Here is a 54771-nt window from a genome sequence, read left to right as displayed (position 1 = left end):
TTTCACGCGCATTGCGGCGTCGAGCCCGGAAATGTGGCGAGACGTCTGCCTGGCGAACCGTGCGGCGCTGCTCGCAGAACTAGACGCCTACACCGACGTGCTCGCGCGGTTTCGCGCGGCCATCGACGCGTCGGACGGCGCGGCGCTCGAAGCGGCGTTCGCGCGTTCGCGCGTGGCGCGCACGGAGTGGCAGGAACGCGGCGGCAAGAAGATTCCCGGCGATCCCGCCGCTAAATAAACACACCCAGACACACCCAGACACGCCCAGGAAACAGCATGGAACATCTCGATCTCGGACCCTTCGCGCGCGCGTCCGGCACGGTGCGGCTGCCCGGCTCGAAGAGCATCTCGAACCGGGTGCTGCTGCTCGCGGCGCTTTCGACCGGCGAAACGGCGATCACCAATCTGCTCGATTCCGACGACACGCGCGTGATGCTGGCCGCGCTGGAAACGCTCGGCGTGACGCTTAAGCGCGATGGCGAGCGCGTGATCGTGACGGGCACGGGCGGCGCGTTTCCGTCGAAGTCGGCGGAGCTTTTTCTCGGCAACGCGGGAACGGCGGTCCGTCCGCTGACGGCGGCGCTCGCGGTCAACGGCGGCGAATATCGCGTGCACGGCGTGCCGCGCATGCACGAGCGGCCGATCGGCGATCTCGTCGACGGGTTGCGTCAGATCGGCGCGAAGATCGACTACGAGCAGAACGACGGCTTCCCGCCGCTCAAGATTCACGCGTCGCACATCGCCGTGGACAAGCCCATTCGCGTGCGCGGCGACGTGTCGAGCCAGTTTCTCACCGCGCTCCTGATGAGCCTGCCGGTTATCGAGGGGCGGAACGGCCCGGTGACGATCGAAGTCGAAGGCGAGCTCATTTCGAAGCCCTATATCGAGATTACCGTGCGGCTGATGGAACGCTTCGGGGTGACCGTCGAGCGCGACGGCTGGGCGCGCTTCACGGTGCCCGCGGGCGCGTCGTACCGGTCTCCGGGCGCGATCATGGTGGAAGGCGACGCGTCGTCTGCGTCGTATTTCCTGGCGGCGGGCGCCATCGGCCACGGGCCGGTGCGCGTGGAAGGCGTCGGGCGGTCGAGCATTCAGGGCGACGTCGGCTTCGCGGATGCGCTGAATCGCATGGGCGCGAACGTGATGATGGGCGACGACTGGATCGAGGTACGCGGCGTCGAGTCCGACGACGGCAAGCTCGCGCCCATCGACATGGACTTCAACCTGATTCCCGACGCCGCGATGACCATTGCCGTGGCCGCGCTTTTCGCGAACGGCACGACGACGCTGCGCAACATCGCGAGCTGGCGGGTGAAGGAAACCGACCGCATCGCCGCGATGGCGACCGAATTGCGCAAGGTCGGCGCGACGGTCGAAGAGGGCGCCGATTATCTGGTCGTCACGCCGCCGGCGAAGTTCACCGCGAACGCCGCGATCGACACGTACGACGATCACCGCATGGCGATGTGCTTTTCGCTCGTCAGCCTGGGCGGCGTGCCCGTGCGCATCAACGATCCGAAGTGCGTGAACAAGACTTTTCCTGACTATTTCGACCGTTTCGCGACGCTCGTCAGAACCTGAGCCGCGCCATGCCTTCCTTCACGAAAACAGCAACAACGGGCCGCAACGGCCATACGCAATGAAACCGAGCCGTCCATTCGACCCCACTCCAGTCATCACCATCGACGGGCCGACGGCGTCCGGCAAGGGCACGGTCGCGGCGGTCGTCGCGGCCACGCTCGGCTTTCACCTGCTCGACAGCGGCGCGCTGTACCGGCTCGCGGCGCTCGCGAGCGTCCGCTACGGCATCGACAGGGGCGACGCCCCGGCGCTTGCAAACCTCGTCGGCGACCTCCATATCACCTTTCGCGAGGGATGCGCGCAGCTCGACGGCGTCGATGTATCGACTGACATCCGTGCCGAGGAAATCGGCAATCGTGCGTCCGCGATCGCGGTGCATCCCGAAGTGCGACAGGCGCTGGTCGCCCGCCAGCGGGCGTTCCGCAAGCGCCCCGGGCTCGTGGCCGACGGCCGCGACATGGGCACGGTCATCTTCCCCGACGCCACGTTGAAGGTGTTTCTGACCGCGAGCGTCGAGGCCCGCGCCGCGAGACGCCATAAGCAATTGATGCAAAAAGGCTTTTCTGCTAATATGGATGACTTGCTGCGCGATTTGCGCGAACGCGACGCCCGCGACATGAACCGGGCAGCCGCGCCGCTCAGGCCCGCGGCGGACGCGAAGACGCTGGACACCTCCGGTTTGTCGATCGATCAAGCGGTCGAGCAGATCATCGGCTGGTACAGCGAAGTGCGCGTGTAACTGAGAATGTAGTAGATGTGCCGGTGTGCCGCCGCAGTGTTCGACTGATTGGCTGGCTGCCGGATAGTTGGGTGCTCCGTCATGTGGCGGAGCGTGTGTTAAACCCCTTAACCCCGTACGGCTTCGCGCATCGTCGGCCCTTTACGGCCTTTCGCGCAAAAGCTGTGCAAATATTGATTTTTATGTCCGACCTGCAAACCTCCACCCCGAATAACGAATCTTTCGCGGCTCTGTTCGAAGAGTCGCTGACCAAGCAGGACATGCGCGCCGGCGAAGTGATCTCCGCCGAAGTCGTGCGTGTCGACCACAACTTCGTGGTCGTGAATGCTGGTCTGAAGTCCGAAGCCTATATTCCGCTCGAAGAGTTCCTGAACGACGCGGGTGAAGTGGAAGTGCAGGCGGGCGACTTCGTTTCCGTCGCGATCGACGCGCTGGAAAACGGCTATGGCGACACCATCCTGTCGCGCGACAAGGCGAAGCGTCTGGCTTCGTGGCTGTCGCTGGAAAAAGCGCTGGACAACAACGAACTCGTCACCGGCACCATCACCGGCAAGGTGAAGGGCGGCATGACCGTGATGGTCAACGGCATCCGCGCGTTCCTGCCGGGTTCGCTCGTGGACACGCGTCCGGTCAAGGACACGACCCCGTACGAAGGCAAGACGCTCGAATTCCGCGTCATCAAGCTCGACCGCAAGCGCAACAACGTCGTGCTGTCGCGCCGCGCCGTGATCGAAGCCACTCAGGGCGAAGAGCGCGCAAAGCTGCTCGAAACGCTGAAGGAAGGCGCGATCGTGGAAGGCGTGGTCAAGAACATCACCGACTACGGCGCGTTCGTGGACCTCGGCGGCATCGACGGCCTGCTGCACATCACCGACATCGCATGGCGTCGCGTGCGTCACCCGTCGGAAGTGCTGTCGGTTGGCCAGGAAGTCACCGCGAAGATCCTCAAGTTCGACCAAGAGAAGAACCGCGTTTCGCTCGGCATCAAGCAACTGGGCGACGATCCGTGGGAAGGCATCTCGCGCCGTTACCCGTCGGGCACGCGTCTGTTCGGTAAGGTCACGAACATCACCGACTACGGCGCATTCGTCGAAGTCGAATCGGGCATCGAAGGCCTGGTTCACGTGTCGGAGATGGACTGGACGAACAAGAACGTTGCACCGTCGAAGGTCGTGCAACTGGGCGATGAAGTCGAAGTCATGGTTCTCGAAATCGACGAAGACCGCCGCCGTATCAGCCTCGGCATGAAGCAGTGCAAGCCGAATCCGTGGGACGACTTCAGCCGCAACTTCAAGAAGGGCGACAAGCTGCAAGGCGCAATCAAGTCGATCACCGATTTCGGCGTCTTCATCGGCCTGCCGGGCGGCATCGACGGTCTCGTTCACCTGTCGGACCTGTCCTGGTCCGAAACGGGCGAAGAAGCGGTTCGCAAGTACAAGAAGGGCGACGAAGTCGAAGCCGTGGTTCTGGGCATCGACGTCGAGAAGGAGCGCATCTCGCTCGGCATCAAGCAGCTCGAAGGCGATCCGTTCAGCAACTTCGTCGCGATCAACGACAAGGGCGCAATCGTGGACGGCGTCGTGAAGTCGGTCGATCCGAAGGGTGCGGTTGTCACGCTGTCGGGCGAAGTCGAAGGCTATCTGCGCGCTTCGGAAATCGCACAAGACCGCGTGGAAGATGCGCGCAACGTGCTGAAGGAAGGCGACAAGGTCAACGCGATGATCATCAACATCGATCGCAAGTCGCGCGGCATCAACCTGTCGATCAAGGCGAAGGATTCGGCCGAGCAGCAGGAAGCCATGCGCGGCCTGCAAGCTTCGGACTCGAACGCCGCCGCTACCGGCACGACCAACCTCGGCGCGCTGCTGAAGGCCAAGCTCGACGGCCAGAACAGCTAAGCCTTAACGGTACTGCTGCAGTATGACCAAATCGGAATTGGTCGCCCAGTTGGCCTCGCGATTTCCGCAACTTGTCCTCAAGGATGCGGATTTCGCGGTCAAGACGATGCTCGATGCGATGTCGGAGGCCCTTGCCAACGGTCATCGTATCGAGATTCGCGGCTTCGGCAGCTTCGGGCTCAACCGTCGTCCGTCGCGCGTCGGGCGCAATCCCAAGTCGGGTGAAAAAGTGCTGGTGCCGGAGAAATTCGTGCCGCACTTCAAGCCGGGCAAGGAATTGCGTGAACGCGTCGATGGCCGCGCAGGCGAGCCGCTGAAGGCGTCGAATGACGACGATGCGGACGATCTCTGATCGGCGCGCATCGCTAGGAATCATTGCGTGCGCGTGCGCGCAGGTGATCCGCCGCGACGTCCGGCCATGAGGCAATCGACCAGAAAAGCACCCCATGTGGGTGCTTTTTTTTCGCCCCGACGCGCCGCACGCCGCGCCTCGCGTTCGGTAACGCACATAGCTCGGCCATTTCGTCGGAGGCTTGGGCCGCGCCGGTGCTTCGAAGCAAACGCATCCATTACAATACCGGTCACTTTGACTCGGGTAATCACGTAGGCCGAACGGCGAAGCGACGGCCGCGAGATGCACCGCCATTGCGAGACGTTCATGAAATTCATAGTCTGGCTGATCCGCGTTCTGGTCTTCGTGTTGTTGCTCGTGCTGGCGCTGGCCAACACGCAGCAGGCGACGCTGAATTTCCTCGCAGGCTACGCCTGGCAGGCGCCGCTGATCCTGATCGGCCTGGCGTTCTTCGTGGTGGGGCTGCTCGCCGGGCTCGTTTCGGCGGTGCCGGCGATGCTGCGCTTGCGGCTCGAAAACGGGCGTCTGAAGCGCGACGTGCGCGCCGCGCGGGAAACGCCGCTGGTCAAAGAAGAACCGCCGATGCCGCCGCTCATCTGATACGCGCATCGTCCGGGCGGCGGCGCTTGCGCTCCATCCGCCCGAAGCAGACACCTAACCGACTCACCGAACATTCGCATGGATCTAGACTTCTGGTGGCTGCTCGTCATCCCGGTCGCTTTCGCGCTAGGCTGGATGGCATCCCGCTACGACCTGAAAACGCTGTTATCCGAGAATGCGAACCTGCCGCGCTCGTACTTCCGCGGCCTGAACTTCCTGCTCAACGAGCAACACGACAAAGCGATCGACGCGTTCATCGAAGTCGCCAAGCTGGACCCTGAAACCATCGAACTGCACTTTGCGCTCGGCAATCTGTTTCGGCGGCGCGGCGAGACCGATCGCGCGATTCGCGTGCATCAGAACCTGTTGAGCCGCGCGGACCTGCCGGTTGCCGAACGCGATCACGCGCTGTACGAACTGGGGCAGGACTTTCTGAAAGCGGGCCTGCTGGATCGCGCGGAGGAGACGTTCCGCTCGCTGGAAGCCGGCGAATATTCGCTCGGGGCGCAACGCGCGCTGCTCACCATTTACGAGATCGAAAAGGACTGGCCGAAGTCCATTACCACGGCCGAGCGCATCGAGAAGATGGGCGCGCCGTCGCTGCATATGGAAATCGCGCATTTCCACTGCGAACTCGCGCAGGAAGCGTTGCAGCGCAAGAATCTGGACGATGCGCGCGCCGAACTGAAGCTCGCGCTGGCCTCGAATCCGGACAACGTCCGCGCCACGATTCTCTCGGGCGACGCCGAAGCCGCCGCCGGAAACATCGAAGCCGCGATTGCCGTCTGGAAGCGCGTCGAAGCGCAGAACGAGGCGTATCTGCCGCTCGTCGCGGAGAAGCTGATGAAGGCGTACGCCGCGCTCGGGCGCAAGGAAGCGGGCGTCGACTTGCTGATCGACTACGCGACGCGCTATCCGTCGAACGATTTGCTGGATGTCGCCTACAAGCATGTCCAGGAACTGCGCGGTCTCGATGCGGCGCACGCGCTCGTGCGCAGGCAAATGGAGATCGCTCCGAATCTCGCGGGCATGACGCGCCTGCTCGAAGCGCAGGAAGCGACCGCCGAGGAGCCGCGCCGGGGCGAACTGCAGCTCATGCGCACGCTCGTCAAGCAACGCACCAAGAATTTACCCCGCTATACGTGTCAGACTTGTGGTTTCCGCGCGCGTCTATTCTATTGGCAGTGCCCCGGCTGCAGCGGCTGGGAGACTTACGCGCCACGACGCGTCGAACCGATCACGAGTTCGGCCTGAGTTCGCACACCATCGCGAGCGCGCTGTTTTCGCGCTCATCATCATCGCCGCTATCTTAGAAACCCACGGAGAGCTATGAAAGTTACCATCGTTGGTACGGGTTACGTCGGTCTTGTGACCGGTGCTTGCCTCGCTGAAATCGGCAATGACGTGTTTTGTGTCGACGTCGATCCGCGCAAGATCGAAATTCTCAACAGCGGCGGCGTGCCGATTCACGAGCCGGGCCTCCAGGAAATGCTCAAGCGCACGCGTGCAGCGGGGCGCATCCAGTTCTCCACCGACGTGAAGGCGAGCGTCGAGCACGGCGACATCCAGTTCATCGCGGTCGGCACGCCGCCCGACGAAGACGGCTCGGCCGACTTGCAGTACGTGCTCGCGGCCGCGCGCAACATCGGACGCTATTCGAACGGCTTCAAGGTGATCGTCGACAAATCGACGGTGCCGGTCGGCACAGCGCTGCAAGTCAAGCGCGTCGTGGACGAAGAACTGAAGGCTCGCGGGGTCGACGACGGCTTCTCCGTCGTGTCGAATCCCGAGTTCCTCAAGGAAGGCGCCGCGGTCGACGACTTCATGCGGCCGGACCGCATCGTGATCGGCATCGACGACGATCAGGCCGGCAACCGCGCGCGCGAAATGATGAAGCGCCTCTACGCGCCGTTCAACCGCAATCACGAGCGCACGCTCTACATGGACGTGCGCTCCGCCGAGTTCACGAAGTACGCGGCCAACGCCATGCTCGCCACGCGCATCTCGTTCATGAACGATTTGTCGAATCTGGCGGATGCGGTCGGCGCGGACATCGAATCCGTGCGTCGCGGCATTGGCTCCGACCCGCGCATCGGCTATCACTTCCTGTATGCGGGCTGCGGCTACGGCGGCTCGTGCTTCCCGAAGGACGTGCAGGCGCTCGTGCAGACGGCGCGCGAAAACGGACATCGGCTGCAGATTCTCGAATCGGTCGAAGCGGTCAACAACGCGCAGAAGGAAGTGCTCGTCAACAAGATCGTCAAGCGCATGGGCGAGGATCTGCGCGGCCGCACGTTCGCCGTGTGGGGCCTCGCATTCAAGCCGAATACCGACGACATGCGCGAGGCGTCGAGCCGGCGTCTGATCGCGTCGCTGCTCGAACGCGGCGCGACCGTGCGGGCGTACGATCCTGTCGCGATGGCCGAAGCGCAGCGCGTGTTCGCGCTCGATCTCGACGGCCGCCGCGAGGACTTGGAGCGTCTGCACTTCGTGCAAACGCAGCAGGAAGCGTTGACGGGCGCGGACGCGCTCGTCATCGTGACCGAATGGAAGGAATTCAAGAGCCCGGACTTCGGGCACTTGAAGAGCGAGCTGAAGATGCCGGTTATCTTCGACGGCCGCAATTTGTATGAACCGGAAGCGATGGCCGAGCTCGGCATCGATTATTTTGCAATAGGACGTCCCCATGTCGAACTCGACGGCAATGGCAGCCGGCAATAGCCCGGCGAATATCCCAGTGGTGCCGCGCGCCCGCATTTCCGCGGCGCGCGTGCTGGTGGTCGGCGATGTCATGCTCGACCGCTACTGGTTCGGCGATGTGAACCGCATCTCGCCCGAGGCGCCCGTGCCGGTCGTGCACGTGCAGAAGAAGGAGGATCGCCTGGGCGGGGCGGCGAACGTCGCGCGCAACGCGGCGGCGCTCGGCGCGCAGGCGGGACTGCTGTGCGTCGTGGGGCATGACGAGCCGGGCGAGCGCATTGTCGAGTTGCTCGGCGAGAGCCGGGTCGCCGCGCATCTCGCGCGCGACCCGGAGTTGCTCACCACCATCAAACTGCGCGTGTTATCGCGCCAGCAGCAACTGCTGCGCGTCGACTTCGAGAACACGCCGAATCACGAAGTGCTGCGCGCGTGCCTCGAACGCTTCACCGAACTGCTGCCGCAGCACGACGTGATTTTGATGTCCGACTACGCGAAGGGCGGTCTCACGCACGTCACCAAGATGATCGCGGATGCGCGCGAGGCCGGCAAACCCGTGCTCGTCGACCCGAAAGGCGACGACTGGGAGCGTTATCGCGGCGCGACGCTCATTACGCCGAACCGCGCCGAGCTGCGCGAAGTGATCGGCCACTGGAAGTCCGAGGAAGACCTGCACGAGCGCGTGACGAAGCTGCGCGCGGATCTGGACCTCGGCGCGCTCTTGCTGACGCGCTCGGAAGAGGGCATGACGCTCTTCACGGAGAACCAGGTGCTGCACAATTCGGCGGAAGCGCGCGAAGTGTATGATGTGTCGGGCGCGGGCGACACCGTCATCGCAACGGTCGCGACGATGCTCGGCGCAGGCGTGCCGCTCGTCGATTCCATCGTGTACGCGAACCGCGCGGCCGGCATCGTCGTGGGCAAGCTCGGCACGGCGACCGTCGACTACAACGAACTCTTCGCCTGATCTCACATGACTTTCATCGTTTCCGGGGCGGCCGGCTTCATCGGCAGCAATATCGTCAAGGCGCTCAACGAGCGCGGCGAGCATCGCGTGATCGCGGTGGACAACCTCACGCGCGCGGACAAATTCAGGAATTTGGTCGATTGCGAGATCGACGATTACCTCGACAAGACCGAGTTCGTCGAGCGCTTCCGGCGTGGCGATTTCGGCAAGGTGCGCGCGGTGTTCCATGAAGGCGCCTGCTCCGACACGATGGAAACCGACGGCCGCTACATGATGGACAACAACTTCCGGTACAGCCGGGACGTGATGGACATCTGTCTCGCTCAGGGCGCGCAGTTTTTGTATGCGTCGTCGGCGGCCACGTACGGCGGGTCGAGCCGCTTCGTCGAGGAGCGCGAAGTCGAGAAGCCGCTCAACGTGTACGGCTACTCGAAGTTCCTCTTCGATCAGATCGTGCGTCAGGTCTTGCCGAAGGCAGGCAGCCAGATTGTCGGCTTTCGCTATTTCAACGTCTACGGGCCGCGCGAGACGCACAAAGGGCGCATGGCGTCGGTCGCGTTCCACAACTTCAACCAGTTCCGCGCGGAAGGCAAGGTCAAGCTCTTCGGCGAATACAACGGCTACGCGGCGGGCGAGCAGACGCGCGATTTCGTGTCCGTGGAAGACGTGGTGAAGGTCAATCTGCACTTTCTCGATCATCCGGAGAAGTCGGGCATTTTCAATCTCGGCACAGGGCGCGCGCAGCCGTTCAACGATATTGCCTCCACGGTGGTCAACTCGCTGCGCTCAATCGACGGCGAAGCGCCGCTGTCGCTCGCGGAACTCGTGCAGCGCGGGCTGATCGAGTACATTCCGTTCCCTGACGCACTGCGCGGCAAGTATCAGTGCTTCACGCAAGCGGATCAGACGCGCCTGCGCAAAGCGGGCTACGAAGCGCCGTTTCTCACGGTTCAGGAAGGCGTCGATCGCTACGTGCGTTGGCTATTCGGCCAGCTATAAACGCGTTCGAAGTCTCTCTACACTGGGTCTCGCGGTCGGCACTGTTCGCCGGCCGGTTCTTCTGGAGACTCAGTATGTTCAAGCAAGCCCTTTCGACCCTCGTTGCGCTCGCGCTCACCCTGTCCATCGGTTCGGCGCTCGCAGCGGTCGATGTCAACACCGCCAATACCGATGCCCTGCGCGGCATCAAGGGCATCGGTCCGGCGAAGGCGAAAGCCATTCTCGATGAACGCCAGGCGCACGGCCCCTTCAAGGATGCGGCCGATCTCAGCTCGCGCGTCAAAGGCATGGGCGGCAAGACGGTGCAACGGCTCACGGCCGAAGGCCTGACCATAGGCACGGCGTCGAAGACGGCGGCCACCGGCACGCCAACGGCCACCGGCACCAATGGCGTCAGCGCCACGCCCGTGCTGTCGTCGCAGGCGTCCAAGCCTGTGGTCGTCAAGAAGTAAGCGGTAAGGCGCGTGGCGCGGCTGGTCGGCCGCCCGCGCGCGCTGTAACGGGATTCTTCGCTCCTTCAGCCTTCGGACGTTTGGGCTCCCGCGGTTTGCCTCGCCGCGGGTTTTTTGCGTGACGAAAGCCGCGTGCTCGGCCGCTCGCGTAGCCATCCGCGCAGCAGGGGCGAGGCGCATGGCGGGAAGCGGTGGGCTACAATCAGTGGACTCCCATATCAATATTCCGGCGAACGCGCGCACAAGCATGCGCAGCCGTTCCGTGGAATTCGAATCCGGTCCGCTATGGCTTACATGACTATCGAAGACACGATCGGCAATACGCCGCTCGTGCAACTCGTCCGCGTCGTGGACGATGAAATCCGCAGCCGCAATAACGTCGTGCTCGGCAAGCTGGAAGGCAATAACCCGGCCGGCTCGGTGAAAGACCGCCCGGCGCTGTCGATGATCAGGAAAGCTGAAGAGCGCGGCCGCATCAAGCCGGGCGACACGCTGATCGAGGCGACGAGCGGCAATACCGGCATTGCGCTCGCGATGGCAGCGGCCGTGCGCGGTTACAAGATGGTGCTCATCATGCCGGAGGACCTGTCCATCGAGCGGCGTCAGAGCATGGGCGCGTACGGCGCGCAGATCATTCTCACGCCGGTCACCGGCGGCATGGAGTACGCGCGCGATCTCGCCGATCAGATGCAGCGCGACGGCCGCGGCATCATCCTGGATCAGTTCGCGAATCCGGACAATCCGCTCGCGCACTACGAAACCACCGGTCCCGAACTGTGGCGGCAGACCGAGGGACGCATCACGCATTTCGTCTCGTCGATGGGCACGACCGGCACCATCATGGGCGTGTCGCAGTATCTGAAGGAGAAGAACGAGAAGATCGAGATCATCGGCGCGCAGCCGGAAGAAGGCTCGCGCATTCCGGGTATCCGCAAATGGCCGGAAGCCTATATGCCGAAGATCTTCGATCGCAGCCGCGTGGACCGCGTGGAGAACGTGAGTCAGGCGGCATCCGAGGCGATGGCGCGACGGCTCGCCTCGGTGGAAGGCATCTTCGCCGGCATTTCGTCGGGCGGCGCGTGCGAAGTGGCGCTGCGCGTCGCGCGTCAGCTGGAGAACGCGACTATTGTGTTCATCGTCTGCGACCGCGGCGACCGTTATCTGTCGACGGGCGTCTTTCCCGCCTGAGCGCTCATTAATCGCGGTCCGCTTCGCACGGCGGACCGCCGATCAGAAGCGAGCTTACTGCGACGCGTCGCCCGCCGCCATGCGTGCCTTGACGGCCTCGCCCAGCTGATACACGGCGAGCGCGTAGAAGAAGCTGCGGTTGTAGCGCGTCAGCACATAGAAGTTCTTGAGACCGAGCGTGTATTCGGTTGCGCGGCCCGGCGTCGGCAAGTCGACGACGGTCAGCGGCGTGGCCGCCTCCGCGCCCAGGTTCAGGCCCGGTTCGGTCAGCAGCATGCCGGCTTTCGTTAACTGCGCGAGCGACCAGTGCGGCTCGGGCTGCCCGTCGGCCGCGGCTTGCGCGATGCCCTGGCTGCCTTCATCGCCCGCAATGCGCCACACGACCGGACGACCCGGCTCCCAGCCGTTCTGCTTCAGATAATTCGCGACACTGCCGATGGCATCCGCCGGGCTCGTGCGCAAGTCGATGCGCCCGTTGCCGTCGAAGTCCACCGCGTACTGCACGATGCTGCTCGGCAGAAACTGCGGGATGCCGATGGCGCCGGTGTACGAGCCGAGCACGGTCGTCGGATCGATTTGCGAATCGCGCGTCCAGACGAGCAGGTCTTCGAGATTCTTGCGAAACGTTGCCTGACGTTCGGCGCGGTTCGGCGTGTTCGGGTAATCGAACGTGAGCGTAGTCAGCGCGTCGAGCGCGCGGAAATTGCCCATGTACTTGCCGTAGATGGTCTCGACACCGATGATCCCGACGATCACTTCCGGCGGCACGCCGAACTGCGCGGACGCGCGCTGCAACGTGGCCTGATTTGCGCGCCAGAACTTCACGCCCGCGTTGATGCGGATCGGCTCGATGAAACGCGACTGGTACGCGCGCCAGTTCTTGAGCGAAGGCGTGGGCGAAGGCAGCACCAGCTTCACCGCCGTCGCGGAATAGCTCACGCGATTGAAGAGGTCGTGCAGCGTGGCGGGATCGAAGTCGTAGCGCGCGACCATGTCGTTGATGAACGCGTCGACATTCGGGTTGTTCGCGTACCGCTGCGGCACGATCTCTTCTTCGAACACTTGCCCTTGCGGCGTCGCGCTCTGCGGCTGCTGCGACTGCGCAAGGGCACTGTTGCCGGACGCGACGCCGATTGCGCACAGCAAGGAAGCGATGAACGCGCGCGTCAGCGGCTTGAGAGAGGAATCGAGCGAGGCAAGCTGAAAAGTCATAGTGTGCTTGGTGAGCGATTGAGGGCGATGCCGGATGTTCTGCCGTCGCGTGCAGCTTCGTGCAACGATTCTTGACCGAGCGCATTGGCCTGCAACGTGCCGTCGGCGCTGGCTGCCGGGGCGTCGGGGCAGTATAACCGACGCCCTGCGCGCGCAATGCCGATGCGGCTCGGCAAGACCCGGCGTGACGGCCGTATCGAACGGTGTGGTAACTTAACGTCAAATGCGCGGCACAGGATCGCGTATGACGAAAAAAGACGAGACGCGCCGACGACAGCGGCACTGCGAGACATCATGGCCACCGGCTTCTACACCCACCCCGACTGCCTGCAGCACGATAACGGCCAATGGCATCCCGAATGCCCCGCGCGCCTTCAGGCAATCGAAGATCAACTGATCGCGAGCCGTATCGACGCCCTGATCGAGCGCGAAGACGCGCCGCTCGCCGAGGAAGCCGATCTCGCGCGCGTGCACACGCAGGCGCACATCGACTACATCAAGAGCCGCACGCCGGAGCAGGGCCGCAGCGAACTGGACCCGGACACGTCGATGTGTCCGCAGTCGTATCGCGCGGCGTTGCGCGCGGCGGGCGCGGCCATCGCGGCGACCGATGCCGTTATCGAAGGCCGTTACGACAACGCCTTTTGCAGCGTGCGTCCGCCGGGCCATCACGCGGAGCCCGCGCGCGCGATGGGCTTCTGTCTCTTCAACAACGTCGCGATCGCCGCGCGTCATGCGCTGGAAGTGCACGGGCTGCAACGCGTCGCGGTCATCGACTTCGACGTGCATCACGGCAACGGCACCGAAGCCGCCTTCACCGGCGACTCGCGCGTGCTGATGTGCAGCTTCTTCCAGCATCCGTTCTATCCGTTCAGCGGCGCGGACAGCCACGCGCCCAACATGGTGAACGTGCCGCTGCCCGCGCGCACGAAGGGCATGGCGGTGCGCGAAGTGATCGACATGATGTGGCTGCCGCGCCTCGAGGAATTCAAGCCGCAGATGCTGTTCATCTCCGCCGGCTTCGACGCGCACCGCGAGGACGACCTCGGCAACATGGGACTCGTCGAAGACGATTACGCGTGGATCACCGAGCAGATTCGCGCGGTCGCCGAGCGGCATGCGGAAGGGCGCATCGTCAGTTGTCTCGAAGGCGGATACAACCTGTCGGCGCTCGGGCGCAGCGTCGTCGCGCATGTGCGGGCATTGGCGCAGATCTAGCGAAAGCGGCCAAATAGGCCAGCGTAATTAGCCGATCCGAAATCGTTATTAAGCGGAAAGATCAGCGTCCTGTAAAATCGCGCTTCTCAAAAAGCGGCAGTTCAACAAGCGGCGGCCGGCTGCGCGGGTGCTTTCACCTGGCGAAGCCTTCCGCCGTTTGCATTTTCCAGACCGGCGCATGATCGAAATACGTAACCTCTCGCAGCGTTTCGCGGGACCCCGAGGCTGGGTCGAAGCGCTGCACAACGTCAATATGACGATTCCGGCCGGCGAAGTGTTCGGCATCATCGGGCGCAGCGGGGCGGGCAAGAGCACGCTGGTGCGCACGCTCAATCTGCTGACGCGGCCGAGCGAAGGCAACGTGATTGTCGATGGACGCGATCTCACGACGCTGCGCCCGGACGACTTGCGCGCGGCGCGCCGCGACATCGGCATGATCTTTCAGCACTTCAACCTGCTGTCGTCGCGCACGGTGTACGGGAACGTCGCGCTGCCGCTCGAACTCGCGGGCAAGAAGCGCGCGGAAATCGAAGCGGCGGTGCTGCCGCTGCTCGATCTCGTCGGCCTTACCACGCACAAGGACAAGTATCCGGCGCAGATCAGCGGCGGGCAGAAGCAGCGCGTGGGTATCGCGCGGGCGCTCGCGAGCAATCCGAAAGTGCTGCTCTCCGACGAAGCCACGTCCGCGCTCGATCCCGAAACCACGCGCGCGATTCTCGACCTGCTGCGCAAGATCAATCGCGAGCTCGGGCTCACCATCGTGCTCATCACGCATCAGATGGAAGTCATCAAGCAGGTCTGCGACCGCGTGGCCGTGCTGGATGCCGGGCGCGTGGTCGAGGAAGGCAAGGTCGTCGATGTCTTCTTGCAGCCGCATCACGAAGTCACGCGCGCGCTCATTGGCGATGTCATCGCGCACGAGCTGCCGCCCGCGCTGAAGGCGCGCGTCGCCGAGCGGCTCAAGAGTGGCAGCGGCCATTTGCTGCGGCTCGCGTTCACGGGCTCGGGCGTCGACCAGCCGATTCTCTCCGAGACGATTCGCCGCTACGAGCTCGACTTCAACATCCTGCACGGCCAGATCGACGAGATTCAAGGTCAGGCGTTCGGATCGCTCGCCGTGCTGGCGGGCGGTCAGCCGGTCAAGGTCGCGGAGGCGATCGCTTATTTGCGCACGCAAGGCGTGGTGGTGGAGGAGTTGTCCCATGTTGAGTGAAATGTTCGACATGTTCGTGCAGTCGTTCTGGGAAACGCTGATCATGGTCGGCATCTCGGGACTCGTCGGCGCGGCGGTGGGCCTGCCGCTCGGCGTGCTGCTCTATCTAACCGACCGCGACGGCGTGCTGCGAAACATGGCGGTGAATCGCGTGCTCGGCGGCATCGTCAATGCGGTGCGCTCGACGCCGTTCATCATCCTGCTCGTCGCGGTCATTCCGTTCACGCGGCTTATCGTCGGGTCGTCCATCGGCACGGCGGCGGCGGTCGTGCCGCTCACCATCGCAGCGGCACCGTTCATCGCGCGGCTCGTCGAAACGGCGCTGCGCGAAGTGGATCGCGGTCTCATCGAAGCGGCGCAGGCCATGGGCGCGACCACGAGCCAGATCGTCTTCAAGGTGCTGCTGCCCGAGTCGCTGCCGGGCGTCGTCGCGGGACTGACCATCACGTTCGTCTCGCTGGTCGGCTATTCGGCGATGGCGGGCGCGATCGGCGGCGGCGGCCTCGGCGATCTCGGCATCCGCTACGGTTATCAGCGCTTCCTGCCGGAAGTGATGCTGGCGGTCGTCGTCATTCTCATCGTGTTCGTGCAGCTCGTGCAGTCGTTCGGCGACTGGCTCGTGCGCCGTCTGAGCCACAAATAATTCCATCGAAAAGAAGGTCAGCACATGCAACGTCGATTCATCCTGAAGTTCGCCGCGGCGCTCGGCGCGGCATCGCTCATTAGTACGCTCGCGCACGCGGACGACAACGCCATCAAGGTCGGCGTCACGGGCGGCCCGCACGCGCAAGTCATGGAAGTCGTGAAGCAGGTCGCCGCGAAAAACGGGCTGAAGATCACGGTCGTCGAGTTCTCGGACTATGTCCAGCCGAACGCGGCGCTTGCGGCGGGCGATCTCGACGCCAACAGCTACCAGCATCAGCCGTATCTGGACGCGCAGGTGAAAGACCGCGGCTACAAGCTCATCAAGGTGGCCGATACGGTCACGTTTCCGATGGGCATCTATTCGAAGAAGCTGAAGTCGTTGAGCGAACTCGGCAATGGCGCGCGCATCGCCGTGCCGAACGATCCCACCAACGGTGGCCGCGCGTTACTGCTGCTGCAAAAGCAAGGCTTGCTGAAGCTGCGCGCGGATGCGGGCCTCAAGGCGACGCCTCTCGATATCGTCGACAATCCGAAGAAGCTGAAGATCGTCGAACTGGACGCCGCGCAGATTCCGCGCTCGCTCGCCGATGTCGATGCCGCCGCCATCAACACGAATTTCGCGATGGAAGCGGGCCTGAAGCCGAAGTCCGACGCCATCGCCATCGAAGATCCGCACGGCCCGTACGCGAACATTATCGCCATCCGCGCCGCCGACAAGGACAAGCCGTGGGTCGGCAAGCTCGTGGCCGCCTATCATTCGCCGGAAGTGAAGCAGTTCATCGAAGGCAAGTACGCCGGCGCGGTTATCGCGGCGTGGTGAAGTTTCGCAGCGCCTCCGGGTTTTTTGGGATAGAAACCGAACGACCGTTCTTTTAAAGTAGCCTCAAATGTATTGCACGCTGACCCGGCTCGCTCGTCGATGGCCGAAGCGCAAACGCGCCGCTCGTATAATGAGGCTGGGTTGACGTAATCGTAACTTTGGAGCGTGTGGATGAAAATTCTGGTGCCAGTCAAGCGCGTGGTCGACTACAACGTGAAGGTCCGCGTGAAATCGGACAACACGGGCGTCGAACTCGCCAACGTGAAGATGTCGATGAACCCGTTCGACGAAATCGCCGTGGAAGAGGCGGTGCGTCTGAAGGAAGCGGGCGTCGCAACGGAAATGATCGCGGTGTCGTGCGGCGTGACGCAATGTCAGGAAACGCTGCGCACGGCGTTGGCCATCGGCGCGGATCGGGCGATTCTGGTGGAATCGGCCGAGGACCTGCAGCCGCTCGCGGTCGCCAAGCTGCTCAAGGCGCTGGTCGATCAGGAAAAGCCGGAACTCGTGATTCTGGGCAAGCAGGCGATTGACGACGATTCGAACCAGACCGGTCAGATGCTCGCCGCTTTGGCGGGCCTGCCGCAGGCGACGTTTGCATCGAAAGTGGTGATCGCCGATGGCCGCGCGACTGTCTCGCGCGAAGTGGATGGGGGCGCGGAAACGCTGTCGCTCAAGCTCCCCGCTGTCGTCACGACGGACCTGCGCCTGAACGAGCCGCGCTATGTGACGCTGCCCAACATCATGAAGGCGAAGAAAAAGCCGCTGACGACGGTCACGCCCGCCGATCTCGGCGTCGATGTCGCGCCGCGTCTTAAGACGCTGAAGGTCACCGAGCCGCCGAAGCGTAGCGCCGGCGTGACGGTGCCGGACGTCAAGACGCTGGTCGAGAAACTGAAAACCGAAGCGAAGGTGATCTAACGTGACGACTCTCGTAATCGCAGAACACGACAACGCGTCGATCAAGGCGGCGACGTTGAACACGGTCGCAGCAGCGGCCAAGCTGGGCGGCGACGTTCACATTCTCGTCGCGGGTTCGAACGCGCAGGGCGCGGCGGAGCAGGCGGCCAAGATTGCAGGCGTTTCGAAGGTGCTGCTGGCCGATGCGCCGCAACTCGCGGAAGGGCTTGCCGAGAACGTCGAAGGCACGGTGCTGAACATCGCGAAGGATTATTCGCATATCGTCGCGCCGGCGACGGCTTACGGCAAGAACATCGCGCCGCGTATCGCCGCGCACCTGGATGTTGCGCAGATCAGCGAAATTACCGCTGTCGTGAGCGCCGATACCTTCGAGCGCCCGATCTACGCGGGCAACGCGATCGCGACGGTGCAATCGGCTGATGCGATCAAGATCATCACCGTGCGCGCGACGGGCTTCGATCCGGTGGCGGCTGAAGGTGGCAGCGCATCGGTCGAGAAGATCGAAGCAGCGGCGGATGCGGGCGTCTCGCAGTTCGTGAACCGCGAAGTCACGAAGCTCGATCGCCCCGAGTTGACGAGCGCAAACATCATCGTTTCGGGCGGGCGCGGTCTCGGCAGTGGCGAAAATTACACGCAAGTGCTCGAACCGCTCGCCGACAAGCTGGGCGCGGCGCTGGGCGCATCGCGCGCGGCGGTCGATGCGGGCTACGTGCCGAACGACTATCAAGTGGGCCAGACCGGCAAGATCGTCGCGCCGCAGTTGTACGTGGCCGTCGGTATCTCCGGCGCAATTCAGCATCTGGCCGGCATGAAGGACAGCAAGGTGATCGTCGCGATCAACAAGGACGCCGAAGCGCCGATCTTCAGCGTGGCGGATTACGGCCTCGTCGGCGATCTGTTCTCGATGGTGCCGGAACTGGTGAAAGAACTCGGCTGATCGCGTGCGTCGCGAGCGGCGCCTGCAATAGAAAAACAAAGGGCGCGACAACCGTTGCGCCCTTTTTGCATCCGGAAACGGAAGAGGAGACAAACGATGAGCTACCGCGCTCCCGTGAAGGACATGCTGTTCGTCATGAAGGAACTGGCCGATATCGACAGCATCGCGGCGCTGCCGGGCTATGAGGACGGCAACTTCGACACCGCGCAGGCTGTCGTCGAAGAAGCCGCGCGCTTCTGCGGCGAAGTGCTTGCGCCGCTGAACGTCACGGGCGACCGCCAACCCAGCACGTGGGCGAGCGGCCAGGTGACGACGACGCCCGGCTTCAAGGACGCGTTTCGCCAGTTCGCGGAGGGCGGGTGGCAAGGCATCGTGCATCCGGCAGAGTTCGGCGGACAGAACTTGCCGAAGCTCATCGCGACCGCCTGCATCGAAATGCTCAACTCGGCTAATCTCTCGTTCGCGCTCTGTCCGCTGCTGACGGACGGCGCAATCGAAGCGTTGCTGACTGCCGGCAGCGAAGAGCAGAAGGCGCGCTATCTGCCGAAGTTCATCTCCGGCGAATGGACCGGCACGATGAACCTGACCGAGCCGCAAGCCGGCTCGGATCTCGCGCTGGTGCGCACGCGCGCCGAGCCGCAGGGCGACGGCACGTACAAGCTCTTCGGCACGAAAATCTTCATCACGTACGGCGAGCACGACATGACGGAGAACATTGTGCATCTGGTGCTCGCGCGCACGCCGGATGCGCCGGAGGGCGTGAAGGGCATCTCGCTCTTTATCGTGCCGAAGTTTCTCGTCAACGACGACGGCTCGCTCGGCGCGCGCAACGACGTGCAGTGCGTGTCCATCGAGCACAAGCTCGGCATCAAGGCGAGCCCGACCGCCGTGCTGCAATACGGCGACCACGGCGGCGCGGTCGGCTATTTGATCGGCGAGGAGAATCGCGGGCTGGAATACATGTTCATCATGATGAACGCCGCGCGTTTCGCGGTCGGCATGCAGGGCGTTGCGGTGTCGGAGCGGGCGTATCAACAGGCCGTCGCGTACGCGAAGGAACGCGTCCAAAGCCGCCCGGTGGATGGCAGCGCGAAAGCCGCGGTGCCGATCATTCAGCATCCGGACGTGCGCCGCATGCTCTCCACCATGCGCGCCTATACGGAAGGCGCACGAACGCTCGCGTATGTCGCCGCCGCGCATAGCGACCTGGCGCACGCGCACCCCGAGGAATCGGTGCGCAAGCGGCATCAGGCGGTCTATGAATTCCTCGTGCCGATCGTCAAGGGCTTTAGCACCGAGATCTCGGTGGATGTCGCGAGCCTCGGCGTGCAGGTGCATGGCGGCATGGGTTTCATCGAGGAAACCGGCGCCGCGCAGCATTATCGCGATGCCCGCATCCTGCCGATCTACGAAGGCACGACCGCGATTCAGGCCAACGATCTGATCGGGCGCAAGACCGTGCGCGATGGCGGCGCGACCGCGCGGGCGCTGCTCGCCCATATCGACCAGACCATCGCGGCGCTCGCCGAAATCGACGGCCAGGCGTTCAAGTCGATGCATCGTCATTTGAGCGCGGGCAGCCTGTCGCTTGCGCGCGTCATCGAGTTCGTCGTCGCGCGGTTCAAGAGCGATCCGAACGCGGTGTTCGCGGGCAGCGTGCCGTATCTGAAGCTCGCGGGCATCGTGCTCTCCGGCTGGCAAATGGCCCGCGCGATGCTCGTCGCGCAAGCGAAAAGCGCCGAGGACGAGCCGTTCTACTCGGCGAAGATCGCGACCGCCGAGTTCTTCGCGGAACACATCCTGTCGCACGCGCCCGGCTTCGAGGCGGCAATCGTGAGCGCCAACGGGCACGAAGGCGTGCTCGCGTTGAGCGAAGATCAGTTCTGAAAACGACGACGGCGCCTTTGCAGGCGCCGTCTTTCAATCAGCCGGTCGGGAACGTCAGGCGTCGGCGTAAGCCGGTCGCCCGGTGACGCTTGCATCGCCGAAGTAGCGATGCACCGACAAGTCGTCCGAGCGGATTGCCGGCTGCCTGCCGGACATCAGATCGGCGAGCAACTGGCCCGAACCGCACGACATCGTCCAGCCGAGCGTGCCGTGGCCGGTGTTGAGGAACAGATTGGGCACGGGCGTGCGGCCGACGATCGGCGTGCCGTCCGGCGTCATCGGGCGCAGGCCGGTCCAGAAAGTCGCGCTCGCGGTATCGCCGCCGCCGGGGAACAGGTCGTTCACGCACATTTCGAGCGTCTCGCGACGCGCCTGCTTCAGCGTTTTGTCATAGCCGACGATCTCCGCCATGCCACCGACGCGAATGCGGTCGTCGAAGCGCGTGATCGCGATCTTGTACGTTTCGTCGAGCACCGTAGAAACCGGCGCGCGCTTCGCATCGACGATCGGCGCGGTAATGGAATAGCCCTTCAGCGGATACACCGGAATCTTGACGAGATCGCCGAGCAGCTTCGGCGAATACGAGCCGAGCGCGACGACATACGAATCCGCCGTGATAAGTTCGCTGCCGCATTGCACGCCGGCGATGCGGCCGTTGCTCACGCGTAGCGCGTCGATCGGCGTGTTGTAGCGAAACTCGACGCCGAGCGCCTCGGCCATCACAGCCAAGCGCGTGGTGAACATCTGGCAGTCGCCGGTTTCGTCGTTCGGCAAGCGCAGGCCGCCCGTCAGCTTGTGGGACACCGCGGAGAGCGCTGGTTCAGCCTGCGCAAGCTCCGCCGACGACAACAATTCGAACGGCACGTTGGCTTCCTTCAGCACCGCGATGTCTTTCGCCGCGCCGTCCAACTGTTGTTGCGTGCGGAACACCTGCAAGGTGCCGCCGGTGCGGCCTTCGTATTGGATGCCGGTGTCCGCGCGCAACGCCTGCAGGCAATCGCGGCTGTATTCGGCGAGGCGCACCATGCGGCCTTTGTTCACCGTGTAGCGCTCCTGCGTGCAGTTGCGCAGCATCTGCCACATCCACTGGAGCTGGTTCATGGTGCCGTCGAGGCGGATGGCGAGCGGCGCGTGCTTTTCGAACATCCATTTGACGGCCTTCAGCGGCACGCCCGGCGCGGCCCACGGCGACGCGTAGCCCGGCGAAATCTGTCCCGCATTCGCGAAACTGGTTTCGAGCGCGGGGCCGGCTTCGCGGTCGATGACCGTGACTTCGTGCCCGGCGCGCGCGAGGTAATACGCGCTCGTCACGCCGACGACGCCGCTTCCCAGAATAACGATTCGCATGTGATCTCCGTTTCCGATCCGACTGGACAGTCGCGAATCGCACGAGGGCTGCGACGGATTGTCCGGCTAGTGTTATCGCCTATACTATTGGCTCTAAGGCAGTTTTAGTTAATGTATTTCGCGGATTTTCAGGAAGGAGACGATGAGAACGCAGCGAAATCCGCTTCGGACGCTCGATAAACTCGACCACAAGATCTTGAGCATCCTGCAGCAGGACGGACGCATCGCGATGAAGGATCTCGCGGAGCGTGTCGGGCTGTCGGTAACGCCGTGCATCGAGCGCGTCCGGCGCATGGAGCGCGACGGCGTCATCACCGGCTATTTCGCGCGCGTGAACCCAGCGCAACTCGGCGCGGCGCTGCTCGTGTTCGTCGAAATCACGCTGGATCACAAAAGCGGCAACATGTTCGACCAGTTTCGGCGCGAGGTTCAGCGCATTCCCGAAGTGCTCGAATGTCATCTCGTTTCGGGCGATTTCGACTATCTGATCAAGGCGCGCATCGGCGAAATGGCCGACTACCGCAAGCTGCTCGGCGACATTCTTCTGCAACTGCCCGGCGCCGTGCAGTCGAAAAGCTATGTGGTAATGGAGGAGATCAAGGAGACGCTGACCATTCCGGTCGACGTCTAAAAAATCGCTTGCGGTAGCGGCGCGATACTGTATATTTGTACAGTACCTCAAGACGCAGCTCTGTGACCGCAATGCCCACGCCGGACAAAGAATTTCCTGTCGCGCCGCCTTCGCCGCTGAAGGGGCGCGGCGCTGTGTCCAATCTTCAAGGGCGCTACGAGAAGGACGAGCGCGAGCGCGTCGACGACGGCTGGACGCACGAAACTGCCGACGACGAAGGCTCGCCGCCGCTGCGCACGCAGGTTTTCGAGGAACGCGCGAAGAGCATTCTCACGCGCAACAACTCGCCGGACATTCCATTCACGGTTTCGTTGAACCCGTACCGTGGCTGCGAACACGGCTGCATCTATTGCTTCGCGCGTCCGACTCACAGCTATCTCGGCCTTTCGCCGGGGCTGGATTTCGAAAGCCGCATCTACGCGAAAATCAACGCCGGAGAATTGCTCGAGCGCGAACTGGCGAAGCCGAGCTACCAGCCGGATCCCATCGCCCTCGGCGTCAATACGGACGCGTATCAGCCGGTCGAGCGCGATCTGAAGCTGACGCGGCGGGTGATCGAGATTCTCCACGACTGCGGGCATCCGTTCGGGGCGATCACGAAGTCGTCGCTGATCGAACGCGATATCGACCTGCTCGCGCCCATGGCCGAGCGCAAGCAGTTCATGGCGGCGATCACCGTCACGACGCTCGATGCCGACATCGCGCGCACGCTCGAACCGCGCGCCGCCACGCCGTCGCGCCGGCTGCGCACCATTCGCACGCTCGCCGACGCGGGCATTCCGGTCGGCGTGAGCATCGCGCCGGTGATCCCGTTCGTCACGGAACCGGACCTCGAGCGCGTGCTGGAAGCGTGCGCGGAGGCGGGGGCGACCACGGCGAGCTATATCGTGCTGCGCTTGCCGTGGGAAGTCGCGCCGCTTTTCAAGGACTGGCTCGCCGCGCATTTCCCGGATCGCGCGGACCGCGTGATGAGCCGCGTGCGCGACATGCGCGGCGGCAAGGACTACGACTCGGACTTCGCCACGCGCATGAAGGGCGAGGGCTTGTGGGCGGACATGCTGAAACAGCGTTTTCGTCAGGCGACGAAGCGGCTCGGTCTGAACCTGCGCAATCGCGGCATTCTGGATATGTCGGAGTTCCAGCGGCCAGCGAGCGCCAAGGCCCAGCGGGCGGCGCCGCCTGCCACTGGCGGCCAGCTGAATCTGTTCTGATCTTATTGCGACAACGTCTTGGCGGCTTCCACCTGGCCTTCGAAGTACGTCTGGAACGTCAGGGCGAGGCCGGTCATCAACAGGAACGCTCCGATCAGCAGCGAGAAGATCACCACGAAAATTACCGTCCACCCCGAGTGGCTCTGACGGCCGGTATGGGCGTTGAACTGCGCGTCCCACTTCGCATCGGGCCGCAGTCCGTACACGATTGCCGAGAGAAACGCCGCGAGCAGCGACACCGCGCCCGGCACGGCGAGCACCCAGCCGAGCACCGACGTACGCTCGGTCGCGGCGAGCAGCAGATAGCCGAGCGCGCCCATCGCGATGCCCACGATATGCGCCCAGCCGTACTTGTCGCGCATGCCATACAGATAGAAGCGGTGCAGGCCGATGCTGCCGAACAGGAACGCGAGCGCGGCGGTCAGCGTTTTCGAACGAAAGTAGGGCGCAGCCGCCTTGCCCGCAGGCTTGGACTCGGACTGCGCGGCAACGGACGAGGAAGTCATCTTGGAGAGCGGTGAGGAGTGCAGATTCGTCATTTTACGATGCGGCGCGCGACGTAGACAGAATGCGACATTTCGGTCGCGGCGGCTCCCGGCGCCGCACGTTGCCAGCAAAAAATGCGTTAAGTGTTTGTTAGGGCTTCGGATTCCCGTTATAATCGCGTGTTCTGGTAGTTCCGAACCCCGGTTTTCAAGGATTTCAGCATGGTCATCATCCGCTTGGCTCGTGGCGGCTCGAAGAAGCGCCCGTTCTACAACATCGTCGCAACCGATTCGCGTAGCCGCCGTGACGGCCGCTTCATCGAGCGCGTGGGTTTCTACAACCCGGTCGCCACGAAGGGCGAATCGCTGCGTATCGCTCAAGATCGCCTGACCTACTGGCAAGGCGTCGGCGCGCAACTGTCGCCGACCGTCGAGCGTCTGGTCAAGCAGTCGAAGCAAGCTCAGCCGGCTGCTTAAGCTGTCTTCTGCTTGTCGATTGAGTGGCGCGTCACGCCGTCAAGCGTGGCTGTCGCTCGGTCGTTCCATATTTGCCCAAAGGTTCGCTGATGCCCGCGCGTGATCCCCAAAACGGCCACGAGTCCGCTTCCGTCAGTCAACCGAAGCCGGGGCAGCAGGAAGGTGCCGCCACGTTCGGCGCGTTCGTCCGCAAGCCGGGCGCGCGCCGCGTGGCGGCCGGCGTTTCGGGCGCAGGCAAGCCCGAAGGCGGCGTCGAGGGCATCGAGCCGGCGGAGCATCTGCCGGAAGATGCAGTCGAAGTCGGCTTCATTGTGGATGCCTACGGCCTGAAGGGCTGGGTCAAGGTCACGCCGCATTCGCACGGCAAGTCGGGCGGCGACGCGCTGCTCACGGCCAAGCGTTGGTGGCTCGTCAAGAATCGCGACCGCAAGTCCGCGCGCCGTTTGCAGTCGAAGGTGCACGGAGATTCGATCGTTGCGAGCTTGGCGGGTTGCGACGACCGCGACGCCGCGCTGGCGCTGAAAGGCTACGCGGTGCACATCGCGCGCAGCGACTTTCCGAAGCTCGACGACGAAGACGAGTTCTACTGGGTCGATCTGATCGGCCTCGATGTCGAAAACGAAGCGGGCGTGGCGCTTGGCCGCGTCGCCGACATGATCGACAACGGCGCGCACTCCATCCTGCGGGTCGAGTACCCGGCCACGAACAAGGATGGCGAGCCCGTCACCGGCGAGCGGCTCATTCCGTTCGTCGGCGTGTACGTGAAGACGGTGGATCGGGCGGCGAAGCGTATCGTCGTCGACTGGGACGCCGATTATTGAAAGCCATCGGCAGAACGCGGAGAGGGCGATGCAGTTCGATGTCGTGACGCTCTTTCCCGAGATGTTTCGCGCGCTGACCGACTGGGGCATCACCAGCCGGGCGGTGAAGCAGGGGCGGTTTGGTCTGCGCACGTGGAATCCGCGCGATTTCACCACGGACAACTACCGCACCATCGACGACCGTCCTTACGGCGGCGGCCCCGGCATGGTCATGCTGGCGCGTCCGCTGGAAGACGCGATCAATGCGGCCAAGACAGCGCAGCGCGAGCAAGGCATCGAAAAGACGCGCGTCGTGATGATGTCGCCGCAAGGCGCGAAGCTGGACCATGATCGCGTGATGCGTTTCTCGCAGGAACCCGGCCTCGTGTTGTTGTGCGGCCGGTACGAAGCGATCGACCAGCGTTTGATCGATCGCGTGGTGGACGAGGAAGTGAGCCTCGGCGACTTCGTGCTGTCCGGCGGCGAATTGCCGGCCATGGCGCTGATGGACGCTGTCGTGCGCCACTTGCCCGGCGTGCTGAACGATGCGCAATCGGCGGTGCAGGACAGTTTCGTCGACGTGTTGCTCGACTGTCCGCACTACACGCGCCCGGAGGAATACGAGGGCGTGCCCGTGCCGGATGTGCTGCTTGGCGGCCACCACAAGGAAATCGACGCCTGGCGCAGGCGCGAGGCATTACGCAATACGTTCATGAAGCGGCCCGATCTGATCGAGCGGGCGCGCAAAAGCAAGTTGCTGAGCCGTGCCGACGAGGCGTGGCTTGCAAGTCTCGCGAAGGACGCGTCGAAGCCGCAATAAGGTTTCGAGCCGACGAGCGGGACAAAAGGGGGCGCCGGCCAACGTCGGCGCCGGAAGTGAACCCATCCTCTACCGGGGCCTCATTACCAGAAGTCGAGGCACACAACTCCGGCAAGATGGCACAAGGAGTCAGTAATGAATCTGATTGAACAACTCGAGAAGGAAGAGATCGCGCGCGTGCTCGGCGAGAAGGCCATCCCCGACTTCGGTCCGGGCGACACGGTCGTCGTCAACGTGAACGTCGTCGAAGGTACGCGCAAGCGCGTGCAGGCTTACGAAGGCGTCGTGATCGCAAAGCGCAATCGTGGCCTGAACTCGAACTTCATCGTCCGCAAGATTTCGTCGGGCGAAGGCGTCGAGCGTACGTTCCAGACCTACTCGCCGCTGCTCGCGAGCATCGTCGTGAAGCGTCGCGGTGACGTTCGTCGCGCGAAGCTGTACTACCTGCGCGAGCGTTCGGGCAAGTCGGCTCGGATCAAGGAAAAGCTGGTCTCGAAGGACCGTGCCGCTACCGCCGCCGAGTAAGCTTTCGGCCGCGAGAGTCGCACCGGAAAAAGCACCCCTCGTGGGTGCTTTTTTCTTTGGTGTGTTCAAATCGTATCTTCCACATTCAGGCTTGAGACCCGTGTCCACTGGCAAGACATCGACTCCGCGCATCCTCGAACCCGAACAGATGCCCGTCGTCTCGACGGGCGAAGCCATGCCGCCCGTTCCGCCGGAGCGCCTGACGCCCGACGGACTGCGCGAACGCTTCACGAAAGAACTCGACTGGACGCAGGAGCCGCCCGAGCAGCGCATCAAGGCGATCGGCGGCGATCCGCGCGTTGCTTCGGTGCTCGTGCCGCTCGTCGTGCGCGAGGGCGGGCTCACTGTGCTGTTGACTCAACGCGCCGATCATCTCTCCGACCATGCCGGCCAGATCAGCTTCCCCGGGGGACGCCGCGAGCCCGAAGACGCCGATGCCGCCGCCACCGCGCTTCGCGAAGCTCAGGAGGAAGTCGGCCTCGGCGCCGAGCATTGCGAAGTCATCGGCGCGATGCCCGACTATCTGACCGGCACGGGCTTTCGCGTGACGCCGGTCGTCGCGCTCGTCTATCCGCCGTTCACGTTGCAGGCCGACACAAGCGAAGTCGCCGATATCTTCGAAGTGCCGCTCGCGTGGCTCATGAATCCGGCGAACCACGAAGTGCGCGTGTTTCGCTGGGAAGGCGGGGAGCGCCGGTTCTTCGCCATGCCGTACACGCCGTCCGAAGGCCACGCGCCGTACTTCATCTGGGGCGCGACGGCCGGCATGTTGCGCAATTTTTATCGCTTCCTCGCTGCACGTTAGCCACGCTCGCGGCCCGCGCAGCGACCGATCGTACAAAACGCGCAAGGCGCTGTGATATCGTTACGCGAAACTCGAATCAACCGACTGTTTCGGCGCTTCGCATGACTTTTTTCTCCGTATTGCTGGCTCTCATCATTGAGCAAGTGCGTGCCCTGTCGCCGCACAATCCTGTTTCGTCGTTGCTTCAGTATCATGCGGAATCCACCGCGCACGGCTTCGATGCCGGCAAGCCCAAGCACGGCGTCGTCGCGTGGCTGCTGGTCGTGTTGCCGTGGACGCTCGCGGTCGGCCTCGTCTATTACGTGTTGTATCGCATCAACTTCGTTCTGGCGTTTTTGTGGAACGTGGTGATCGTGTACTTCACGCTCGGCTTTCGCCAGTTCAGCCACTATTTCACCGACATCCATCTCGCGCTCAATAACGACGACGTTCCACGTGCGCGCGAAGTGCTGACGGAGTGGACCGGGCTCGATACCGTCGATATGCCCGTGAGCGAAATCGTGCGGCACACGCTGGTTCATGCGGTGATCGCGTCGCACCGGCACGTGTTCGGCGTGTTCTTCTGGTTTCTGATCCCGATCGGTCCGGCGGGCGCGGTGTTCTATCGCATCGCCGAATATCTGGCGCGTGCATGGGCGATGCCGAGCCCCGAGCGCACTGCGGAGTTCTCGTCGTTCGCGCAGCGGGCGTTCTTTGTCATCGACTGGATTCCGACGCGCCTGACCGCAATGGGCTTCGCGATCGTCGGCAACTTCGAGGACGCGATCTACGCGTGGCGCAATCACGCGCGCCAGTGGCCGGACTCGAACGACGGCGTGCTGCTGGCCGCAGGCAGCGGCGCGTTGGGCGCGCGTCTCGCGGGGCCGCTGGCCGAACCGTTGAGCGTGGAAGCCCTCGCTGTCGGCGATGCAAGTCCGCTTCCCGTCGGCGACGACTGCACGCCGCGCACGCTGCAATCGGCGGTCGGGCTCGTGTGGCGCGCCGTCATCTTGTGGATGCTGCTCTTGCTCATGCTCACCATCGCGGTGTGGCTGGCCTGAGCGTCAGCCGTCGAGCGGATCGCGCTCCGTCTGACATTGCCAGCAGACGGTGAACTGCGGCTCCAGCCGTTCACCGCAATGCTTGCAGAACCAGGGCCGGGCGTTCACGTCCGGCCCTTTTTGCGCGCGGTCCAGCAGACGGCGCGCCAGCGCTTCGTCGCGATCGTCGACGATCCAGATCTCAGGCGCGCACTGATCGGCCGGAATCTCTCCTAACGCACCGTTGAGATAGCGGTTGTGCAATTCGCACGGCACGCCCGCTATCGCCAGCACATTCACCCAATGTTGTGCCGTGATCAGGTTGGGCGCCCAGGTGAGCCGTTTCATCGCACGATCTGGCTGGCTTCGTGGACGAGTTGCGCGTAGAGCGCATGCCGCTCCGGCCGGATCTTGCCGGCCTCGACCGCTTCGAGCACCGCGCACCCCGGCTCTTGCAGATGATGGCAGTTGTAGAAGCGGCAGTGGCCCAGATACGGGCGGAAGTCAGCGAATGCGCGTTCTAGCTGGCCTTCCGACAGGTGATGCAGGCCGAACTCCTGAAAGCCCGGAGAATCGATCAGCGAGCCGCCGCCGGGCAGCGTGTAGAGGCGCGTGAACGTAGTCGTGTGCCGGCCGCTGTTGAGCGCCGACGATATCTCGCGCGTGGCGGCGTCCGCATCGGGCACGAGCAGATTCACGAGCGTCGACTTGCCCATGCCGGATTGCCCGAGCAGGATCGTCGCGCGGTTGTGCAAATGCGCATCCAGTTGCGGATGCACTTCGCCCGGACGCGCCTTCGCCGACAGTTCGATCACCGTGTAGCCGAGCTCGCGATACGGCGCGAGGCGTTCGCGCGCGAGCGGCAGCGCGTCCGTCACGTCGGTCTTGTTGAGCACGATCAGCGCGTCGAGTTCGTGCGCTTCGGCCGCGATGAGCGCGCGCCCGAGCAGGTCTTCGCTGAAATGCGGCTCGGTGGCGAGCACGATCAGCAATTGATCGAGATTGGCGGCGAAGAGTTTCGATTTGAACTGGTCGGAGCGGTAGAGCAGGTTGCGCCGCTCGCCGATCTCGACGATCACGCCCTGATCTGCCGACGACTGCTCGTACATCACATGATCGCCCACTGCCACGTCGCTCTTTTTGCCGCGCGGGAAGCATTGAAGCATCGCGCCGCCGTCGTCGGGCATCACCAGATAGTGCCGGCCGTGCGCGGCGATCACCGTGCCGCGAAGGCGCGCGGCGGACGACGCGCCGGTCTTGCGCGTGGCGCGCGTCGTCATGCGGCGTGTTGCATCAGACGGTCGATGCGCTGCGAGGCGGGTGGATGCGAATAATAGAACGCGGTGTAGATCGGATCGGGCGTCAACGTGGACGCGTTGTCCTCGTACAGCTTCACGAGCGCGTTGACGAGGTCTTTCGGATCGGTCTGGCTCGCGGCGAAAGCGTCGGCTTCGAATTCGTTCTTGCGCGATGTCAGGCTGCCGAGCGGCGTCACGAAGAACATGAACACGGGCAGCACGAGCATGAACAGCACGAGCGCGAGCCCGTTGTTGCCGCCGACGAGCGACGGCCGCACGCCCAGGCCTTCGTAGAACCAGACCGTCTGCACGAGCCAGCCGAGCAGCGCGAGCATCGCGAGGCTGATGCCGAACATCACGATCATCAGCTTGAGCACGTGACGGCGCTTGAAGTGGCCGAGTTCGTGCGCGAGCACCGCTTCGATTTCGCTGCCGGACAGCCGCGCGAGCAGGGTATCGAAGAACACGATGCGCTTGGCCGCGCCGAAGCCCGTGAAATACGCGTTGCCGTGCGCGGACCGGCGGCTGCCGTCCATCACGAAGAGGCCCTTGGCGGCGAAGCCCGTGCGCGACATCAGCTTTTCGATGCGCGCGCGCAGCGCCTCGTCTCTCAGCGGCTCGAACTTGTTGAAGAGCGGCGCGATGAACGTCGGGTAGATGATCATGGCGAGCAACTGGAACGCGACCCAGACCATCCACGTCCACAGCCACCAGAAAGCGCCCGCGCGATCCATGAGCCAGAGCGTGAGCAGGAGCAGCGGCGCGCCGATCACGACGCCGAGCAGCGTGCCCTTCACCAGATCGACGAAGAAGAGCTTCTTCGACATGCGGTTGAAGCCGAACTTCTCTTCGACGACGAAGTGGCGGATGTAGTCGAACGGCAGGTCGATCAGGCTCGTGATCGCGACGACCGACGCCACCAGCGCAATCTGCCCGAAATAGCCGCGCCCGAGCCAGCCGGAAATGGCGGTATCGAGCGCCTGCACGCCGCCGAGCAGCGTCAGCGCGGTCAGCACGACGGCGCTCGTCACGACTTCGATCATCGTGAGGCGCGTGCGCTCGATCGTGTAATCCGCCGCCCGCTGATGCGCCGCGAGCGGGATGGTGCCGGTGAACTGCGGCGGCACGCCGTTGCGGTGCGCGGCGACGTGGCGAATCTGGCGCGACGCGAGCCACAGCTTGGTCGAGACCATTGCGGCGAGCGCGACGACGAAGATGGTCGAGAAGGCGAGCGAGAGGTGGGTCATCCGGGCATTCCGATTGAACTATGCGAGAATTATAGGTTCTTGGCCGTGTCGCCGTTGTCACATCATGCCATCGCGATGGCTTTTCAGATGCCATCGCAGATGCCTTCGGCCCGCGCCTCATTCTCTTCTCAGGCAGCATCCATGACCGACTCTTCCGACCGTCCCGCAAGCGCTGACCTCGCCGCCGAATCCGCACTCGCGCGCAGCGACATGAATCTAATCTGGCTCGACATGGAAATGACCGGGCTCGATCCGGACAACGACCGCATCATCGAAATCGCCGTGGTCGTGACGAACTCGACGCTCGACAAGATGGTGGAAGGTCCGGTGCTCGCCATCCACCAGACGGAAGAGGCGCTCGAACGCATGGACGAGTGGAACCGCAACACGCACGGCCGCTCGGGGCTGACCGAGCGCGTGAAGGCGTCCACGGTGGATGAAGCCGAAGCCACGCGGCAGATTCGCGAGTTTCTCGGCCAGTACGTGCCGCCCGGCAAGTCGCCGATGTGCGGCAATTCCATCTGCCAGGACCGCCGTTTCATGGCGCGCTGGATGCCGGAACTGGAGACGTTCTTCCACTACCGCAATCTCGACGTCAGTACGCTCAAGGAACTGTGCCGCCGCTGGCAGCCGGCCATCTACAAGGGCTTCCAGAAGCGCGCGATGCACACGGCGCTCGCCGATATCCACGAATCCATCGACGAGCTGAAGTATTACCGCGAGCACTTCCTGATTCCGGCGGCGGCGAGCAGCGCGTCTTAAACCTTCGGCGGACGGATCGCGCTTTTCGGACGAAACGCGGCGACCACTTCCGGTTGCGTCTCGATATATGGCCCGCCGATCAGGTCGATGCAATACGGAACCGCCGCGAAGATGCCCGGCACAGTCGTCTTGCCGTCCGCGTCCTTCACGCCTTCCAGCGTCTCGCGGATGGACTTTGGCTGACCCGGCAGATTGATGATGAGCGCGGCGTGGTCAGCGGTTTCGCGAATCACGGCGACTTGTCGCGAAAGAATGGCGGTCGGCACGAAGTTCAGGCTGATCTGGCGCATTTGCTCGCCGAAGCCGGGCATCGGCTTCGTGGCGACGGCGAGCGTTGCTTCGGGCGTCACGTCGCGGCGGGCGGGGCCGGTCCCGCCGGTGGTCAACACGAGATCGCAGCCGAGCGTATCGACGAGTTCGATGAGCGTCGCGGAAATGGTGGCCGCGTCGTCCTGAATCAGGCGCGTTTGCGCGCGCCAGGGCGACGCCATCGCGCCGCCGAGCCACGCTTGCAGCGCCGGCAAGCCCTTGTCCTCGTACACGCCTTGCGATGCGCGATCACTGATCGACACGAGCCCGACGATCAGCTCGTCCGGATGGCTGCGCTCAGGCTTCATCTTTGCCTTCCTCGTCGTTCTCGTCGATGTCTTCGTCCTCTTCCACGCCCGCCGCGTTCTTGATCCACTGGAACAGCTCGCGGTAGTAGCGCGGCGGCTTCTGCTGCTGGCGCTCCTTGCGCGCGTTGCGAATCAGCGTGCGGCCTTCCTGCGGATCGACGCCCGGATGTTGCCGAATGAATTCGGTGAGCGCGGCGTCATCTGCCAGCAATTGTTCGCGCGCGCGTTCGATCCAGTGCAGCCGCGCCGTTTCCGCCTTGTTCACGCCGCGATGCGTGTCGAGCGCGGTCCGCAGCGCGGCGACTTCCTCTTCCGTGAGCGAGCGCATGACGCGCCCGACATACTGCAACTGACGGCGCCTGCCTTCGTGATCGGTGATGCGGCGCGCTTCGCGCACGGCGCTGTCGAGATCTTCGGGCATCGGCATGCGCTTGAGCGCGTCTTTCGGCAGCGCGATAAGCGCCTCGCCGAGCTCTTGCAGCGCGTGCATGTCGCGCTTCAGCTGCGATTTGCTCGGACGGTCATAGACCTGATCGGGCGCGTCGCCGCGATCGGCTTCCATCGGTTGAATGCGGGTTTTACGGTTCATGGCGACATTGTAGCTTGCGCCCGCGAGCGAGCCGACGCGGTTACGACGGGTGAACGCGCGCCGTCCTTGCTATGATCGCGTGGAGAGTCGGCGCGCGTTTGAGGCAACAACAGGCGCAACGACAGGCGCGACATTCATGACACGGAGCGCGATGGGCGCTTGCGCGGTCAACAAAAACCGAAGGCAACGACACATGGCAGCAGACATCGACGTCAGGCAACGCTTTTTTCCGCATACGCAAGACGAGTTGAAGGAGATCGCGTCGGACATCCTGCGCTACGCGAAGGAACTCGGCGCAAGCGATGCCGCCACCGAAATTTCCGAGGGCGACGGCCTCTCGGTGAGCGTGCGGCGCGGCGAAGTGGACACGATCGAGCATAACCGCGACAAGATGGTCGGCGTCACGGTGTTCATCGGCAAGAAGCGCGGCAACGCGAGCACCGCCGACTTCACGCGCGAGGCGTTGCGCGACACGGTCGCGGCGGCGTACAACATCGCGCGGTTCACGGCGGAAGACAGCGCCGCCGGGCTCGCCGAGGAAGCACTGCTCGAGAAGTCGCCGCAGGACCTCGATCTCTATCACCCGTGGGATATCGACGCCGAAGAGGCCGCCGACATCGCGCGCCGCGCCGAGGCCGCGGCGTTCGCGGTCGACAAGCGCATCACCAATTCGGAAGGCGCGAGCGTGTCCGCGCAGCATTCGCAATTCGTGCTCGCGACGTCGCGCGGCTTCATGGCGGGGTATCCGTACTCGCGGCACTACATCGCGTGCGCGCCGATCGCGGCGAGCGGCCGGGACATGCAGCGCGACGACTGGTACACGTCGAAGCGCGACGCCTCCGCGCTTGCCGATCCCGAAGCCGTCGGCCGCTACGCCGCCGAGCGCGCGCTCGCGCGCCTGAACGCGCGCAGCCTCGACACGCGCAAGTGCCGCGTGCTGTTCGAAGCGCCGCTCGCGGCGGGCATTCTCGGCGCGTTCGTGCAGGCCGTGAGCGGCGGCGCGCTGTATCGCAAGACGACGTTTCTCGTCGACAGTCTCGGCAAGCCGGTGTTCGCGCCGCACATTCAGATCGTCGAAGACCCGCACGTGCGCGGCGGCATGGGCAGCGCGCCGTTCGACGAAGAAGGCGTGCGCACGCAGCGGCGCAATGTCGTGGAAGACGGCGTGGTGCAAGGCTATTTCCTGTCGACGTATTCGGCGCGCAAGCTCGGCATGCAGACCACCGGCAACGCAGGCGGCTCGCACAATCTGTCGATGAAAAGCACGCACACGCAGCCCGGCGACGACTTCGAAGCCATGCTGAAGAAGCTCGGCACGGGCCTTCTGCTGACGGAACTGATGGGGCAAGGCGTGAACTACGTGACGGGCGACTATTCGCGCGGCGCGTCGGGCTTCTGGGTCGAGAACGGGCAGATTCAGCACGCCGTGGAGGAAATCACGGTGGCGAGCACGCTACAGGAAATGTTCCGCCATATCGAAGCCGTGGGCGCCGATACGGTGGTGCGCGGCACCAAGGCGATCGGTTCGGTGCTGATCGAGCGGATGACGGTGGCGGGGCAGTAAGCGCTTCGCGCGCCGCTGGCGAAAAGAAAGGCCCCGGACGATGACAATCGTCCGGGGCCTTAGTCGTTGTTACGCGCGCCGCTCGTAAGTGACGAACGCGAACTCGAAGTCGTTGGGCGCCGCCGCGCGATGCCGCTCGCGCGACACTTCGCGCCATTGCGACGCGTCGGGCGCGGGAAAATGCGTGTTGCCGTCGAAATCGGCGTCGATTTCGGTGACGATCAGCTTATTCGCGCGGTCGATCGCATCGCCATAAAGCTGCGCGCCGCCGATCAGGAAGGCTTCGGCTGCGCCATCGGCGGTTGCGAGAGCGAGGGCTTCGTCGATGCTCGTCACCGTGTCGCAGCCTTCGAAGCGGCGGGTGGCGTCGCGCGTCACGACGATGTTGCGCCGCCCGGGCAACGGCCGCCCGATCGACTCGTGCGTCTTGCGTCCCATGATGATGGGCGCGCCCATCGTCGTGCGTTTGAAGAAGGCGAGGTCTTCGGGCAGGCGCCACGGCAGTTGGTTATCGCGTCCGATCACGCCGTTGCGTGCGCGGGCGACGATGAGAGTGAGCGTCGTCATGTGCAGTCAGGAGAGAGGCGGCGCGCGCCGCCGGGGCCGGGGCACGAATTCTAACCGACGCGCTAGCCAGCGCGTCCCGCTCCCTTCGACGAGCGCGCGCTCAGCCTGCCGATGCGTCCTCCGCGCCCTCGCGATAGGCGCGCGGGACTTCCGGCGCGATTTCGTCCCAGAGGGTCACGCTCGGGATAGCGGCGGGGCCGCGCCAGGACGCGGCGTCTGCATCATTGGCAGCCCTGTCATTCGCGGGGGACCAGTCGATTGCTTGCGTCTCGCTCGCGTCCGACCGTGCATTAGCCGTCGATTCAAAGCGCGGTAAATTGTGATCAAGAGCCATTGTCAACACAACAAACGAAGTAATTAATTCCACAGGGGCGGTTGCAGGAAATAAAATCGTAGGGCGACGGATATGAAAGACAATCTCGCCGTTTCATTCGTGCCGCGTGCGCGGCAATCTAAAGCTAAATGCATGCCATTCGCATCGGCGCCTTGACAGTCAAAGCGTTGCGCATAACAGGCTGACGGAAATTGGTGAAAACCTCCGGAAAACGTTTCATCAGCGAAACGTCGGGCAAGAAAAGCCGAAAGATCGGGCAGATTCGGTATAAGCTCTCGTCGTAAGAAAAGCACGACGCGAAGTTGCAATAAATCCGTGTGAAACTGGTCACAAGCCTTAGCCAGCAAGCTTTTGCGACGAGTCAAGCTGTTTCCGGCGGTATTTGTTTTTGGTGATTCTGGGTTATAGTAGTCTCTTCAATGCGGCGCAGAATCAAACCAAAAGGGTTTCGCGGAAGGCTGCCGGCGCGACACGCGGCACGTTCCAGGGGGCGTGGTATCGAATTGCAAGTCCGTACGCATCACCTGCGAGGGCCAAGAATTCTGCTTGAAGCGAGAGCCTGAACTACGCGACCTTTTCAACGAACGTTGAACCAAGGATCTGAATAATGGACGTCGCTCGGCGGCAACTGATCTATGTGACTCGGGACCCCAGCGAAACGCTATGCGCGCGTTTCGAGGAACGCGGCTGGCAAATCGAGATCGTGGCAAGCGCGCGCGACACGCGCAAAGCGTTGCGCAGCGACCTCGCAATGGGCGGGCTGCTCGATTTATCGGGACATTTCGAATCGCACGAACTGGCGGCGTTCGAATCGTCGCTGACCATGACCAACGTCGGCTGGGTCGCGGCAACCGTCGCCGGTCAGCTCGAAGACGCTGCTGTGCGCCGGTTGATCCGCGACTACTGTTTCGACTACGTTACGCTTCCCACGTCGAACGACCGCGTGGTCGACTCGGTCGGCCACGCCTACGGCATGGTGGCGCTGCACGACGCCGCGTCGAACGACGCGCGCAGCGAGGGCCGCGCCGAGGGCGAGATGGTCGGTTCGTGCGACGCCATGCTCGCGCTCTTCCGCTCGATCCGCAAAGTCGCGATGACGGACGCGCCCGTTTTCATCTCGGGCGAATCGGGCACCGGCAAGGAACTCACCGCCGTCGCCATCCACGAGCGCTCGGCGCGGCGGGATCAGCCGTTCGTCGCGATCAACTGCGGCGCGATTCCCGCGCACCTGCTGCAATCCGAGCTCTTCGGCTACGAACGCGGCGCTTTCACGGGCGCGAATCAGCGCAAGATCGGTCGCGTGGAAGCGGCCAACGGCGGCACGCTCTTCCTCGACGAAATCGGCGATCTGCCGCTCGAAAGCCAGGCGAGCCTGTTGCGTTTCCTGCAGGAGCGCAAGGTCGAGCGTCTCGGCGGCCACGGATCCACGCCGGTGGACGTGCGCATCATTTCGGCGACGCACGTCGACATGCAGACCGCGATGATCGAAGGGCGTTTCCGCGCCGACCTGTATCACCGTCTGTGCGTGCTGCAGATCGACGAGCCGCCGCTACGCGCGCGCGGCAAGGACATCGAACTGCTTGCAAAGCACATGCTCGACCGCTTCAAGAAGGATGCGAGCCGCCGCCTGCGCGGTTTCTCGCCGGATGCGATCGCCGCGATTCACAATTACGGCTGGCCGGGCAACGTGCGCGAACTGATCAACCGCGTGCGCCGCGCCATCGTGATGTCGGAAGGGCGGCAGATCACCGCGCGCGATCTGGAACTCGGCGAATATGTCGAAGTGGCGCCGGTTTCCCTCGCGCAGGCGCGCGAAGCGGCGGAGCGGCAGGCTATCGAACTCGCGCTTCTGCGGCATCGCGGACGGCTGGGCGACGCGGCGCACGAACTCGGCATCTCGCGCGTCACGCTGTATCGGCTGCTGAGCGCGCACGGCATGCGTCACATCGAAGTGGACGCACCCCCGGAACACGCCACGCGCGGCTGACCGACGCATCGTTTCTGCTCACCGCAACGGGCGCCGCAAGGCGCCCGTTCTTCTTTTCGCGAACGCCAGCGCCGAGGCGGGCCGCTTGATAAAATCGGTGGTTTCCGCCTCTCTTCGCGTGGCCCGTGCCCGCATTCAAGGAACATCGAATGAAACAGTATCTCGAGCTCGTCCAGACGATCCTCGATACCGGCACGTGGCAGGAAAACCGCACGGGCATCCGCACCATCAGCATTCCCGGCGCCATGCTGCGCTTCGATCTGCAAGAGGGCTTTCCGGCCGTCACGACGAAGAAGCTCGCATTCAAGTCGGCAATCGGCGAGATGATCGGTTTTCTGCGCGCGTCGAAAAGCGCGGCGGACTTTCGCGCGCTCGGCTGCAAGGTGTGGGACGCGAACGCGAACGAAAATCCGCAGTGGCTCGAAAACCCGTATCGCCGCGGCCCGGACGACCTGGGCGACGTCTACGGCGTGCAGTGGCGCAACTGGCCGGCGTACAAGCTGATCGACGCCGGCGCGGGCGACCAGATCGCCGATGCGACCAACCGCGGCTACGAACTCGTGACGAGCTTCGTCGAGAACGGGCGCGAGCAGGTGTTGCTGTACAAGGCCATCGACCAGTTGCGCCAGTGTCTCGACACCATCATCGAGCGGCCGACTGACCGGCGCATCCTCTTTCACGCGTGGAATCCTGCGAAGCTCGACGAGATCGCGTTGCCCGCTTGTCATCTGCTGTATCAGTTCATCCCGAATGTGGCGAAGGGCGAGATTTCGCTGTGCCTGTATATCCGCAGCAACGATGTCGGCCTCGGCACACCGTTCAATCTGACCGAGGGCGCGGCGCTCCTGCATCTCGTCGGGCGGCTCACGGGCTACAAGCCGCGCTGGTTCACGTACTTTATCGGCGACGCGCACATCTACGAGAATCAGCTCGACATGCTCAACGAGCAGTTGAAGCGCGAGCCGTATCCGCTGCCACAGCTGATCATTTCCGATCGCGTGCCGGACTACGCGGTGACGAAACGCTATGAGCCGGAGTGGCTGGAGAAGGTCGAGCCGAAGGACTTCGCGCTGGAAGGCTACCGTCATCACGATCCGATCAGCGCGCCGATGGCGGTCTGATCGAACGCAAGCACGGACGAACGCGCGGCCTCGGTCGCGCGTTTTTGTTTTCAGCGCCCGGAGAGAAACGCTTCGAAATGCCGCTGTCCGGCGGGCGTCACGCGCAAGACGCGACGCTTGGCCGTGTGCTCGATCCAGCTGTGCGTTTCGCAGGCTTCGAGATACGCCGCGCCGAGCGCGCCGCCCAAGTGCGGACGCCGCTCGCTCCAGTCGATGCACGTGCAGGCGAACCTCCGCCGCCGCGCGCGCTGCGCTGTCACGTCGATGCCCAGTTGCGCGAACGCCAGCGTTCCGTCGGGCGTGGTGTCGAGCGCGGACGATTCGCGCGTCGCCGAATCGGCGTCTGGAGTGGAGAGCCAGCGCCGTGCGAGCATGCCGTCGAAGAGCCGCACGGCCAGCTCGCCCGCGAGGTGGTCGTAGCAGGTGCGGGCATAGCGCATCTCGAGCGGCACGGCGCTCGCCGGACGCTGCGGCGCGGCTTGCGGCGCGCTTGCGCGCGCGAGATTCGCGAGCGCCTCGATGGCGGCGGCGATATCGGGCGTCGCGATGCGGTAGTAGCGATGCCGACCGCTGACTTCGAGTGCGAGCAGGCCGCCATCGGTCAGCCGCGCGAGATGCGCGCTCGCGGCGGACGGCGAGAGGCCCGCGATCATCGTCAGTTCGCCGGCGGGACGCGCCGTGCCGTCCATCAGCGACCAGAGCATCGCGGCGCGGCCCGGATCGGCCAGCAGCGCGCCGATGCGCGAAAGGCCGGGAAAATGCCGCGAGCGGACGTCATCGAGAGCGGAATTCATGGCGAGGGCACGCAACGGTGGATGTCGCCACTGTAGCGCGCCCGCGCACCCGACGTTTCACATCCGCGTGAAATGTCGATGCGGCGCTCGCGGCGCTAGAATGGTCGCTCGTATCACCACGCAGCAGGTATTCGTATGTCCAAGCTCATCAGCGCAGCCGCGCTGGCCGTTCTCACCCTGTGCGCGGGCTGCGCGGGCGGGCCGTCGTCGTCGGCGGGCGGCGGCAGCATCACGATGTACGGCACCATCGATCAGGGCGTCACCGTCCACAACTAGCCGCCATTTTTCGCGGCCTATAATCGCGGCTTCTTTCTCCGCTGGGAGCCGCCATGACCACGCCGACCCCGCCCGCCGCCTTGCGCGCAGGCCGCGCCGAAACCACCTTCCGCTTTCTTGCCGAGCCGATTTCCGTCAACTTCGGCGGCAAGGTGCACGGCGGCGCGCTCATGAAATGGATCGACGAAACCGCTTACGCCTGCGCCGCGATGTGGAGCGGACGCTATGCGGTGACGGTGAGCGTCGGCAACATCCGCTTCAGGCGGCCGATTCTCGTCGGCAATCTCGTCGAGTTGCGCGCGCGCGTCGTGCTGACCGGACGCACCAGCATGCACATTCACGTCTCGGTGCACGCGGGCGACCCGAAAGTCGGCGAGCTCGAGCAGACCACCGACTGTCTGATGGTGTTCGTCGCCGTCGACGAAAAGGGGCAACCCACGCCCGTGCCGCCGTTCATGCCCGAATCGGAAGAAGAGAAACGTCTCGCGAAATACGCGATGGACGTGAAAGACGCGCTCGATGCAATCGTCGAACTGAAGCCGGAAGAAGTGGCGGCGGGCAAGGTCTGACGCGCCTTTGCGGGCGCGACTTCGAGTTCCGCACGACGCGCTTTTGTTCACGAGTGCGCTTGCGCGCCACCTCGACCGCGCCGTGCAGACCCTTGCCGTCAGTCCGGCGGTGGCCTGTTCGCATGGCTCCAGCGCGACGTGGGAGGCGCGCTCGCCCGACTTGCGCTTGCCGGCCGCGAACGCCTGAGACCGCCTGAGACCGCCCGAGAACGCCTACTTCCTGCCCACCATCTCGTGCGGCTTCACCCATTCATCGAACTGCTGCTCGGTCACGTGCCCGAGCGCGAGCGCGGCGGCCTTGAGCGTCGTGCCTTCCTTGTGCGCCTTCTTGGCGATCTGCGCGGCCTTGTCATAGCCGATGTGCGGATTGAGCGCCGTCACCAGCATGAGGGATTCGTTGAGCAAACTGTCGATGCGCTCCTGATTCGCCTCGATGCCCACCGCGCAGTTGTCGTTGAAGCTCTGCGCGCCGTCCGCGAGCAGGCGGATGGACTGCAGCACGTTATGCGCGATCATCGGCCGGAACACGTTCAGCTCGAAATTGCCGCTCGCGCCGCCGAAGTTCACCGCCACGTCGTTGCCGAACACCTGGCAGCAGAGCATGGTCACGGCTTCGGACTGCGTCGGGTTCACCTTGCCCGGCATGATGGAACTGCCCGGCTCGTTCTCCGGAATCGATAGTTCGCCCAGGCCGCAGCGCGGGCCGCTCGCGAGCCAGCGAATGTCGTTGGCGATCTTCATCATGCTCGCTGCGACGGTTTTTAACGCGCCGTGCGCCGCGACGAGCGCGTCGGCGGCGGCCATCACCTCGAACTTGTTGGGCGCGGTTTCGAACGGCAGGCCCGTCAGCTTGCCGATGCTCTGCGCCACTTTCACCGCGAACTCCGGATGCGCGTTCAGCCCCGTGCCGACCGCCGTGCCGCCCTGCGCGAGCTGATAGAGATGCGGCAGCGTCGCTTCGACGTGGCGGATGCCTTGGTCGAGTTGTGCGACGTAGCCGGAAAACTCCTGACCGAGCGTGAGCGGCGTCGCGTCCTGCAAGTGCGTGCGGCCGATCTTCACGACATCCGCGAACTGCTTCGCCTTGTTGTCGAGCGTCTCGCGCAGCGTCTTCAGCGACGGCACCAGATGCCTGACGATCGCATATGCGGCGGCGACGTGCATCGCCGTCGGAAACACGTCGTTGGACGACTGGCCGCGGTTCACGTCATCGTTCGGATGCACGAGGCGCTCTTCGCCGCGCGGCCCGCCGAGCAGCTCGCTCGCGCGATTGGCGATCACCTCGTTCAGATTCATGTTCGTCTGCGTGCCGGAACCCGTCTGCCACACAGCGAGCGGAAATTCGTCCGGATGCTTGCCGTCGATGATCTCGTCGGCCGCCTGCATGATCGCCTGCGCCTTGTTTGCGTCGAGCACCTCCAGGTCCTGATTCACCTCGGCGGCGGCGCGCTTGATGATCGCGAGCGCGGTAATGAGTTCGGGCGACTGCTTTTCCGTCGATATCTTGAAGTTCTGCAACGACCGCTGCGTTTGCGCGCCCCAGAGCTTGCCGTTGGGCACGGCGATCTCGCCGAAAGTGTCCTTCTCCATGCGTACATCGCTCTGTGCGTTCTGTGTCATGGCCTGATGGTCCTTTGAAGTGGTCAAAGCTGCTCGTCGACGGGCAGCAGCTTGAAGACGCCCGTCATTGCGTTACGGTAAAAGCCGGCGTCGGGATCGAAGTTATAAGTCACAGTGCCGATGTCTTCCTGGCTGGTCCACACGAGACCGGACTGCGGCGAGCCGGTGCGGCGCAACTCCGCCATCACCGCCGCGCTCGCCAGCTCCACGCGCCAGCTCGCTTTCGGCGAGATGCCCCTGTCGAACAGCGCCGCGACCTGCTCCGCGACCGGCTTGCTGTGAATCACGAGCGCCAGTTCGGTGTTGAGCCGCGCCGAGCGGGGATCGAGATTCATCGATCCGATCACGAGGATACTCCGATCGATCACATACGCCTTGGCATGCAGACTCGCGCGCGACGAGGAGCCGAAAAGGCCGGGCGGAGGGCGGCTCTCGCCTTCCGGCTGAAGCGGCTTGAATTCGTACAGCTCGACGCCGTTTTGCAGAAGCGGAATGCGATACGGCGCATAGCCTGCCTGAACCGCGACGGCATCGGTGGCGGCGAGCGAGTTGGTCAGCACCGCGACGCGCACGTGGCGGCGCGTCAGGTCGGCCAGCGCCTTCACGCCCACGTCGTGCGGCACGAAGTACGGCGACAGAATGAGGAACTCGTTCTGCGCGTTCTTCATCAGCTCGGCGAGCCGCGTCATCGGCGGGCTTTTATAGTCGTCGCTCGGATGTTCGATCTTCGCGGGCGAATCCGCTTCGAACTCGGTGGGCGCCCAGACGAGGCTCATCTCCCCGCGCGATATCTGCTGGGCGAGCGGCGTCGCGTTGAGCGGCTTGGCATTCAGCGGGTCGGCTTGCTCGCGCCAGTGGTTGCGCAGATCCTCGCGCGTCTTGTCGAGTTCGGACGGATCGAACTTCTGCTTGTTCAGCACGCGCAGCGGGTAGGAGAGCGTGCTGTTCCAGTAATCGTCGAAGCTCGCGGAAACCTTGTGCACGACGGGGCCGGCCGTGAACATGTCGAGATCGCGGAATTGCAGCGTCGGGCTGGCGTTGAAGTATTCGTCGCCGAGATTGCGCCCGCCGACGATCGCGATCTGGTTATCCGCGATCATCGCCTTGTTGTGCATGCGGCGCGTGAAGTGGTTCAGGTTCGTGAAGAAGTTTTGCGTGCGCTCATAAAAGCTCCGCTGCGCGCTGCCGTACGGATTGAACACGCGTATTTCGATGTTCTCGTGCGAGTTCAGCGCCGCCATGATGCGGTCGATGTCCTTGAAGTTCAGGTCGTCGACCAGCATGCGCACGCGCACGCCGCGATCTGCCGCGTAGAGCGCCGCGCCGAGCAGCAGCTTGCCGGTGTTGTCCTCCTCGGCGATGTAGTACTGCATGTCGAGGGTCTTCGTCGCGGCGCGAGCCAGCGCGACGCGCGCCTGAAGCGCGTCCGAGCCGGTCGGCAGAAGGCGCACGGCGGATTCGTCCGGATGCTGCTTTTCCAGCGGCGCGAGCGCCGTTTGGAGCGGCGTCGGCTCCGTCGCGGGCAGCGCGTGCGTCACCGGACGATCGAACGCGGTGGCGGGCGGGCGCGTCGCGCATCCGGCGCAGAGCGCGGTGAGGACCGCCATGACCGCCATGCGGCGCGTGCTGCTCACCCATTTCGTTGTTTTCGTCGCGACCGATGCGTCGTTTCGAACGCGCGCGACTTCCCATCCAGCTTGGCAAATTCCCCGGATCTCCGACACTTCGCTTCCTCTTTTTTGTTTATCTCGATTCGGCTGCTTCCGTGCGACCGCTTAGAGCAACAGCAGCATCGCGACACAGCAAGAAGCGTTCTCGCCGCTGCGGCATCTCGGAATTTATTCTAGGGGAACTGGCGTGCGGGCCAGGCGAGCAAACGCACGATGCGCGGGAATCGGCAGCCGAAAAAAAGCCCGCTCGGCAGAGCGGGCTATAACCCCTGTTACTGGATAAGTCTCAAGGAGGAGACGGGGTTTATCCTAACAACGCACGCGGCGAGCACCAAACAAGCATTCTTGCTTTGCATATGCGTGGCGCGCGCATCTCTTACGCAACGCGCTTCGAAGCCCCGTCCACGCGATCGTCGGCGCGCGCGACGCCCGTTTCCACGAGCCGCCTGCTGATGCGATGAAAGCGCAGCGTCATCAGCACGGCGACGCTCGCCAGCCCTGCCGCGAGTCCCCACCACAAGCCTTTGGCGCCGAGCTCGAAGTGAAACGCGAGCACATAGCCCGTCGGAAAGCCGACGCCCCAATAGCCGAACGCGGCGGCGAGCATCGGCACGCGCGTGTCTTTCAGGCCCCGCAGGCAGCCCGAGCCGACCGTCTGCATGCCGTCGACGATCTGGAACACGGCCGCGACGCTCAGAAGCGAAGCGGCGAGCGCCACGGTCCGCGCATTGGCGGGATCATCGAGATGCAGATACAGGCCGACGATTGCGCGCGGCGCGGTAATGAGCACGAGCCCGGAACACATCATGAAGCCGACGCCGAGCGCCAGCGCGACGAAGCCCGCGTGACGCGCCGCGACCGGCACGCCCGCGCCGGCCCAGTAACCGACGCGCACGTTCGCGGCCTGCCCGATGGCGAGCGGCACCATGAAGGCCGCCGACGCCACATTGAGCGCGATCTGGTGCGCGGCGAGCGGCGCTTCGCCGAGCAGGCCGACCATCATGCCGGTCGCGAGAAAGAGCGTCGATTCCACGCCGTACGTGATGGCGACCGGCCAGCCGATGCCGAAGAGCTCGCCCATGAGCGGCAGATGCGGCCGCGCGGCGGAGACGAAATGCCGGTAGCGCGGGCGCAGATGCAGCAGCGCGACGAGCGCGAAGGCCGTGAGCCAGACGGTGATTGCGGTCGCCGCCGCCGAGCCGAGAAAGCCTTCGCGCGGCAGGCCGTACGCGCCGTGGATCAGCCCATAGTTCAGAAAGCCGTTGACGAACACGCCGCCGATGGACACCCACAGCAAGCGCTTCGCCGCGCCGATGGCCGGCAGGAACGCGCGCATCATGCCGATGCCGATCAGGCTGCCCGGCGTGCCCCAGCGCAGCACCGCGCAATATTCGCCGACGTTGTGCGCGAGCGTCGCGGGCTCGTGGAACGCGAGCAGTATCGGCTCGGCATACGACAGCAGCACGAACGCCGGCACGGCAAGCAGCACGGACAACACGAGCCCCGTCCAGTAGATGCCCGGCACGCGGTGTTCCGCGTCCGCGCCGCGCGCGTGGGCGACGGCCACGCTCACCGACGTCAATACGCCCTGCAAAAGCGTCACCACGACGAAGAACATGTTGGCGCCCAGGCCGCCCGCGGCGAGCGCGTCCGGCCCGAGCGAGCCGAGCAGAATCGTGTCCGTGACGCCCATCGCCATTTGCGACAGTTGCGCGATGGCGAGCGGCGCGGCGAGGCGCGCGGTATCGACGGCATGGCGAGACAGACTGACGTGTCCCGAATGCGCGCGGGTCGCGCGGCTGGTGTGCGATTGCATGATCGAGAGCAAGGAGCGGAAGGGCGCGTGGACGCGTCCGTGTCGTGCGTTGAAACCTGAACGAAAGACGACAAGCTTATGGCCTCGCGCGCGGCATGTCGATGACGCGTCCCGTTATGGTCGTCTTTTCGCAAGCGGCGGGCGCATGGGCGCAAGCGCTATCAGTCGGGCGCGCGCACTCGGATCTTCTGGCCGTCGAGCATTACGACCTGGCCCGCTCGGATCTTGCACGTCTTGCGCAGTTCCACTTTGCCGTCGACGGTGACATCGCCCATCGCGACGCGCGCCTTCGCCGAGCCGCCGCTATCGGCAAGACCCATCAGCTTGAGCAGGTTGTGAAGTTCGACGTAATCGCCCGTGAGGGTGAATTGAAGCTGCGGCATGGCGGGCGTTCAGATGCGAAAAGACTTCGATGATAAACCAGCGCGGGACATCTTCCGGGCACAGGGCGTGCTCCTTCATGATCGACCGTTCGTTTCGCCGGATTAAGCAGATGTAGCGAAGTGAAACCGCCGGTAACAATGACTCGTTTCGCGAAACTCGCGCGTCGTCCGGCCGGTCTGTACGTTTGATCGATGCAGCTTCGGTCATCTTCTATACGACAAGTCGCGTCATCGCGCTCGAAGTTGTCGACGCGTTTGGCGGACACACCCAGAGAGGACAAGCTCATGACTAAGGCTCGAATTCTGATGATCGGCGCCGCTTTCGCCGCGATGGCTGCCACCGGCGCGCAAGCGCAAACCGCTCAGCCGGCGGACTCGGCTCCCGCTCAGGCGCCGATGCAGGCTCAGCAGCAAGTGTCGCCGCCGCCGCAAAACGTGGTCGCGCCGGCATCGCCCGATCCGCTCGTGCAGAAGCGCAACGCCGACGCGCAGGCCAACGCGGAATACCGCGCGTCCAAGAAGGCATCGAAGGCGGAGATGAAGGCTGCCGACAAGCAGGCCAAGCAGCAGTACAAGGAACAGGTCCGCAACGCGAAGATCAACCGCAAGGCCGACAAGGCCGCCGCGAAGGACGACCTGAACGCCGCGACCGACCGCACGCCGAAGGATGAAGGCGAGCAGCACTGATCGCCCAGAACGCCGCGAAGCCCTGGTGTCTCCGGCTTCGCGGTGGGAACGCGACGACCAACTAACTACCACACGGAGGACGCCATGAATCGACGCACCCACACATTGCTGGCTGCGCTCATCGCGGGCGCACTGACGAGCGTGAGCGCGGCACCGGCCTTCGCGCAATCGACGAGCGACGCGCCGACCCACGCCGACAAGAAGGCCGCGAAGAAGCAGGCCGAAGCGGACAAGGACGCCGCCGTCGCGCAAGCAAAGGCGGACAAGAAGAAGACCGAAGCGCAGTCGGAGGCGAACGAAGCCGCCGCCAAAGCGAACCTGAAGGACGCCAAGAAGGCCGATTAGAGGCCGATTAGAGGCCGATTAGAGGCCGATTAGAGGCCGATTAGAGGCCGACTGAGCCGTTTCTGGCAAGCCGCGGCCCGTCGAAAGAAAGACGTGCCGCGGCAAAGACTTGCGTGCGCGGGTTGTATGGATATACAGTGTGCGTCACTTCTCTCGACGCCCGCTTTTCTCTGTGCTGACCCTTACGGACGACACCGCCACCGCCGACGCCTCCTCTGAGAACGTCGCCGCCTATCTTGCCAAGCTCAACGATGCGCAGCGCCGGGCGGTCGAATTCGGCGTCGACGCGCCGGGGCGCTGCGGCGGTCCGTTGCTCGTGATCGCCGGCGCGGGCTCGGGCAAGACCAACACGCTCGCTCACCGCGTCGCGCATCTGCTGGTGAAGGGCGCGGATCCGCATCGGATTCTGCTGCTTACGTTTTCGCGCCGCGCGGCGCTCGAAATGACGCGGCGCGTGACGCGCATCGCGACGAGCGCGCTCGGCAGCAGGAGCGCCATCGCGCAGGGGCTCACGTGGTCCGGCACGTTTCACGGCATCGGCGCGCGGCTGCTGCGCGATTACGCCGACCTCGTCGGCCTCGCGCCGTCGTTCACCATCAACGACCGCGAAGACTCCGCCGACCTGATGAACCTCGTGCGCCACGAACTCGGGCTCTCGTCGAAAGAAAAGCGGTTTCCCGCCAAATCCACCTGTTTCGCCATCTACTCGCGCGTCGTCAACACGGGCGCGTCGCTCGCGACCGTGCTGGACCAGGCGTATCCGTGGTGTCGCGAGTGGGAAGCGGACCTGAAGCGCCTCTTCGCCGCGTACGTGAGCGCGAAGCAGGCGCAAAGCGTCCTCGACTACGACGACCTGCTGCTCTACTGGTCGCACCTCGCCGCCGAGCCGAGCATCGCGGCGGACTTGTCGAGCCGCTTCGACCACGTGCTCGTCGACGAATATCAGGACACCAACCGCCTGCAAGCCACCATCCTGCTCGCGATGAAACCGGACGGACGCGGCCTGACCGTCGTGGGCGACGACGCGCAGTCCATCTATTCGTTTCGCGGCGCGACGGTGCGCAATATCCTCGACTTTCCGCAGCACTTCGATCCGCCCGCCGCGACCGTCACGCTCGACCGCAACTACCGGTCGACGCAGCCGATTCTCGAAGCGTCGAACGCGGTGATCGGGCTCGCCACCGAGCGCTTCACAAAGGATCTGTGGACCGACAAGGCATCGGCGCAAAGGCCGCGCGTCGTGTCGGTCGCGGACGAGGCGGATCAGGCGCGTTATGTCGTCGAAAAAGTGCTGGAGGCGCGCGAGGCCGGCATGAAGCTCAAGTCGCAGGCGGTGCTGTTCCGCGCGGCGCATCACAGCGCCACGCTCGAAATCGAGCTCACGCGGCGCAACATTCCGTTCGTGAAGTTCGGCGGCCTCAAGTTTCTTGATTCCGTGCACGTGAAAGACGTGCTCGCGGTGCTGCGCTGGGCCGAGAATCCGCGCGATCGCGTCGCGGGCTTTCGCGTGGCGCAACTGCTGCCGGGCATCGGGCCGGCGATTGCCGGGCGCTTGCTGGATAGCGTCGCGCAGGCCGCGCGCGCGCCGACTGCGCTCGCCGCGTTCGGCGCGCCCGCGCGGGCGAGCGAAGACTGGCCGCGCTTCGTCGCGCTCATGGGCAGGCTCTGCGGCCGCGAATCGCCGTGGCCCGCCGAATTCGAGATGATCCGCCGCTGGTACGAGCCGCACCTCGAACGCAATCACGAAGACGCGGCTATCCGCATCGGCGACGTGTTGCAGATGGAAAGCATCGCGTCCACGTACCCCACGCGCGAGCGTTTCCTCACCGAACTCACGCTCGATCCGCCGGACGCGACGAGCGACGAGTCCGGCGTGCCGCTCATCGACGAGGACTATCTGATTCTCTCGACCATCCACTCGGCGAAAGGGCAGGAATGGCGCAACGTGTTCGTGCTAAACGGCGTGGACGGCTGCATTCCCTCCGATATGGGCACGGGCAGCGACGAGGAAATCGACGAAGAGCGCCGCCTGCTGTATGTCGCGATGACGCGGGCGAAAGAAGACCTGCACATTGTCACGCCGCAGCGTTTCTACGTGCACAACCAGACGAATCTGGGCGATCGCCACGTGTGGGCGCAGCGCACGCGCTTCATCCCGCCGCATCTGATGCAGCACTTCGAGGCAGGCGCATGGCCGCCGGTACCGGTCGCGGCCGCGCCGACGGCGGCGGGGCTCGCCGCGGCGGCGAAAGCGAAGATCGATATCGCCGCGCGGCTGAAGGGAATGTGGGAGTAGGGCGTCGCTGGTTCAGCGCGATGCGCGCGAGGCTCGCGGCACGCGCGGCGCGCTGCCGAAAATGCTGCGCAGCCACGCCGCGAAGCGCGTGAAGCCGTCGTAGGGTTCGTCGACGAAAAGCTCCGGCCGCATCGAGCGCAGATACTCGAGCAGTTGCTGCGCTTCCTGTTTATGAATCGACCCGTAGAAGATGCCGAGCCGCAGCAGCGCGCGCAGTTCGCCGAGCTTCTCGCGGGCAGTGGACCCCACGTTCGTTTCGACCGCGATCTTCGCATCGAATACGCGCTGGCGCAGCGAATCGGCGAGCCGCCAGGCGGGCGTCTGCATCTTCTGCTCGACTTCGCGGATATCCACTGCCGCCGACTTGATCTGCGAGGCGAGCACGTCCACCTGCGAGGCGTCGCCCTTGGCTTCGGTGACGATGGCCGTCGCCCATTCGCGCGACGCCTTCACCAGATCCTCGGCGCTCCAGTCGGAGCGGATTGCAAACGCAAAGCCGTGCTCGGCCGCCTGCCGGATCAGAATTTCGACGACATCCGGAAACTCCTTGTCGAGTGCGCGCTTCGCCCACGCATACTGGCCGTGCGTGAGCATGCGCTGCACCGCCTGCTCGGTGAGCGGCGTGTCGTTGTCGAGCAGCTTCGCGCGCAGAAAGTCCTCGAACGACGGCGTGACGAACTGCGGGTCGAGCTTGAGCGACAGACGCAGGAACGCCTCGAAGTCGCGATTCAGCGACGCGATCGTTTCATCGCGCAACGAAAGGGTGATTTGACGCATGTCGGTTTCCGGTTCCGCGCTCGGCTGGCCCGATGGCGGGAAGTGCTGTCGGCCCGCCGCGCGGGCGGAGTCCGTTCGTTTCAGATAACGGCGGGCCGGCCGGAAACTTGAGGGCTTCGTCGAAGTCCAGTCGCGCTGTCGATCAGCGCAGCACGACGAGCTGCCAGACGAAGAACACGCCGAGCGATACGGCGATCGTCAGCAGCGCGCGGCGTGTCAGCGCGCAGACGGCGATCGCCGCCACCGCCGCGATCAGTTGCGGATTGCGCCACGTCAGCTCGGCGCCGTTGCCATGCGGCGAAACCGTCATCGGCACGATGATCGCCGTGAGCACCGTCACCGGCACGAAGCCGAGCGCGGTTCGCACGACCGGCGCAAACGACAGCCGCTCGCCGAGCACGAACACGGCGGCCCGGATGAGATACGTGACGAGCGCCATGCCGACAATCAGGATGACGTAGTTCATTGCGTGCGCTCCTTGGCGTCTTTCACGCGGGGCCTTTGTTCGACGAGCGTCAGCAGCAGGCCCACGGCGACGCCCGCGAGCACGGCCGCGAGCAGTCCGAGCTTGTACGGCCAGCCTTGCCACGCGAACGACAGCACACCCGAGGCCAGCGCCGCCGCGACGAAGCGCAGCGCCACGAGCTGCGGCACGATGATCGCGATGAACGTGGCGACCATCGCGAAATCGAGGCCGAGCGACTTGAGTCCCGGAAACGCCGCGCCGAAGAAGAGCCCGATGAGCGTCCAGGCTTGCCAGTTCGCATACATCGCGAGGCCGGAGCCGAGGAAGTAGTGCGGCCCGGTTTCCCCCGGCGCGCGCGCTCGATAGTGCGCGTAGGCGACGGCGAACACTTCGTCGGTTAAGAGGCCGGCCAGCGCCCAGCGCCAGCGCGCGGGCAGGTGAGCGACGTAGGGCGCAAGCGTCGCCGAATAGAGCACATGGCGCAGATTGACGACGAAGGTCGTCGCCCAGATGACGGCGAAGCTCGCGTGCCCCGCGATCATGCCGACCGCGATGAACTGCGCCGAGCCCGCGAAGACCGCGAGCGACATCAACTGGCCGTGCCAGAGCGTGAGCGGACTCGCCGTGACCAGCGTGCCGAAGATCACGCCGAAGGGCGCGGCGCCGATCATCATCGGAATGGTGTCGCGAGCGCCGGCGGCGAGTTCCCGCCAGGCGTTGCCGGATGGTGCGTTCAAGATCGTCCTCCTGATTACGCGGAGGATAGGCCCGTTATGGTGGGCGCGGCTTGTACGTTCTTGCGGTCGCGGTAGTGGGTTTGCGATTGCCGGAGCGGTCGGCGTTGCAGGCGTGGTGCGTGCGGAGCTACGGTGCGTTGACGTTGGCTAGCGGTCCGGTTGTTCATCGTCCGCGAAACGGAAGTCCTGCCGGCCCCCACTCACTCACCGCCAGCGCCCCGGCGCGACGCCGAACGCCCGCTTGAAATGCCGCGTGAAGTGACTTTGATCGGTGAAGCCGCTCGCGGCCGCGACCTGCGCGATCGACGCCCCCGCGCGCAACGCCGGCAGCGCCCGCGCGATACGCAACTGATTGCGCCACGCATGCGGCGCGAGACCCGTTTCGCGTGCGAAAAGCCGTGCCGCATGAAAGGTCGAAAGCCCGACGACGCGCGCCAGTTCGGCGAGCGTGACCGGTTCGAGCAGATCGTCGGCAAGGCGGGATTTCATCGTGGCGACGCGGGCGGCATCCGCGGCGGGCGGCCCGCACGACGGGCGTTGCAGCGCGTGCCGGGCGAGCAGCGTCGTCACGGCATCGACGAGCGCCGTTTCAGCGGCGAGCGGATCGGCGCGCGTGGCATCGCTCGTCAGGGTTTCCAGCGCCCGATGCGCGCGCAAGAGCCGGCGCGCGAGATCGTCGTCGTGGATGATGTCGGTCGAGAACCACGGCGACGCCGCGCATGGCGACACTTCACGCGCGAGCGCCTCCACGAACGGCACCGGCAGATAGAACACGCGATAACGCCATCCCGTATCGACGGCCCGCGCGCCGGTATGCACCTCGCCCGGATTGATGACCGGCACCGATCCCGCTTCCGCCACATGACGCGAGCCGCGATAGTCGTAACACTCCGCGCCCGCTTCGATGACAGGCACGGTGTACGCGTCGTGCCAGTGCGGCGTGAACGCGTGATCGTAATACTCGGCGGTGACCATGTCCGCGTCCGGCAGGAGCGGCGAGCGCCAGTAACGCGCGGCGTTGCGAAAGCGTGGGGCGGTCATCGGTAGATGCGCGGGCTCGAAGGGCTAATCGCTCAGTCTACCGCTTCATCGCGCGGCGCAAAGCGCGGCGAGTGCATTGCGCTGCTGCCGCGGCCCGCGACGACGCGGCTCGCTCACTTGACCGGAATCGTCGTGCCTTCTGGCACCGGCACCGCCGTGACGCTGTTCTTCGCGCTGCCGCTCGCGACGCGGTCGCTGTACGTCAGGTACACGAGCGTATTGCGCTTCGTATCGACGATGCGCACGACATGCAGCGTCTTGAAAATGAACGACATGCGATCCGTGAAGACATCGGTCTTCTGCTTGAGCGGCTGCGCGATCTTGATCGGCGCGACCTGACGGCAGGCGATGGACGCCTCGGTCGGGTCTTCCGCGATGCCGAGCGTGCCCTTCACGCCGCCCGTGCGCGCCCGCGACACATAGCACGTCACGCCGGAGACGAGCGGATCGTCGTACGCCTCGACGCTCACGCGGTCGGAGCCGGTGAAGCGGAAGTTGGTATTGACGCTCGCGATTTCCTCGGCGTGCGCGAAGCCCGCGCCGAAAAAAAACAGGAGCGATGCGCTCAGAACGAACGGTGCGGTGCGCTTCATCGAAATCCCACGCAAGAAAGGAAAAGGGCGTCGTATTGTAACGACGCCCTTCGGTCTCTTCGATTCTTCTGCTGCGTGCCGCGCCGGCATCAATGGAAGATCAGGTAAAGGATCACCAGCACCACGACCGGCACACCGAGCAGCCATCCGAGTAGGTAAGGCATATCGTCCTCCTTGCGCATGTTTGTTTTCGACGGTTCCAGTATCGCGGACTGTGAAGGCCCGCGTTAGCGGTGCGCGTCCGAAATGCGTGTAGGCGCCGTCCTATCGGGTCTTACGGCGGCGTTACGAATTCGTCATGCCATCATGAGATAGGCCGTCGCGCGCTTTCTTCGCTGGCCGGTCGCGATACAGCGCGCGCACATAGTCCAGATGCGCGCCCGCGCACTCGCGCGCGCGGGCCGGATCGCGCGCCACGATGGCATCCAGCATCGCGCGATGCTGCGCGAGCAGGTCGGCTTCCACGGCGTCGTCGTAATCGACGAGGCGATGCGACGTGAGCATCGACTCGCGCATCACTTCGTTCAGGCCGTGCATCACGTGCGTCAACGCGATGTTGTGCGTCGCATCGGCAATGGCGAGATGGAAGGCGGCGTCTTTTTCCGCGATGCGCGTGCTTCTCTGTTCGACCGCGGCTTGCAGCGCATCGAAGGCGGCGGCGATGCGCCCGAGATCGGCGTCGGTGGCGCGCTCGGCGGCGTAGGCCGTGGCGAGCGTTTCCAGGCCGTGACGCAGTTCGAGCACATCGGCGCTCGCGTCGGGCTGCTGTTCGAGCAGTGCGGCGAGCGGATGCGAGACCAGCGGCGCTGTCACGTCCGACACGACGAAGCCGCCGCGCCCCGCCGCGCGAATGAATCCGTCCGATTCCAGACGAATGAGCGCCTCGCGCAGCGACGGCCGCGACACGTTTAACTGCTCCGCGAGATCGCGCTCGGCAGGCAGGCGCTGGCCGGGCAGCAGGGTGCCGTTCGAGATCAGTTGACGAATCTGGCCGGACACGACATCGGAGAGACGCACGCGGGCGTAGGCGTGCGAGTGGACGGGCTGGAAGGTCATCGGTCGGAGCAACGCGGCGAGAGGCTTTGGATTACCCTAGTTTGACACGAAAGCGCCGCATCCCTAAAGTCTTGGTCAGACCAAGCTGACCAACGCGGAATGTCCGCAAAGCGATCACCATGAAAGTTGCCCTTTTCGTCCCCTGTTTCATCGACGCGTTCTATCCGCAGATCGGCATCGCCACGCTGGAATTGCTGGAGCGGCTGGGCGTGGATGTCGACTATCCGCAGGATCAGACATGCTGCGGCCAGCCGATGGCCAATAGCGGCGCGCACGCGGACGCGGCCGGCGCGGAGCGCGTGTTCGCCCGAAACTTCGCGGACTACGACTATGTGGTCGGGCCGTCGGCAAGCTGCACGCATCACGTGCGCGAGCACTTCACGGCCATCGAGCAGACGAGCGCGGTCCAGAAGGTGCGAAAAAGCACGTATGAACTCGTCGAATTCCTGCACGACGTCTTGCAGGTGCGTGAGTTTCCGTGGGCTGAATTCCCGCATCGCGTCGGCCTGCACAACAGTTGCAGCGCGGTGCGGCATCTGCGAGAGACGTCGAATTCGGAAGTCGCAGGCACGTCGTATTCGAAGCCGCGCGCATTGCTCGAACGCGTGAAGGGCATCGAGTTCGTTTCCCCCGCCCGGCCCGATGAATGCTGCGGCTTCGGCGGCACGTTTTCCGTCACCGAAGAGGCAGTGTCGGTGCGCATGGGGCAGGACAAGGTGCGCGATCACATTGGCGCGGGCGCGGAGTACATCGTCTCGGGCGACATGTCGTGTCTCATGCATCAGCAGGGCTGCGCCGAGCGCATGAAGCTCGACGCGAAGTTCATCCACATTGCGCAGGTTCTGAACGGAGCGCGGGCATGACGAAGACCGTTCGCATCGATCACGCGAAGGCTGCGGGCGCGTTCCTGCAGAAAGCCGACCACGTCGCGTTTCACGACAAGCGTCTCTGGGACTTGCGTTCGAAGCGCGATGCGCAGGCGCACGGCATTCCCGAGTGGGAAACGCTGCGTAATCTGGCTTCGGGCATCAAGGAACACACGCTGTCCAATCTCGCGGATTACATCGCCCAGTTCGCGGATCAGGCCGCGAAGAACGGCGTCGTCGTGCATTT

The 54771-nt window shown here is 64.4% G+C and carries 59 protein-coding genes (2 of these 59 only partly in view); 38 read left to right on the top strand and 21 right to left on the bottom strand.

The annotated features are described in order from the left end of the window. From NCR37_RS09710 to cysM, 12 genes are all read left to right on the top strand, one after another. A protein-coding gene (locus NCR37_RS09710) for a prephenate dehydrogenase (RefSeq protein ID WP_250472797.1) crosses the window boundary here: on the top strand, nt 1-238 show its 3' portion. The gene continues 689 nt to the left of window position 1, outside the view; only the last 238 of its 927 coding nucleotides appear in the window; its start codon lies beyond the left edge, outside the window; it ends in the stop codon at nt 236-238. Between the two features lie 38 nt (nt 239-276). Continuing rightward, nucleotides 277-1581, top strand: a complete 1305-nt coding sequence (aroA, locus tag NCR37_RS09705; RefSeq protein ID WP_250472796.1) for a 3-phosphoshikimate 1-carboxyvinyltransferase — start codon at nt 277-279, stop codon at nt 1579-1581. Between the two features lie 58 nt (nt 1582-1639). Continuing rightward, nucleotides 1640-2320 carry a (d)CMP kinase gene (gene cmk / locus NCR37_RS09700; protein ID WP_250472795.1) on the top strand — a complete coding sequence of 227 codons (681 nt, stop codon included), beginning with the start codon at nt 1640-1642 and terminating at the stop codon, nt 2318-2320. A gap of 164 nt (nt 2321-2484) precedes the next feature. Next, the gene (gene rpsA, locus NCR37_RS09695; RefSeq protein WP_175944619.1) at nt 2485-4218 is read left to right on the top strand and encodes a 30S ribosomal protein S1; all 1734 of its coding nucleotides are present in this window, start codon (nt 2485-2487) and stop codon (nt 4216-4218) included. A gap of 22 nt (nt 4219-4240) precedes the next feature. After that, entirely contained in the window at nt 4241-4570 is a 330-nt protein-coding gene (locus tag NCR37_RS09690; RefSeq protein ID WP_008342376.1) for an integration host factor subunit beta, read from the top strand. Nucleotides 4571-4876: 306 nt separating this feature from the next. Next, entirely contained in the window at nt 4877-5170 is a 294-nt protein-coding gene (locus NCR37_RS09685) for a LapA family protein (protein ID WP_250472794.1), read from the top strand. Nucleotides 5171-5248: 78 nt separating this feature from the next. Further along, nucleotides 5249-6424 carry a lipopolysaccharide assembly protein LapB gene (lapB, locus tag NCR37_RS09680; protein WP_250472793.1) on the top strand — a complete coding sequence of 392 codons (1176 nt, stop codon included), beginning with the start codon at nt 5249-5251 and terminating at the stop codon, nt 6422-6424. Between the two features lie 75 nt (nt 6425-6499). Next, complete coding sequence (locus tag NCR37_RS09675; protein WP_250472792.1) at nt 6500-7891, top strand: UDP-glucose dehydrogenase family protein; 1392 nt, start codon at nt 6500-6502, stop codon at nt 7889-7891. Further along, nucleotides 7857-8834: a D-glycero-beta-D-manno-heptose-7-phosphate kinase gene (gene rfaE1, locus NCR37_RS09670; protein ID WP_244140210.1), complete on the top strand. Its 978-nt coding sequence runs from the start codon at nt 7857-7859 to the stop codon at nt 8832-8834. Before NCR37_RS09675 ends, rfaE1 begins: the two co-directional genes overlap by 35 nt. Before the next feature lie 6 nt (nt 8835-8840). Next, on the top strand, nt 8841-9833 hold the full coding sequence (gene rfaD / locus NCR37_RS09665; protein WP_250472791.1) for an ADP-glyceromanno-heptose 6-epimerase: 993 nt from the start codon (nt 8841-8843) through the stop codon (nt 9831-9833). A gap of 74 nt (nt 9834-9907) precedes the next feature. Next, nucleotides 9908-10285, top strand: coding sequence for a ComEA family DNA-binding protein (locus NCR37_RS09660; protein ID WP_250472790.1), 378 nt, complete (start codon nt 9908-9910; stop codon nt 10283-10285). Nucleotides 10286-10570: 285 nt separating this feature from the next. Next, a complete protein-coding gene (gene cysM, locus NCR37_RS09655; protein WP_250472789.1) occupies nt 10571-11473 on the top strand; it encodes a cysteine synthase CysM in 903 nt (300 codons plus the stop codon). Between the two features lie 54 nt (nt 11474-11527). On the opposite strand, the gene mltB is transcribed toward cysM, so the two are convergent. Beyond that, nucleotides 11528-12685, bottom strand: a complete 1158-nt coding sequence (gene mltB / locus NCR37_RS09650) for a lytic murein transglycosylase B (protein WP_250472788.1) — start codon at nt 12683-12685, stop codon at nt 11528-11530. A 294-nt stretch (nt 12686-12979) separates the two neighbouring features. Here mltB and NCR37_RS09645 point away from each other — a divergent pair, with 294 nt between their 5' ends. The 7 genes from NCR37_RS09645 to NCR37_RS09615 all read left to right on the top strand — a co-directional run bounded on the left by NCR37_RS09645 (nt 12980) and on the right by NCR37_RS09615 (nt 20326). After that, nucleotides 12980-13903 carry a histone deacetylase family protein gene (locus NCR37_RS09645; protein ID WP_250472787.1) on the top strand — a complete coding sequence of 308 codons (924 nt, stop codon included), beginning with the start codon at nt 12980-12982 and terminating at the stop codon, nt 13901-13903. A gap of 178 nt (nt 13904-14081) precedes the next feature. Next, nucleotides 14082-15116, top strand: a complete 1035-nt coding sequence (locus NCR37_RS09640) for a methionine ABC transporter ATP-binding protein (RefSeq protein WP_250472786.1) — start codon at nt 14082-14084, stop codon at nt 15114-15116. Next, nucleotides 15106-15759: a methionine ABC transporter permease gene (locus NCR37_RS09635; protein ID WP_175944601.1), complete on the top strand. Its 654-nt coding sequence runs from the start codon at nt 15106-15108 to the stop codon at nt 15757-15759. Before NCR37_RS09640 ends, NCR37_RS09635 begins: the two co-directional genes overlap by 11 nt. 24 nt (nt 15760-15783) lie before the next feature. Next, a complete protein-coding gene (locus NCR37_RS09630; protein WP_250472785.1) occupies nt 15784-16581 on the top strand; it encodes a MetQ/NlpA family ABC transporter substrate-binding protein in 798 nt (265 codons plus the stop codon). Between the two features lie 171 nt (nt 16582-16752). Continuing rightward, entirely contained in the window at nt 16753-17502 is a 750-nt protein-coding gene (locus NCR37_RS09625) for an electron transfer flavoprotein subunit beta/FixA family protein (protein ID WP_250472784.1), read from the top strand. Between the two features lies 1 nt (nt 17503). Then, nucleotides 17504-18439 (top strand): electron transfer flavoprotein subunit alpha/FixB family protein, encoded by a 936-nt coding sequence (locus NCR37_RS09620; protein ID WP_250472783.1) that lies wholly within the window; start codon nt 17504-17506, stop codon nt 18437-18439. A gap of 96 nt (nt 18440-18535) precedes the next feature. Then, a complete protein-coding gene (locus tag NCR37_RS09615; RefSeq protein WP_250472782.1) occupies nt 18536-20326 on the top strand; it encodes an acyl-CoA dehydrogenase in 1791 nt (596 codons plus the stop codon). Between the two features lie 54 nt (nt 20327-20380). Here the strand turns inward: NCR37_RS09615 and NCR37_RS09610 are convergent, their stop codons facing one another. Beyond that, the gene (locus tag NCR37_RS09610) at nt 20381-21673 is read right to left on the bottom strand and encodes a D-amino acid dehydrogenase (RefSeq protein WP_250472781.1); all 1293 of its coding nucleotides are present in this window, start codon (nt 21671-21673) and stop codon (nt 20381-20383) included. A 142-nt stretch (nt 21674-21815) separates the two neighbouring features. Here NCR37_RS09610 and NCR37_RS09605 point away from each other — a divergent pair, with 142 nt between their 5' ends. Together NCR37_RS09605 and NCR37_RS09600 are read left to right on the top strand one after the other, a co-directional pair. Next, nucleotides 21816-22304: an Lrp/AsnC ligand binding domain-containing protein gene (locus NCR37_RS09605; RefSeq protein WP_250472780.1), complete on the top strand. Its 489-nt coding sequence runs from the start codon at nt 21816-21818 to the stop codon at nt 22302-22304. A gap of 71 nt (nt 22305-22375) precedes the next feature. Beyond that, nucleotides 22376-23515, top strand: a complete 1140-nt coding sequence (locus NCR37_RS09600) for a PA0069 family radical SAM protein (protein WP_250472841.1) — start codon at nt 22376-22378, stop codon at nt 23513-23515. A gap of 2 nt (nt 23516-23517) precedes the next feature. Here NCR37_RS09600 and NCR37_RS09595 read toward each other — a convergent pair whose 3' ends face one another. After that, nucleotides 23518-24021 (bottom strand): TM2 domain-containing protein, encoded by a 504-nt coding sequence (locus NCR37_RS09595; protein WP_250472779.1) that lies wholly within the window; start codon nt 24019-24021, stop codon nt 23518-23520. Between the two features lie 201 nt (nt 24022-24222). Between NCR37_RS09595 and rpsP the strand changes: the two genes are divergently transcribed. The 6 genes from rpsP to NCR37_RS09565 all read left to right on the top strand — a co-directional run bounded on the left by rpsP (nt 24223) and on the right by NCR37_RS09565 (nt 28467). Then, nucleotides 24223-24477 carry a 30S ribosomal protein S16 gene (rpsP, locus tag NCR37_RS09590; RefSeq protein ID WP_175944588.1) on the top strand — a complete coding sequence of 85 codons (255 nt, stop codon included), beginning with the start codon at nt 24223-24225 and terminating at the stop codon, nt 24475-24477. An 89-nt stretch (nt 24478-24566) separates the two neighbouring features. Then, nucleotides 24567-25298 carry a ribosome maturation factor RimM gene (gene rimM, locus NCR37_RS09585; RefSeq protein ID WP_250472778.1) on the top strand — a complete coding sequence of 244 codons (732 nt, stop codon included), beginning with the start codon at nt 24567-24569 and terminating at the stop codon, nt 25296-25298. Nucleotides 25299-25326: 28 nt separating this feature from the next. Beyond that, nucleotides 25327-26097: a tRNA (guanosine(37)-N1)-methyltransferase TrmD gene (trmD, locus tag NCR37_RS09580; RefSeq protein WP_250472777.1), complete on the top strand. Its 771-nt coding sequence runs from the start codon at nt 25327-25329 to the stop codon at nt 26095-26097. A gap of 135 nt (nt 26098-26232) precedes the next feature. Continuing rightward, nucleotides 26233-26622 carry a 50S ribosomal protein L19 gene (gene rplS / locus NCR37_RS09575; protein WP_159836713.1) on the top strand — a complete coding sequence of 130 codons (390 nt, stop codon included), beginning with the start codon at nt 26233-26235 and terminating at the stop codon, nt 26620-26622. 148 nt (nt 26623-26770) lie between these two features. Next, complete coding sequence (locus tag NCR37_RS09570; RefSeq protein ID WP_250472840.1) at nt 26771-27427, top strand: CoA pyrophosphatase; 657 nt, start codon at nt 26771-26773, stop codon at nt 27425-27427. Nucleotides 27428-27528: 101 nt separating this feature from the next. After that, nucleotides 27529-28467, top strand: coding sequence for a CobD/CbiB family protein (locus NCR37_RS09565; RefSeq protein ID WP_250472776.1), 939 nt, complete (start codon nt 27529-27531; stop codon nt 28465-28467). Nucleotides 28468-28470: 3 nt separating this feature from the next. Here the strand turns inward: NCR37_RS09565 and NCR37_RS09560 are convergent, their stop codons facing one another. The 3 genes from NCR37_RS09560 to NCR37_RS09550 are packed head-to-tail and all read right to left on the bottom strand — an operon-like array spanning nt 28471 to nt 30991. After that, nucleotides 28471-28794, bottom strand: a complete 324-nt coding sequence (locus NCR37_RS09560) for a putative signal transducing protein (protein WP_250472775.1) — start codon at nt 28792-28794, stop codon at nt 28471-28473. Continuing rightward, the gene (rsgA, locus tag NCR37_RS09555) at nt 28791-29726 is read right to left on the bottom strand and encodes a ribosome small subunit-dependent GTPase A (RefSeq protein WP_250472774.1); all 936 of its coding nucleotides are present in this window, start codon (nt 29724-29726) and stop codon (nt 28791-28793) included. The genes NCR37_RS09560 and rsgA overlap by 4 nt, the downstream gene beginning before the upstream one ends. Next, a complete protein-coding gene (locus NCR37_RS09550) occupies nt 29723-30991 on the bottom strand; it encodes a M48 family metallopeptidase (protein ID WP_250472773.1) in 1269 nt (422 codons plus the stop codon). The genes rsgA and NCR37_RS09550 overlap by 4 nt, the downstream gene beginning before the upstream one ends. Before the next feature lie 141 nt (nt 30992-31132). Here NCR37_RS09550 and orn point away from each other — a divergent pair, with 141 nt between their 5' ends. Continuing rightward, the gene (orn, locus tag NCR37_RS09545) at nt 31133-31753 is read left to right on the top strand and encodes an oligoribonuclease (protein ID WP_250472772.1); all 621 of its coding nucleotides are present in this window, start codon (nt 31133-31135) and stop codon (nt 31751-31753) included. Here orn and mog read toward each other — a convergent pair. Both mog and yjgA read right to left on the bottom strand, forming a co-directional pair. Further along, a complete protein-coding gene (gene mog / locus NCR37_RS09540; RefSeq protein WP_250472771.1) occupies nt 31750-32370 on the bottom strand; it encodes a molybdopterin adenylyltransferase in 621 nt (206 codons plus the stop codon). The two genes, orn and mog, sit on opposite strands and share 4 nt — an antisense overlap. Continuing rightward, nucleotides 32360-32959: a ribosome biogenesis factor YjgA gene (gene yjgA / locus NCR37_RS09535; protein WP_250472770.1), complete on the bottom strand. Its 600-nt coding sequence runs from the start codon at nt 32957-32959 to the stop codon at nt 32360-32362. The genes mog and yjgA overlap by 11 nt, the downstream gene beginning before the upstream one ends. A 193-nt stretch (nt 32960-33152) precedes the next feature. Between yjgA and pmbA the strand changes: the two genes are divergently transcribed. Next, nucleotides 33153-34523 (top strand): metalloprotease PmbA, encoded by a 1371-nt coding sequence (pmbA, locus tag NCR37_RS09530; RefSeq protein WP_250472769.1) that lies wholly within the window; start codon nt 33153-33155, stop codon nt 34521-34523. Between the two features lie 69 nt (nt 34524-34592). Here pmbA and NCR37_RS09525 read toward each other — a convergent pair whose 3' ends face one another. Both NCR37_RS09525 and NCR37_RS09520 read right to left on the bottom strand, forming a co-directional pair. Next, nucleotides 34593-35090: a dihydrofolate reductase gene (locus NCR37_RS09525; RefSeq protein ID WP_250472768.1), complete on the bottom strand. Its 498-nt coding sequence runs from the start codon at nt 35088-35090 to the stop codon at nt 34593-34595. Between the two features lie 357 nt (nt 35091-35447). Next, on the bottom strand, nt 35448-35789 hold the full coding sequence (locus NCR37_RS09520; protein WP_250472767.1) for a hypothetical protein: 342 nt from the start codon (nt 35787-35789) through the stop codon (nt 35448-35450). A gap of 242 nt (nt 35790-36031) precedes the next feature. Here NCR37_RS09520 and NCR37_RS09515 point away from each other — a divergent pair, with 242 nt between their 5' ends. Together NCR37_RS09515 and NCR37_RS09510 are read left to right on the top strand one after the other, a co-directional pair. Beyond that, nucleotides 36032-37411 (top strand): sigma-54 dependent transcriptional regulator, encoded by a 1380-nt coding sequence (locus NCR37_RS09515; RefSeq protein WP_175944559.1) that lies wholly within the window; start codon nt 36032-36034, stop codon nt 37409-37411. 149 nt (nt 37412-37560) lie between these two features. Then, nucleotides 37561-38532, top strand: coding sequence for a thymidylate synthase (locus NCR37_RS09510; RefSeq protein WP_250472766.1), 972 nt, complete (start codon nt 37561-37563; stop codon nt 38530-38532). Between the two features lie 50 nt (nt 38533-38582). On the opposite strand, the gene NCR37_RS09505 is transcribed toward NCR37_RS09510, so the two are convergent. Beyond that, nucleotides 38583-39326, bottom strand: a complete 744-nt coding sequence (locus tag NCR37_RS09505; RefSeq protein WP_250472765.1) for an ArsR/SmtB family transcription factor — start codon at nt 39324-39326, stop codon at nt 38583-38585. Between the two features lie 135 nt (nt 39327-39461). Here NCR37_RS09505 and NCR37_RS09500 point away from each other — a divergent pair, with 135 nt between their 5' ends. Both NCR37_RS09500 and NCR37_RS09495 read left to right on the top strand, forming a co-directional pair. After that, the gene (locus NCR37_RS09500) at nt 39462-39602 is read left to right on the top strand and encodes a hypothetical protein (protein ID WP_250472764.1); all 141 of its coding nucleotides are present in this window, start codon (nt 39462-39464) and stop codon (nt 39600-39602) included. A 53-nt stretch (nt 39603-39655) separates the two neighbouring features. Continuing rightward, nucleotides 39656-40171, top strand: a complete 516-nt coding sequence (locus tag NCR37_RS09495; protein ID WP_250472763.1) for an acyl-CoA thioesterase — start codon at nt 39656-39658, stop codon at nt 40169-40171. A gap of 213 nt (nt 40172-40384) precedes the next feature. Here the strand turns inward: NCR37_RS09495 and fumC are convergent, their stop codons facing one another. From fumC to NCR37_RS09475, 4 genes are all read right to left on the bottom strand, one after another. Continuing rightward, entirely contained in the window at nt 40385-41791 is a 1407-nt protein-coding gene (gene fumC / locus NCR37_RS09490; RefSeq protein WP_250472762.1) for a class II fumarate hydratase, read from the bottom strand. 23 nt (nt 41792-41814) lie between these two features. After that, a complete protein-coding gene (locus NCR37_RS09485; protein ID WP_250472839.1) occupies nt 41815-43407 on the bottom strand; it encodes a phospholipase D family protein in 1593 nt (530 codons plus the stop codon). Between the two features lie 430 nt (nt 43408-43837). After that, a complete protein-coding gene (locus tag NCR37_RS09480; RefSeq protein WP_250472761.1) occupies nt 43838-45277 on the bottom strand; it encodes an MATE family efflux transporter in 1440 nt (479 codons plus the stop codon). Between the two features lie 161 nt (nt 45278-45438). Continuing rightward, complete coding sequence (locus tag NCR37_RS09475) at nt 45439-45660, bottom strand: RNA-binding S4 domain-containing protein (RefSeq protein WP_175944540.1); 222 nt, start codon at nt 45658-45660, stop codon at nt 45439-45441. 285 nt (nt 45661-45945) lie between these two features. Between NCR37_RS09475 and NCR37_RS09470 the strand changes: the two genes are divergently transcribed. From NCR37_RS09470 to NCR37_RS09460, 3 genes are all read left to right on the top strand, one after another. After that, nucleotides 45946-46347: a hypothetical protein gene (locus tag NCR37_RS09470; protein ID WP_250472760.1), complete on the top strand. Its 402-nt coding sequence runs from the start codon at nt 45946-45948 to the stop codon at nt 46345-46347. An 84-nt stretch (nt 46348-46431) separates the two neighbouring features. Further along, nucleotides 46432-46692 (top strand): hypothetical protein, encoded by a 261-nt coding sequence (locus NCR37_RS09465; RefSeq protein WP_248320269.1) that lies wholly within the window; start codon nt 46432-46434, stop codon nt 46690-46692. A 172-nt stretch (nt 46693-46864) separates the two neighbouring features. Further along, nucleotides 46865-48988 carry an ATP-dependent helicase gene (locus tag NCR37_RS09460; RefSeq protein WP_250472759.1) on the top strand — a complete coding sequence of 708 codons (2124 nt, stop codon included), beginning with the start codon at nt 46865-46867 and terminating at the stop codon, nt 48986-48988. Nucleotides 48989-49000: 12 nt separating this feature from the next. On the opposite strand, the gene NCR37_RS09455 is transcribed toward NCR37_RS09460, so the two are convergent. From NCR37_RS09455 to NCR37_RS09430, 6 genes are all read right to left on the bottom strand, one after another. Next, complete coding sequence (locus NCR37_RS09455; RefSeq protein WP_250472758.1) at nt 49001-49765, bottom strand: DUF4088 family protein; 765 nt, start codon at nt 49763-49765, stop codon at nt 49001-49003. A gap of 142 nt (nt 49766-49907) precedes the next feature. Continuing rightward, complete coding sequence (locus tag NCR37_RS09450; protein ID WP_250472757.1) at nt 49908-50231, bottom strand: AzlD domain-containing protein; 324 nt, start codon at nt 50229-50231, stop codon at nt 49908-49910. Further along, the gene (locus NCR37_RS09445; RefSeq protein ID WP_250472838.1) at nt 50228-50905 is read right to left on the bottom strand and encodes an AzlC family ABC transporter permease; all 678 of its coding nucleotides are present in this window, start codon (nt 50903-50905) and stop codon (nt 50228-50230) included. The genes NCR37_RS09450 and NCR37_RS09445 overlap by 4 nt, the downstream gene beginning before the upstream one ends. Nucleotides 50906-51172: 267 nt before the next feature. Then, the gene (locus NCR37_RS09440) at nt 51173-52009 is read right to left on the bottom strand and encodes a helix-turn-helix transcriptional regulator (protein WP_250472756.1); all 837 of its coding nucleotides are present in this window, start codon (nt 52007-52009) and stop codon (nt 51173-51175) included. 113 nt (nt 52010-52122) lie between these two features. Beyond that, a complete protein-coding gene (locus NCR37_RS09435) occupies nt 52123-52602 on the bottom strand; it encodes a CreA family protein (protein ID WP_250472755.1) in 480 nt (159 codons plus the stop codon). Nucleotides 52603-52887: 285 nt separating this feature from the next. After that, entirely contained in the window at nt 52888-53658 is a 771-nt protein-coding gene (locus NCR37_RS09430; protein ID WP_250472754.1) for a FadR/GntR family transcriptional regulator, read from the bottom strand. 119 nt (nt 53659-53777) lie between these two features. Between NCR37_RS09430 and NCR37_RS09425 the strand changes: the two genes are divergently transcribed. Continuing rightward, on the top strand, nt 53778-54521 hold the full coding sequence (locus NCR37_RS09425; protein ID WP_250472753.1) for a (Fe-S)-binding protein: 744 nt from the start codon (nt 53778-53780) through the stop codon (nt 54519-54521). Next, nucleotides 54518-54771: the 5' portion of a lactate utilization protein B gene (locus NCR37_RS09420; RefSeq protein ID WP_250472752.1), read on the top strand. Its footprint extends 1138 nt past the window's final position; the window shows 254 of its 1392 coding nt (coding positions 1-254); its start codon is at nt 54518-54520; the stop codon falls past the right edge of the window. Before NCR37_RS09425 ends, NCR37_RS09420 begins: the two co-directional genes overlap by 4 nt.

This window comes from Caballeronia sp. GAFFF1, from assembly GCF_023630705.1.
GTDB lineage: Bacteria > Pseudomonadota > Gammaproteobacteria > Burkholderiales > Burkholderiaceae > Caballeronia.
This window is presented reverse-complemented; position numbering and strand designations above follow the sequence as displayed.

Excerpts from the sequence above, each read along its gene's own strand:
- aroA (WP_250472796.1), top strand. The coding sequence starts at position 277 with ATGGAACATCTCGATCTCGGACCCTTCGCGCGCGCGTCCGGCACGGTG.
- cmk (WP_250472795.1), top strand. The coding sequence starts at position 1,640 with ATGAAACCGAGCCGTCCATTCGACCCCACTCCAGTCATCACCATCGAC.
- NCR37_RS09690 (WP_008342376.1), top strand. The coding sequence starts at position 4,241 with ATGACCAAATCGGAATTGGTCGCCCAGTTGGCCTCGCGATTTCCGCAA.
- NCR37_RS09685 (WP_250472794.1), top strand. The coding sequence starts at position 4,877 with ATGAAATTCATAGTCTGGCTGATCCGCGTTCTGGTCTTCGTGTTGTTG.
- lapB (WP_250472793.1), top strand. The coding sequence starts at position 5,249 with ATGGATCTAGACTTCTGGTGGCTGCTCGTCATCCCGGTCGCTTTCGCG.
- NCR37_RS09675 (WP_250472792.1), top strand. The coding sequence starts at position 6,500 with ATGAAAGTTACCATCGTTGGTACGGGTTACGTCGGTCTTGTGACCGGT.
- rfaE1 (WP_244140210.1), top strand. The coding sequence starts at position 7,857 with ATGTCGAACTCGACGGCAATGGCAGCCGGCAATAGCCCGGCGAATATC.
- rfaD (WP_250472791.1), top strand. The coding sequence starts at position 8,841 with ATGACTTTCATCGTTTCCGGGGCGGCCGGCTTCATCGGCAGCAATATC.
- NCR37_RS09660 (WP_250472790.1), top strand. The coding sequence starts at position 9,908 with ATGTTCAAGCAAGCCCTTTCGACCCTCGTTGCGCTCGCGCTCACCCTG.
- cysM (WP_250472789.1), top strand. The coding sequence starts at position 10,571 with ATGGCTTACATGACTATCGAAGACACGATCGGCAATACGCCGCTCGTG.
- mltB (WP_250472788.1), bottom strand. The coding sequence starts at position 12,685 with ATGACTTTTCAGCTTGCCTCGCTCGATTCCTCTCTCAAGCCGCTGACG.
- NCR37_RS09645 (WP_250472787.1), top strand. The coding sequence starts at position 12,980 with ATGGCCACCGGCTTCTACACCCACCCCGACTGCCTGCAGCACGATAAC.
- NCR37_RS09640 (WP_250472786.1), top strand. The coding sequence starts at position 14,082 with ATGATCGAAATACGTAACCTCTCGCAGCGTTTCGCGGGACCCCGAGGC.
- NCR37_RS09635 (WP_175944601.1), top strand. The coding sequence starts at position 15,106 with ATGTTGAGTGAAATGTTCGACATGTTCGTGCAGTCGTTCTGGGAAACG.
- NCR37_RS09630 (WP_250472785.1), top strand. The coding sequence starts at position 15,784 with ATGCAACGTCGATTCATCCTGAAGTTCGCCGCGGCGCTCGGCGCGGCA.
- NCR37_RS09625 (WP_250472784.1), top strand. The coding sequence starts at position 16,753 with ATGAAAATTCTGGTGCCAGTCAAGCGCGTGGTCGACTACAACGTGAAG.
- NCR37_RS09615 (WP_250472782.1), top strand. The coding sequence starts at position 18,536 with ATGAGCTACCGCGCTCCCGTGAAGGACATGCTGTTCGTCATGAAGGAA.
- NCR37_RS09610 (WP_250472781.1), bottom strand. The coding sequence starts at position 21,673 with ATGCGAATCGTTATTCTGGGAAGCGGCGTCGTCGGCGTGACGAGCGCG.
- NCR37_RS09605 (WP_250472780.1), top strand. The coding sequence starts at position 21,816 with ATGAGAACGCAGCGAAATCCGCTTCGGACGCTCGATAAACTCGACCAC.
- NCR37_RS09600 (WP_250472841.1), top strand. The coding sequence starts at position 22,376 with ATGCCCACGCCGGACAAAGAATTTCCTGTCGCGCCGCCTTCGCCGCTG.
- NCR37_RS09595 (WP_250472779.1), bottom strand. The coding sequence starts at position 24,021 with ATGACTTCCTCGTCCGTTGCCGCGCAGTCCGAGTCCAAGCCTGCGGGC.
- rpsP (WP_175944588.1), top strand. The coding sequence starts at position 24,223 with ATGGTCATCATCCGCTTGGCTCGTGGCGGCTCGAAGAAGCGCCCGTTC.
- rimM (WP_250472778.1), top strand. The coding sequence starts at position 24,567 with ATGCCCGCGCGTGATCCCCAAAACGGCCACGAGTCCGCTTCCGTCAGT.
- trmD (WP_250472777.1), top strand. The coding sequence starts at position 25,327 with ATGCAGTTCGATGTCGTGACGCTCTTTCCCGAGATGTTTCGCGCGCTG.
- rplS (WP_159836713.1), top strand. The coding sequence starts at position 26,233 with ATGAATCTGATTGAACAACTCGAGAAGGAAGAGATCGCGCGCGTGCTC.
- NCR37_RS09570 (WP_250472840.1), top strand. The coding sequence starts at position 26,771 with ATGCCCGTCGTCTCGACGGGCGAAGCCATGCCGCCCGTTCCGCCGGAG.
- NCR37_RS09565 (WP_250472776.1), top strand. The coding sequence starts at position 27,529 with ATGACTTTTTTCTCCGTATTGCTGGCTCTCATCATTGAGCAAGTGCGT.
- NCR37_RS09560 (WP_250472775.1), bottom strand. The coding sequence starts at position 28,794 with ATGAAACGGCTCACCTGGGCGCCCAACCTGATCACGGCACAACATTGG.
- rsgA (WP_250472774.1), bottom strand. The coding sequence starts at position 29,726 with ATGACGACGCGCGCCACGCGCAAGACCGGCGCGTCGTCCGCCGCGCGC.
- NCR37_RS09550 (WP_250472773.1), bottom strand. The coding sequence starts at position 30,991 with ATGACCCACCTCTCGCTCGCCTTCTCGACCATCTTCGTCGTCGCGCTC.
- orn (WP_250472772.1), top strand. The coding sequence starts at position 31,133 with ATGACCGACTCTTCCGACCGTCCCGCAAGCGCTGACCTCGCCGCCGAA.
- mog (WP_250472771.1), bottom strand. The coding sequence starts at position 32,370 with ATGAAGCCTGAGCGCAGCCATCCGGACGAGCTGATCGTCGGGCTCGTG.
- yjgA (WP_250472770.1), bottom strand. The coding sequence starts at position 32,959 with ATGAACCGTAAAACCCGCATTCAACCGATGGAAGCCGATCGCGGCGAC.
- pmbA (WP_250472769.1), top strand. The coding sequence starts at position 33,153 with ATGGCAGCAGACATCGACGTCAGGCAACGCTTTTTTCCGCATACGCAA.
- NCR37_RS09525 (WP_250472768.1), bottom strand. The coding sequence starts at position 35,090 with ATGACGACGCTCACTCTCATCGTCGCCCGCGCACGCAACGGCGTGATC.
- NCR37_RS09515 (WP_175944559.1), top strand. The coding sequence starts at position 36,032 with ATGGACGTCGCTCGGCGGCAACTGATCTATGTGACTCGGGACCCCAGC.
- NCR37_RS09510 (WP_250472766.1), top strand. The coding sequence starts at position 37,561 with ATGAAACAGTATCTCGAGCTCGTCCAGACGATCCTCGATACCGGCACG.
- NCR37_RS09505 (WP_250472765.1), bottom strand. The coding sequence starts at position 39,326 with ATGAATTCCGCTCTCGATGACGTCCGCTCGCGGCATTTTCCCGGCCTT.
- NCR37_RS09500 (WP_250472764.1), top strand. The coding sequence starts at position 39,462 with ATGTCCAAGCTCATCAGCGCAGCCGCGCTGGCCGTTCTCACCCTGTGC.
- NCR37_RS09495 (WP_250472763.1), top strand. The coding sequence starts at position 39,656 with ATGACCACGCCGACCCCGCCCGCCGCCTTGCGCGCAGGCCGCGCCGAA.
- fumC (WP_250472762.1), bottom strand. The coding sequence starts at position 41,791 with ATGACACAGAACGCACAGAGCGATGTACGCATGGAGAAGGACACTTTC.
- NCR37_RS09485 (WP_250472839.1), bottom strand. The coding sequence starts at position 43,407 with ATGGCGGTCATGGCGGTCCTCACCGCGCTCTGCGCCGGATGCGCGACG.
- NCR37_RS09480 (WP_250472761.1), bottom strand. The coding sequence starts at position 45,277 with ATGCAATCGCACACCAGCCGCGCGACCCGCGCGCATTCGGGACACGTC.
- NCR37_RS09475 (WP_175944540.1), bottom strand. The coding sequence starts at position 45,660 with ATGCCGCAGCTTCAATTCACCCTCACGGGCGATTACGTCGAACTTCAC.
- NCR37_RS09470 (WP_250472760.1), top strand. The coding sequence starts at position 45,946 with ATGACTAAGGCTCGAATTCTGATGATCGGCGCCGCTTTCGCCGCGATG.
- NCR37_RS09465 (WP_248320269.1), top strand. The coding sequence starts at position 46,432 with ATGAATCGACGCACCCACACATTGCTGGCTGCGCTCATCGCGGGCGCA.
- NCR37_RS09455 (WP_250472758.1), bottom strand. The coding sequence starts at position 49,765 with ATGCGTCAAATCACCCTTTCGTTGCGCGATGAAACGATCGCGTCGCTG.
- NCR37_RS09450 (WP_250472757.1), bottom strand. The coding sequence starts at position 50,231 with ATGAACTACGTCATCCTGATTGTCGGCATGGCGCTCGTCACGTATCTC.
- NCR37_RS09445 (WP_250472838.1), bottom strand. The coding sequence starts at position 50,905 with ATGATGATCGGCGCCGCGCCCTTCGGCGTGATCTTCGGCACGCTGGTC.
- NCR37_RS09440 (WP_250472756.1), bottom strand. The coding sequence starts at position 52,009 with ATGACCGCCCCACGCTTTCGCAACGCCGCGCGTTACTGGCGCTCGCCG.
- NCR37_RS09435 (WP_250472755.1), bottom strand. The coding sequence starts at position 52,602 with ATGAAGCGCACCGCACCGTTCGTTCTGAGCGCATCGCTCCTGTTTTTT.
- NCR37_RS09430 (WP_250472754.1), bottom strand. The coding sequence starts at position 53,658 with ATGACCTTCCAGCCCGTCCACTCGCACGCCTACGCCCGCGTGCGTCTC.
- NCR37_RS09425 (WP_250472753.1), top strand. The coding sequence starts at position 53,778 with ATGAAAGTTGCCCTTTTCGTCCCCTGTTTCATCGACGCGTTCTATCCG.